Origin of the sequence: Paenibacillus sp. EKM301P, assembly GCF_011800295.1 — a bacterium.
Lineage (GTDB): Bacteria > Bacillota > Bacilli > Paenibacillales > Paenibacillaceae > Paenibacillus > Paenibacillus polymyxa.
Genome location: NZ_JAALFM010000002.1, coordinates 57,672 through 115,342, shown reverse-complemented (window position 1 = coordinate 115,342; position 57,671 = coordinate 57,672). Strand labels below are relative to the sequence as shown.

Sequence of the window (57,671 nt, the reverse complement as noted above, 5' to 3'; positions counted from 1 at the left end):
TATTTATTTGCTGAGCAAATGAGTGATATCAATCATCTTATAGGACTTTTGACTAACGTGATTGCGTTTTATAATTTGTTGAGCGGTCTGGTCCGGCTTATGGTTCTGGTTCCTTATCGGGAAAAACAGGCGGCAGAATCTGAATTTAATCATATTGCTTATAACGATGATATAACAGGCCTCCCCAATCGGCGACGTCTTTCCCAGCGCCTGGATAAAATATTGCGCCATTCATTGAAATCTGATGAGACAGTAGCGCTTTTAGTGCTAAATATTGATCGTTTCAAAGCGATTAATGATTCGCTTGGGCATACGGCAGGCAATTATTTGCTGTATGCGGTAGGCGAACGCTTGGGGCATTTTTGCCGCGAAGGTGAAGCGGTCTTTAGCATGGGTGGAGATGAATTTGCCTTTCTTCTAATGGGCTACGAAGATTCAGATGTCATGAGAAATCGTATTGATGATATGGTGAAGCTGTTCGATCAGCCGTTTGATATTAATGGGGAGTCTTATCATGTGATGGTGAGCGTTGGCATAGCTTTGTACCCGTCGGATGCGAATCAGAGCGAACAACTTATTCAACAGGCGGATACTGCTGTACATAGTGCCAAGGAGCAAGGGGTGAATTTTCAGCGGTATGCTAGTGCGATGCAGATGCGAGCGCATGAAAGACTCCAGTTGGAGAATGATTTGCGGCGTGCGCTTGAAAATGAAGAATTTTCATTGGTGTATCAGCCACGCGTCCACCTGCAAAGTGGCGAGCTAACGAGTTTAGAAGCGCTGGTGCGTTGGAATCATCCTCATCGCGGGATGGTGATGCCGGGTGATTTTATTCCAGTAGCTGAAGAAAGTGGCCTGATCGTGCCCTTGGGGGAATGGGTGTTGCGTGAGGCATGTCTCCAAAATAAGCAGTGGCAGGAGCTGGGGTATCCATCGATTCCGATTTCGGTCAATTTATCCATGCGCCAATTCCAGCAAAAAAAGCTGGTTGATGTCATTCGGGGCATTTTGTCCGATACGGGACTGGAGGCACGCTATTTAGAGCTGGAGATTACCGAGAGTATGACTTTTGATAAGGACCGGGCCTTTGAACAGTTGAAAAAAATAAAAGCTATTGGTGTTGCAATCAGTATTGATGATTTTGGAACGGGTTATAGCTCATTGCATTATTTGAAAAATCTTCCGATTGATCGTCTGAAAATTGACCGGTCCTTTGTAAATGAGGTACTGGTTGACAGCAAAAATGCGGCCATTGTATCTACCATTGCCTCTATGGCTCACCATTTGAAGCTGAAGGTTACGGCTGAAGGGGTGGAGAATGAGGAGCAGCTTCAATTTTTGCAGGCGCAGGATTGTCATGAAGGTCAGGGGTATTATTTTAGCCGTCCCATTCCGGCAGAAGTTTTTGAAAAATTGTTTTTACGTAAACCTGTGAATTGGCTGGCTCAGGATGGCGTCTAGTATGCTTGCATTTTACAAAAAGGTAAGTTATACTAAATACCATCCTGATTCAGTTAGTTGACAAAGTTTTGTGCATGTCATACATAAGAATCAAGATGTTATATAATGCGGGTGTAGTTCAATGGTAGAACTTCAGCCTTCCAAGCTGATAGCGTGGGTTCGATTCCCATCACCCGCTTACGATTTTTAAAATTTCGAAACCCTTGTGACTCAAGGGTTTTTATTTTGTTTGCAATAAGAATATATTTTAGCCGGGATACCAATGGGGGATCCCGGCTTTTTGCGTTCCTGCGAACTATTTTCACGCTGATAAATAATACAATATTAAATATTTTTCTTATATGCTATAAATAAACAGATAAAAAGAACTATTTACCATTTTGCGAAAAAAGTATAGTCTCGTAATTGGAATTTAATATAAAAAAAGGATGGTGTAGCTGCGATGAGAAAAATCTCTTTTCTTTTAGCTTTAGCCTTTGTGTTTTTTACTTTTTCAGCAAGTGCTACGTTCGCTGCGACTGATTTCCCAAATACGTCGACGAATGGCATGATTGGTTTTGCTGGACAGGCTAAAAGCGAAACGGGAGCTTCAAAGCCTGCTACAACAGGGGGCAAAAATGGTCAGGTCATCTATATCAATAATCTAAACGAATTGAAAAATCAGCTAGGGGACTCAACACCTAAAATTCTGGTCATCGAAAAGAATATTTCTGCTTCTTCTAAAACCGTGATCAATATTGGTTCCAACAAATCGCTAATCGGCTCTTATGCGCAAAATAAGCTAATCAATATTCATTTGAAAACAACAGCTAACTCGGGAAATGTGATCTTTCAAAATTTAACTTTTGAGCACAGCGCCAGCATTAATGGTAATGATGATATCCAGTTATATCTTACTGCGGGCACAAATTATTGGATTGATCATGTTACTTTTGCAGGTCATAATTATAATGCAAATGGCTCGGATCTGGACAAGCTTTTGTACATAGGGCAATCGGCTGATTATGTAACCATTAGCAACTCCAAATTTGCTAATCATAAATATGGCCTTATTCTGGGTTATCCAGATGACAGCAATAAAAATTATGATGGCATGCCGCATATTACAATTGCTAATAATTATTTTGAAAACTTACTTGTACGCGGTCCAGGTCTGATGAGATATGGATATTTCCATGTGAAAAATAATTATATTAATAATTTTCAGTTGGCTTACACAATAGCAACCAATGCACGAATTTATTCCGAAAATAATTATTTTGGAAAAGGTAGTGAAAAGGGCGGTATTCTGGATGATAAAGCCAATGGTGAATTTAAAGATGTAGGTAGTTTTCCAGCCATCACCAACCAAAAATCGCCTGTGACCCGATGGAATCCGAGCAAGAACTACCGTTATCAAGTTCAAACCCCTGAATATACTAAAGAATTTGTAACTAAGTATGCAGGTTCGTCCAATACAACGTTGGTATTTGGAAAATAAAACTGGTATTGCAAAAATACTGTGATCTGCTATACTGACTGCAAGTAAGTATCCCATAAAAAGGAAGGTAACCATACGTCCGATGAAGTAAGCACACTGATTTTCCCACTCAACTGCACGTTACTGGCAGGCGGCTGCAAGCTGCAACGGGAGAAGTGTGTCTGAAATGAAAGTAGGGACGTATGCGTATATTTCCGAAACGGGATTTGTTTTTTTCGTTCGCGGTGTTATTTTTCATATGCATATGTTCTGAAATAATTCATAGCAGTCATTCTATTTTCCTGTATGCAAGCCGCAGCCTTCTGCGGCTTTTTTTATTGCTTCCGGTGTAAAAACCGGGCTGGGAAAGGATGATCGTGGTATGAAAACCATTTTGCGAGTTCGCAATGTAGTCAAGGAATGGAACGGGACATCTATATTTGAGAATGTGTCGATGGATGTGACGGAAGGAGAACGGCTCGCGTTGTTTGGGAGGAATGGAGCCGGTAAAACAACGTTATTACGAATATTGCTGGGAGATGAAGCGCCAACCTCCGGTCAAGTAGAATATGATTTGCCCATGGAAGAGCGAGGCTGGCTGAAGCAGCAGGATACAGTGGATAGGTCTCGAACCGCACTGGAGGCCGCACAGCAGGCCAGCCCTCGGCATTGGCGTCTCAAGCAAACGCTGGGAGAGCTGGAAGCTGACCTAGCCGATGCTGGTAAGGATATGGAGCAGCAACTGGAGCGTTACGGCGAGCTGATGGATGAATACGAACGCCTGCAAGGCTTTGCTTGGGAGTCTGAGGTGGAAAAGACGCTCACCCGAATGGGAATGCCTACACAGACCTGGTCCATTGCTTATGGTGATCTGAGTGGCGGACAGAAGACGAGAGTACGACTGGCTGGCCTGATGGTCAGGCAGCCCAAGCTGCTGGTACTGGATGAGCCAACCAACCATTTGGATGCCGAAAGTATGCTCTGGCTGGAGCAGTGGCTGTCCTCGTATCCTGGAACACTGCTGTTTGTATCGCATGACAGAGCCTTTTTGGATCAGGTGGCTACGAGTATAGTTGAGCTTACATCCACAGGTATTGAGCGCTATAAAGGTGGTTATAAGGAATATAAAGCGCAGAAGGAGCGGGAACTGCGAGAGCAGGAGGCGAGCTATCGGAAGCAGGAACTGGCGAGACAGGCGCTGGAGGAAACGATTCGAAATTACAGGGAATGGTTTCATCAGGCGCATCGCAGCGCATCCAAGGTTGAAATGGCCATTACGCAGAGCTTTTACAAGGCCAAGGCTAAAAAAAATATTTCCCGTTATCATGCAAAGGAGAAGGAATTGGAGCGACTGGAGGCTAACAGGATAGAGCAACCACGTGAAGCTCCGTCTTTGCACATGAAATTAAATGACAGCGGGTTTCAGGCTAAATATTTGCTGCGTACTGAGCAGGTTGACTTTAGCTACGACGACCATGTCATCGTGAAAAATCTAAATCTGAACGTTGCACGTGGGGATCGTTTGGCTGTTCGAGGACCCAATGGAATTGGCAAAACCACGCTGCTTCGGTTATTAACAGGTCAGCTTGAACCGAAGACGGGAAAAATCACAGCCAACCCACAGTTGAATATCGGGTATTTTTCACAGGAGTTGGAGCAGCTTCCAGAGGATCAGACGTTGCTCGACAGTCTGCTTGCACTCCCAACCATGACCCAAACAGAAGCGAGAACGGTGCTGGGCTGTTTTTTATTTGCCAAAGAGGATGTATTCAAAAGGATCGGAACGCTCAGTATGGGAGAAAAATGCAGGGTAGCTTTTCTGCGTCTGTACTTTAGTGGAGCCAATCTGCTGGTGCTGGATGAACCGACGAATTACTTTGACATTGAAACCCGTGAAATTGTAGAGGACTCTTTACGCCGATATGATGGGGCATTGGTACTCGTCTCGCATGACCGGGAGCTGGTGCGTTGTACGGCAACTCGATTACTCGATATGCAGCCGGGGGGCGGATATGAAATCTACGAGGGGACGGCCGACGAAAAACAAGAAGATGAACGGAGAAGCATCCGAGAGCCCAAGGATCAGGGAGAGCGGGAGGAACGTCTACGATTACAGCTGCGTCTTACCGAACTGATGGGAATGACGGGGACGAGTGAAGCAAATGAGGAGCTCTTGAGCGATATCAGGCGCATTCGTGCCAAGCTGGATCAGTTGAATGATCCCGATATCTGAAGGAATGAAATATAGGCGCTGCTTGCCAAAGTGCAGTAGTTTGCATATAATAATGAACAATAGTTCGTATTTAGAAAATGTCTTGATGGAGAAGAGTAGGCAGTGTCCGATTGAACAGGGAGGAAGCGCCGTAGGATTGAGAGCGTTTCTGCAAATATTGGGCTGTTGAAGTTCGCTCCGGAGCAGTTCCTTGAACCTCAAGCGTCATGTAAATGGCGGTTGTGCAAGTAGGGGATACCGGTTCACGACCGTTACAACGTGCAGAGCGAGATGATGATGCATAGCATGAATGAACCCCCGTACTGATTGCCACAAGGCAACGCATCGGGTAGCTGAACTTCATTGTCTAACGAGGGTGGTACCACGGTCTTTTCGTCCCTTTTCGGGAGAAAAGACCTTTTTTTGTTGTCTGAAAAGCTGGATATGAAGAAAGGGGACTGAACAGGCGATGAGCGAAACCATCCAAATGAAGGAACATTTGCTGGCCTTGAAGGAAGAAGCACTGGAAGTATTGGAGAAGGTGGAAACACCCAAGGAGCTGGCTGATCTACGAGTTAAATATTCGGGTAAAAAGGGTGCACTGACCGAAATTTTGCGCGGTATGGGCAAGCTGAGTGCGGAAGAGCGTCCAGTTGTTGGCCAGGTAGCCAATGAGGTGCGTGAGGCGATTGAAGAGGTCGTTAACCGTAAGCAGGACGAGTTCACGAAAGCAGAAACGAATGAGCGCCTGCAAGCAGAAAAAATCGACGTTACGTTGCCTGGACGCGCAATGCCGCAAGGCGGGCTCCACCCACTTAACAAAGTGATCGAGCAAATCGAGGATATTTTTACAGGTATGGGATATCGAGTGGCTGAGGGACCGCAGGCAGAGACCGATTATTATAACTTCGAAGCATTGAATCTGCCTAAAAACCACCCGGCACGTGATATGCAGGATTCATTTTACCTGACCGAGGATCTGTTGATGCGTACTCATACGTCACCAGTTCAGATTCGCGCGATGGAGGCGATGAAGGGTGAAACGCCTATTAAGGTGATTTGTCCGGGTACGGTATTCCGACGTGATGATGACGATGCAACGCATTCCTTCCAATTCCACCAAATTGAAGGCCTTGTGATTGGAAAAGACATTCGTATGAGTGATTTGAAAGGAACCTTGCTGCAATTTGCACGCGAAATGTTCGGGGAATCGACCGAAATCCGCTTGCGCCCAAGCTTCTTTCCGTTCACCGAGCCAAGTGCTGAAGTAGACGTGACTTTTGTGAAGAAAAACGGCGAGCGCGTGTGGATTGAAATTTTGGGCTGTGGTATGGTGCATCCGAAAGTGCTGGAAATGGGTGGTTTTGATCCCGAGGTGTACAGTGGCTTTGCATTCGGTATGGGTGTAGAACGGATAGCCATTTTGAAATACGGCATTGACGATATTCGCCATTTTTATAACAGCGATCTGTCGTTCTTGAAGCAGTTTGCGCGTCAATAAACAACTATATCAAGGGAAGTGAACCCATATGAAAGTATCATTCGAGTGGCTGTCCGAGTATGTATCACTGGATCAAGTGAGTGCGGAGGAGCTAGCAGAAAAAATCACCCGTTCGGGCATTGAAATTGATGAAGTTGAACATCGTAACCAAGGAATTACTGGCGTCGTTGTAGGCTATGTCAAAAGCAAGGAAAAGCACCCGGATGCGGATAAGCTGAATGTGTGTATTGTCGATGCGGGTCAGGGAGAAGACCTGCAAATTGTGTGTGGTGCCAAGAACGTGGATGCAGGTCAAAAGGTTCCTGTTGCAGTTGTAGGTGCCAAGCTACCAGGAGATTTTCATATTAAAAAGGCCAAGCTGCGTGGTGTTGTGTCCATGGGCATGATCTGCTCGGCCAAAGAACTGGGCATGAATGATAAGCTATTGCCAAAAGAATTGCAGGAAGGCATTTTGGTGCTGCCAGAGGATGCTGAAATTGGTACGCCAATTACGAAGCTGCTTGCCCTGGATGATCAGGTGCTGGATTTTGATTTGACACCCAACCGCTCGGATTGCCTGAGCATGCATGGAGCTGCATATGAAGTAAGTGCCATTCTAGGACGTGACATTTCGCTCGCTGACCCTGCTAAGGATCTGGTGGAAATTAGCGATGCTGCGGCAGATCACTTGTCCGTTAAGGTGGATACTCCTGAACTGTGCACACACTATGCAGCGCGTTATATCACAGGTGTTAAAGTGGGCCCTTCACCGTTATGGATTCAAAACCGTCTGATGGCGGCAGGTGTTCGTCCGATAAACAATATCGTAGATATTACGAACTACGTTATGCTGGAATATGGTCAGCCGTTGCATGCTTTTGATGCGGATAAGCTGGAAAATGGAAATATTGAGGTGCGACTTGCTCGTACAGGCGAAACTTTGATTACACTTGACAATCAGGAGCGTAAGCTGGAACCACATATGCTGTTGATCACAGACGGTGTAAAGCCGATTGCATTGGCAGGCGTGATGGGTGGAGCCAATTCTGAGGTTACGGATGCGACGGTTAGCATTGCGTTGGAATCTGCGAAGTTTGACGGCGGTACCGTTCGTAAAACATCCCGCCAACTGGGACTGCGTTCGGAAGCAAGTCTGCGTTTTGAAAAAGAAGTTGATCCAGGAGCTGTTATACCTGCTGTAAATCGTGCAGCTGCGCTGATTCAGCGTTATGCAGGGGGCACTGTACACCAGGGCATCGTAGAGTCTGCTTCTGCAAAAGCTAAAAACCACATTATCAAGCTGTCGCTAGATAAAATAAACCGATATTTGGGAACCGAACTGTCCCTGCTTGAGGTGAAGACGATTCTTGGTAGACTTCATTTTGGATGTGGCGATGCAGAACAAGGGGTGCTGGAAGTTGAAGTACCTACACGTCGTGGAGATATTACCATTGATGTGGACTTAATCGAAGAAGTGGCACGTCTGTATGGCTATGACAATATCCCAACCACGCCTATTGAGGGACCGACAACTCCAGGAGCTTTGACGGCATCGCAGTCCCTGCGTCGTTCCTTGCGCAGATTGCTGGCTCATGGTGGCTGGCAGGAAACGATCAGTTACTCTTTTGTGCATCCGCAAAGCACAGCTTTATTTAATGCTCTGACAGAAGGCAGCCATCCGGTACGTTTGGCTATGCCTATGAGCGAAGACCGTAGTGTATTGCGTACAAGCATCATTCCGCAAATGCTGGATACAGCGGTGTACAACATGAATCGGAAGCAAGATAATCTGGCGATTTTTGAGATGGGAACTGTATTTTATACAGAAGAGCAAACATTAACCCGCCAGCCGCAGGAAATTCAAGTGCTGAGTCTGCTGCTGACTGGAGTGCGCCGTGAAAAACAATGGAACATCGGAGCCGAAAAGGTTGACTTCTTTGATATTAAAGGTGCGCTTGAAACAGTGTTCGACTATTTTGGACTAAGTGCCAGCATTCGCTATGTGGCTGACCAGCCGCAAAGCTACCACCCAGGACGTTCCGCTTCGGTATGGCTGGATGTGAACGGAAACTCCCAACGGATCGGTACAGTTGGGCAGATTCATCCTGAACTGCAACAGTCCTATGGGCTGAACGATACGTATGTAGCTGAAATCGCGTTGCAACAGCTCGTTGAGCATGCAAACTCCCATATTCAGTTCAGAGAGCTGGCTCGCTTCCCGTCCGTGGAACGTGACATTGCCCTCGTGGTGAATAAAGACGTTGAGGCAGGTGAACTGCTTCGTGTTATTCACGCTGCAGGCGGAGAACTGTTGCAGGATGCACGGGTGTTTGATGTATTTACAGGCAGCAAGCTTGGTGAAGACAAGAAGAGCGTGGCTATTTCCCTGACCTATCGTCATTGGGAGCATACGTTGACGGATGAAGAGATTAATGCGGCGCATTCTCCTGTCGTTACGTCTCTAGAACAAACTTTTGGAGCGGAATTGAGAAAGTAGCAGGAAATGCGGGAAGCCGTATCGAATCTTAGTGACAGAGGTTCGATACGGCTTTTTGGCCTATCATCATAGAAGCTCTCTACTCTGATATTCACCCGCTGCGGGGAAGCCGGACTAATAAGGTTGAACGCTTCACGGAAGGCGGGTTACCCTAGTACCGGATACACCTTAGAATCAACATACAGTAGTATTGAAGGAGGGCATAATTGTGACTACACCAGATCGTACTCGCGTCACTGTAGAGATCTACGGTACTTCTTATAAACTTGTCGGCAGCAATAGCGATTATATGAAGCAGGTTGCTAATTACGTAGATGAACGTATGCACAGCATTTCTCAAGCACATTCGCGTCTGGATATGCCCCGAATTGCCGTGCTGGCTGCGGTTCATATGGCTGAAGAAGCTGTACAAATTCAGGAGATTCAGAGCCATATGAACCGCTTGGCAGCGGAACGGGCGGAGCTCCGGGGAGATCTGGCCCAACTCCAGACGGCTCTAGGGGAACAACAGCAGAAAAATACAGATATGCACCAAGCCCTTGTTCAATTGAGGGAAGAAAAAGAAACGACGCAGAAGAAACTGGTGGAGACCGAATCTACATCAGCCAAGGAAATTGCCGAACTAAGGGCAAAGCTTGAACAGCAGGAGAAAAAAGCGGCTGAACTTGAAAATGCACAAAAACAAGCTAAGCGTGAATTGGAAGAATCTCGTCAAGAGGCTTCTCGTAAGCTGAAAGAGCAGCAAGAGGCTGCAAATGCGCGTGTCCGGCAGACAGAAGAGCAGTTGAAGAAGGAAATAGCCGAAGCGGCTAAACAGGCTGAAGCTAAGCTTTCCGCTGCGGAAAAGGCTCATCAGGAGCGAAAACGTATAGAGCTGGACAATTTGCGATCTACTTTGCAGCAAGAGCATAGCCAGAAGATAAGCGAATGGCAGATCAAATGCTCCGGGCTGAATGAGCAGCTGGAGCAGGAACGTAAACAGGCTGAATTGGCTCTAAATGAGGAAAAGCTCCAGCATGAGGAAGCGCAGAAACGTGCTGAAGAAGCTGCACTGGAGCAGGAGATTCGGATGGAGGAGCTTCAGGAGCAATTAGAACAAGTACAAGCAGGAAATGCAGAGCTTTCTTCTCGTCTGGAGAAGGCTCAAGAGCAAGCTGCAGCATTGGAGCAACAACAGTCCGAGCTGGAGGCTGAACTGCAAACACAGCAACAGGCAGCAACAGAGCGGGAGCAGGCAAACACGCTTGCGCGTGAAGAACTGCAAAGCAGATATGATCAGTTGGTGAATGAAGCCAAGGCTACGCAGCAGCAGGCGGCTAAGCTGGAGGAAGAGCAGCGCCGGATGCAGAAGCTGCTGGAGCAAGCTCATGTATCTTCTCGCAAGCTGCAAAGCGAGCTGGCTACGCTGGCTGAAAGTGAGAAGGCATGGAAGAAGCTTGCAGAAGAACGTCAGTTGGCAGCCGATGAGTTGGAGCTTTCCCTGCTGGAAGCGCGTGAACAGAAGGAAGCGACAGAGGAACAACTACAGCAGACTGTGGCTGAGGTTGAGGCTGCTAATGATAAATATGCTTCACAACAGCAACGGCTGGTTCAACTTGAAGCGAAAATCAAGGAGCTGTCGCCTGAGCTGATTCGTGTTCAGGACGAGCTTGAGAAAGCCCAAGTCCGAGAGCAAGAGAGTGCGAAGGCGTATCAATCGCTTCAGGAGCAATATGGAAGCATGAAGAGCCGAGCTGGACAGCTGGAGCAACATATTAAGCAACTCCAGCAGGAAAATCATGACCGGCAAAGTGAATTGGAACGTGCTGAGAAGGCCTCTGTGGAATGGCAGCTTAAATACGATCAGTTGAAGGCTGAAGCGGAACGTTTGGAAGCTGAAGATGCTGCCCGCAAGGAAGAATTTGCTTCTTGGGAACGGGAAATAGCGGTAACGATTGAACAAAAAGAACAGCTTCAGGAGGAGATTCGTTCCGCGGTTGAAGCTGCCAACACCGCAAAGGCAGAACAGCAGTCCATAGAGCAGGAACGCATGGCCTTGCAGTCTGAGTTAGATGAAGTAGGTCAAAAATATGAAATGGCGGCTCATCAGCTTCGTTTACTACAAGTACAACAGGACGTAGACCGAGAAAATGCAGAGAAGATTTCAACAGAATTACGTCAACTAAAGGAAGAATACACCAAGCTTCAAACCGAGTATAATGAATGGATTGAGCTTATCGAACAGGATCAGTAGATACGGATTATAAATGTAAGGCAATCCCCGGCTGCTCATGGCCGGGGATTGTTTGTTTATGGTATCGCTAAGAAGTATAAATGACAAAAAGCTGTCCTTTGGCAGATGAATCTGCTTCGGGACAGCTATGCTGGAAGTGTTTGCCGAAATTATTTCCCTTCCTTGCGCCCGGCTTCAAATGGTGTCGATACCGGAATGAAGAGATCGATAATCCCGATAACCAATGCAGCGAGCAATGCGCCCATAATCGAAACACTAACATGGGCCACGACATATTGAGCGACCCAGATAACCAGAGCGCTCACTAGGAAACCAACGATACCGCGTCCAAATGGAGAAACGCGTCGACCAAATATCGCCTCGACGATATAGCCAATCAAGGCAATGACAATGGCAAGGATCAGCGCACTCCAAAAGCCGCCTACACTAAATCCGGGAACGATCCAGCTTACGACCATCAGAACCAGAGCGGCAACGATGAAACGTACAATGTGCCCAAGAATGCTCACGGAATAACCTCCTTTGTTTTTTTGAATTAACAGGGTTAGACAAAGGTTAGTGTGTGGCATGAAGAGCTTTCTTATGTGTAAAGCAGAGTTGGCAAATAGCGTAAGTTTGCTGCTTTCGGTATAATATAGATATAAGTGAAAGGAGCAGTGAAGTTGGACTCTAAAATTTTTAAAACCCTTGAATATCAAAAAATTCTAAATAAACTAAGTCACTATGCCCAAACGGCAACGGGACAACAGACAGCCCTTCAATTACAGCCCAGCGATGATTTGGAGCATATCAAGAAATTGCTAAAAGGTACGGATGAGGCCTATGCTGCTGATCGGTTGAAAGGAGTGCCTTCATTTAACGGAGTGGTGGATATCACTCCTACGGTGAAGCGTGCCCGTATTGGAGGAACGTTAAGTCCGCAGGAGTTACATGGTATTCGGACAACGGTTCAAGCTGCACGCCGTATACAGGTGTATGTAACAAGTCTGCATGAGGAAAATCCGGTTGAAACATTGCTGTATTGGAGTGAGCAACTTTCGGAACAAAGAAGTTTGGAAAACTCCATTAAAGGCTGTATTGACGAAAATGCAGAGGTACTGGATTCTGCCAGTACAGAGCTTTCACAAATTCGCCGGGAACTGCGCTCCGGTGAAGTGCGTATTCGTGAAAAGCTGGATTCCATGATTCGTTCCTCAACTGTGTCCAAAATGCTTCAGGATCAGTTGATTACGATTCGTGGAGATCGGTTTGTCATCCCGGTCAAGGCCGAATACCGTTCTTATTTTGGCGGAATTGTGCATGATCAATCCGGGTCTGGCGCAACCTTGTTTATCGAGCCAGAATCCATCGTGGCCATGAACAACAAGCTGAGGGAAACCAGGCTGAGAGAAGAGCGTGAAATTGAAGTCATTTTACAAAAGCTGACCGCACTTGTCGCAGAACAAGCGGATATGTTGCTGTATGATGTGGATATTTTAGGCAATCTTGATTTTATTTTTGCGAAAGCTCGTCTCGCTCGTGAAATGAAGGCAACGCTGCCCTTAATGAATGATCGCGGGTACTTGAAGCTGAAAAAGGGTAGACACCCTCTAATTCCGTTGGAACAGGTCGTTCCCATAGATGTGGAACTGGGTAATTCGTACACCTCCATTATCGTTACCGGACCGAACACAGGGGGGAAAACCGTTACCCTGAAAACTATAGGTCTGCTAAGCTTGATGGCGATGTCTGGACTGTTTGTGCCTGTTGAGGATGAAAGCCAGCTCTGCGTGTTTGATGCAATCTATGCCGATATTGGTGACGAGCAGAGCATTGAGCAAAACTTGAGTACATTTTCCAGTCACATGACCAATATTATTAGCATCTTGAAAAATATGACACCCAAAAGTCTTGTATTGCTTGACGAAGTGGGAGCAGGAACGGACCCGGCAGAAGGTTCTGCCCTGGCTGTATCTATTCTGGAGCATATACATGCTCTGGGTTGCCGCATGGTGGCGACGACTCACTATAGTGAATTGAAGGCGTATGCCTATGAGCGCAAAGGAATTATTAATGCAAGTATGGAGTTTGATGTCGCTACATTAAGCCCGACTTACCGCCTTCTGGTTGGTGTACCTGGGCGAAGTAACGCTTTTGCCATTGCCGAGCGATTGGGATTACCAGGACGTATATTAGACTATGCCCGTGGTGAGGTAACCGAAGAAGACCAGCGCGTCGAGCACATGATTGCGTCACTGGAGCAGAACCGTTTGACCGCTGAGCAAGAACGGGAAAAAGCAGAGCAGCTGCGTAAGGAAATGGAAGTATTGCGTACACGTCATCAGACCGAGCTAGATAAGCTGGAGTCACAACGGGACCGTATGCTAGAAAAGGCCGAAGACGAAGCAAGAGTTCTCGTGGATAAGGCTCGTAGTGAAGCAGAGAAAATCATTACGGATTTGCGTAAATTGGCTCAGGAAGAGGGAGCCTCGGTTAAGGAGCACAAGCTGATTGCAGCTCGTAGAGAACTGGATGAAGCAGAACCGAAACAACGCAAGAAAAGTACAGTCAAACGTCCGGCGACTCCGCGTACTCGTTCCATCATGGCTGGCGATGAAGTATCAGTTCACAGTCTGAATAAAAAAGGCCATGTGGTTGAACTAACTGGCAGCAAGGAAGCTATCGTTCAACTGGGTATCATGAAAATGAAGGTCAGTCTGGATGATCTGGAGCTGCTGCAACCAGCCCCAACGACTACTCCAAAGGTCCAAAAGTCAGTGACTGGCGTTAAGCGGACACGGGATGATAACGTGCGAAGTGAACTTGACCTTCGGGGGGCAAACGTGGAGGAAGCGCTGATGGAAGTGGACCGCTTCATGGATGAAGCGTTTTTAGCCAATCTGGGTCAGGTATACATTATTCACGGCAAAGGTACGGGGGTCCTGAGAACTGGTATTCAGGAGTACCTTCGCAAGCATAAGCATGTGAAAAGCTACCGTATCGGTAACTACAATGAAGGCGGCACGGGTGTAACGGTTGCTGAATTGGAATAGATATGGGTTGCTGACCGAGAACGCTTGGTAGAACGGGAGGGACGAGGTGAAGATGGCGATTGATGAATTGCTATCACATCCGTTGGGGATGATGCTGGGTTATTTCTCCGTGGCGGTGCTGGAGTTGATTGTATTTTTGTCCTGCTTTGAGCTGGTAACCCGTTATAAATGTTGGGAAGAGATCAAGCGAGGCAATGTTTCGGTAGCCATGGCAACGGGTGGGAAAATGTTTGGTATTTGCAACGTGCTCCGCTTTGCGATGGAGGCTAAATCCAGCGTATATGATACGATGATCTGGTCATTCGTTGGTTTTTTACTGCTACTTGCGGCGTACTTTCTTTTTGAATTTCTGACACCGGTATTTTCTATCGATCAAGAGATTAAAGAAGATAACCGTGCGGTCGGCTTGTTCTCTATGATTATTTCAATATCGTTGTCGTATGTGATTGGTGCGAGTGTAACTTGACACATCCTGTATACTAAAGCTTGGTATACGCATCGGAACGGAAGGATGATAAAGCTTGGAAATGACTATTTGTCCATGGTGTAACATGGAAATTATTTGGGATGAAGAATTAGGACCTGAAGAAGAGTGTCCTTATTGCCATAATGATCTGAAAGGATACTCAGACATAGCCGATGACGAAGAGGAGTCTGAGTCAGTTTCTCCATCTGTTCACAGACATACGGATGGGCATGAAGATGCGACACACGATCATGCGGTTTCTGTAAGTCCGGCGCTCGGCGCTCATGGAAAAGAAGACCTCAAGGGTTATCGTACATTAAGTATTCAGCTCGGCGATGATGAGGAGCAGGATATTTTATACGAGGCAGAGGATGAAATCGTATCTGAAAAGCCAGCTGATGCACCGTTATTGCAGGATAATGAGCTTCATAAGCTGCCTGTGCTGCATACTTTACAAAAATTCGAAGAAAGCGGTGCGGATCTAATGGCTTATGAGCAAGGTGCTGAACAATTACTCGACAGACAAGATGAGGTTCTTGAATGTTCCCAATGTGGAGAGTATATGCTGCATGCGGGTTCGCAAACCGTAACCAGAGAGGGCTTCGAACCATCGATGTCTCCGGTGCTCGGCAAACCTGTTCTGGACTTGCCGTTCGTCTTGAATGTTTATGTGTGTCCTAGCTGCTTCCATGTTCAGCAGACTTTGTCAGAGAATGACCGACTGCGAATGCTGGAGAAACTCAGCGGTATTTCCAATAATTAAATGGCAATTCCCCGGATAGGTCCCAGCTCAATACGGGCATGTTAAATCAAAGAAATCTTTGAACAAGCTGACTCGTAATAAGCTGATTGGTGATTTTTCCGTTAGGGGGAACTGCATTGAAATCAAACCTGAACGGACAATCCATTCTGCTATTAAGCTTGAATGGATTGTTTGTGTTTGCAGCAGCATTGTCCGGCACATTTCTTAATGTGTATTTGTGGAAAAGCAGGCAGGATTACGCGATGATCGGCTGGTTTAATGTCAGTCAACAAATTGCGCTGGGAATTATGGTCTGGGTAGCTGGAAAGTGGGTCAAGGAACATAACAAAATGAATGCCCTGCGCGTGGGAACCGCATTGTCCGGCTTATTTTATCTCATCGTGTTGTATACAGGACCGCAGGCTGTAAACTACATATGGCCGCTAGGAATGTTGTTGGGTGCAGCCTTAGGTTTATTTTGGCTAGCGTTTAATGTCATTTTTTTCGAAGTCACGGATCAGGCAAGCCGTGATCATTTTAACGGATGGGTGGGTCTGCTGGGCTCGTTTTCCGGTATAGTGGGTCCTTGGCTCTCTGGTTGGATTATTGCACGTATGGAGGATGACGCGGGTTATCGCGTGATATTCAGTATTTCTTTGGCCTTTTATGTCGTAGGAGTGGTGTTAAGTTTCTTTCTTCGCAAGCGTAAACCGACAGGAAAGTACAATTGGAAAGAGCCTAAGCAGCGTTTGTCGCAAAAAGGAAGTATGTGGCGTCCGTTGTCGTTATCACTTGTTACACAGGGCATCCGTGAAGGAGTGTTTGCTTTCCTGATTACGCTGCTCGTGTATGTAGTTACTCAACAGGAATGGAAGCTAGCACAGTTTTCACTTATTACATCGGGGGTTTCATTTTTCAGCTTTTGGGCTGTCGGAAAATGGCTCAAGCCACACTATCGCTCGGCTGGTATGTTGTTGGGTGCCGTGCTGTTGGTGATCGCGCTTTTACCATTATTGTGGCGTATGGAGTATAGCACGCTGCTGATTATGGGGATTGGCACCGCTTTGTTCATGCCCTTGTATTTAATTCCTATGATCTCTGCGAGCTTTGATCTAATGGGTACGAGTGAAGGAGATGCTAATCAGAGAGTGGAACTGGTTGTACTGCGCGAACTATGTTTAATGATAGGTCGGTTGACAGGAACACTCGTTTTCTTGGGTGTTCTAAGTATTAGCAAGGCTCCTACGGCGATGATCTGGTTGTTGATTGGGCTGGCATTAATGCCAGTGATTGGATGGGTTTTTATGCGAAGTGTGCTGAAAATGGAACAAAAAACGAAGCAAAGCAAGTCTCATTCCCATGCACGACGCTTGCACAAGCAAACCGAATAATTGAAAAATTCAATACAAAAGAGCCTCCAAATCCGTTGATATAGGAAAAGGAGGTCTTTTTGTATCACATTTAAATTATCGGTTCTGTAGTCTCAGGCGAGGGTTTGGTGGGACGGGTCAGAGAAAAAAGCTCCATTTCAGGTCGGTGTGTGCCCGTCAGTTCATCAGCCAATAGCTGTGCGGCCACCATGCTCGTAACCGTCCCATTTCCCCCGTAACCCTCCAAAAAGTAGCAGTTAGGAAAACGCGGATGTGGACCAATATACGGCAAGCCGTCGTGAGAAGAGCCGAATACAGCCGCCCAAGCATAATCGATTTGAAATGGGACACCGGGAAAATGCTCCTGTAGTGCTTGCAGCAGCTTGTGCTGTTGGTGCAACAGCCTGATTTCGCGCTGCTTGGCAACCAGTACAGGTTCATCCAAACCACCAATGATGATGCGCCCTTCCTGTGTTGAGCGCATATATAGATAAGGACGAGCAGTTTCCCAGATCAGACACTGTTCATGCCATAAAGGCGCCTCTCCGATTGGATTGGTGGCGATAGCGTAAGAGCTTTCTAGCACGGCTCCGCGATCTGTTTTAATCTCTTGAGTTTCATAACCTGTTGCAAAAACAACTTTTTTTGCACGGATCATCCGGCCATTGGCATGACAAACGACCTCATTCTCTTTGAATTCAAAATGCTTAGCTTCTGTATGCTCATATAAGCGAACACCGAGACGGCTGGCAGATTGCAGCAGTCCCTGGGCAAACAAAAATGGATTAACCTCGGCATCTTCGTGCGTATACAAGGCTGCTGGTTTTCGAAATGGAAATCGGGCAGCAACCTGTTGCTCATCCCAGTATTCCACTGGAAATCCAAAACGGGTTAACTGTTTATATTCTTCCTGCAGCACCTGCACATCCTCTGCAGTACTTGCGTAGTACAGGCTGCTGCGGCGAATAAAGGAAGGGTCTCTGTCCAGTGTGGCAGCCAGTTGATCTAGCTGATTCAGAGCATCCCTACACATACGGTAAAACAGTACGCCGTTGGTCTCGCCAAACGTGTTAATAAAAGAGGTTAAAGTCTTGTCATTGCTATATTGCAGCAATCCAGTATTGGCTGAAGAACTTCCATGTACCAGCCTTCGCTTGTCAATAAGTACAGTGTCGACCTGTCGTTCTCCCAATAACCGGGAGCAGAGGGATCCGCCCATCCCGCCGCCGATGATTAGTACATCACAATTTATATCCTCAGCTAAAGGAGGAAAATCCAGCGTTTGCTCCAAGGTACTCGGCCAATACGTATTCCCGCTTATTAATTCCATATAAATAGCACTCCCCATAGGCAATATGTAGTATCTCTTATGTGTACATAGTATTTCGCCAAACGGACAAGATAACCAGCGTGCAACAAAACATTTAAGGAGGGACAAAAAGACTATGCAATCTATGAACATGCAACCCTTGTCAGGCAAAGAACTGGAGTACATCGTTGACTCCATTTCCAATGAGGAACTCCTGTTAAAACAATGTGCGGCAACAGCGGCGTCTATTCAGCAGCCTGCCATTCAACAAGCCTGTTTGCAACTGGCGAAAACTCATGAGCACCACTTGAATGTACTTTTCAATGCTCTTCAACAACATCAACAGCTTGCTCCTATGCAACCGCAGCAGTAATTACTACAAAAGGAGGTTTGACAGGATGTATTCACAAAACAATATGTCATTTATGCCCGAAGAAGATTTGCTCTATAGCATTCTTGCTGATATGAAACGTACAGTACGCGAGTACACAACAGCGACGACAGAATCCAATTGTCCGTCTGTGCGTCAGATGTTCACCGACCTTACGAATGATACATTGCGTATGCAAGGTGATTTGTATCATCTAATGAGCCAGAACAATATGTACGCCGCCCCAACGAAAGCACTGCGCATCGATTTGGACAAACAGATTCAAGAAGCTCGCAAGACCCAACAGGAATGCCAACAGTTCATTCAGCAGAAGTCATCATCCGCCAGAGCATATGGCCAGCCTATGCACCAGCAAGGCCAATCAGCTCACCAAAACAACCCTTATTATATGTAAACGGGATTTTCTGTTTTTGAAGCAATTTCCCATAACAGCCGTCCGTCTGCCGGGTTTACCGGGGCGGACGGTTTTTCTTTGCAGGTTTAAAGTGCGTATTGTATGATGTATAGTAATCTCTTTCGATGGAGGCCTTATGTAGAATGACAGAGCTGAATGAATTGAAATTAAAAGTACTGGAATTGTTAAAAGAAGATGCAAGAAGAACACCGACTTTGTTGGCTACTTTGCTGGGGGTTGACGAGCAGGATGTACGCACCTCAATTAAAGAGCTCGAAGATCAACATGTGATTGTCAAGTACGCCGCTGTAGTCAATTGGGACAAAGTTGATGACGAAAAGGTTACCGCTTTGATTGAAGTACAGATTACACCTGAGCGTGGAAGAGGATTTGAAGGGATTGCAGAGCGGATTTATTTGTATCCGCAAGTTAAATCTGTTTATCTCATGTCCGGAGCATATGACTTGCTGGTAGAGGTGGAGGGCCGAAACCTCCGTGAAGTCGCTAATTTTGTGTCGGAGAAACTGTCGCCTATTGACTCTGTTTTGTCTACCAAGACTAATTTTACGCTTAAAAAATACAAGCAGGACGGAATTATCTTTGAGGACCATGAGGAAGATAATCGTCTGATGATTTCGCCGTAAAGGAAGATCATGATGAATCTCAAAACAGAAGCATTTACCGACACCAACAAAGCCATGAGTTCTTATTTATCCCCATTGGTACGCGAGATCCCATCATCGGGTATTCGTAAGTTTTTTGACCTGGTGGGTGGTAACAAGGACATTATTACCCTGGGGGTAGGCGAACCCGATTTTACAACCCCTTGGCACATGCGGGAAGCCTGTGTCTATTCATTGGAGCGAGGCTTCACCAGCTATACATCTAATGCGGGAACGCCAGAACTGCGTGAAGCGATTAGTGAGTATCTGAATGAGCAATTTGACGTCCGCTATGATCCTAAAAATGAGATTATCGTAACAGTTGGAGGTAGCGAGGCGATTGATCTTGCGTTGCGCGCCTTAATTGTACCTGGTGATGAAATTCTTGTGCCTGAGCCGTGTTACATCTCCTATTCTCCAATCACTTCGATTGGAGGCGGGATTCCGGTCGGCATTGAAACGTTTGCCAAGGACGAGTTTAAGCTGACGGCTGAGGCGCTGGAGGCCAAAATTACACCTAAATCCAAGGTGCTAATTTTATGCTATCCGAGCAACCCGACCGGTGCTACGATGACTTATGAAGATTGGCTTCCGATTGCAGAAATCGTGGAAAAACATGATTTGATCGTCATCTCTGATGAAATCTATGCCGAATTGAATTATGGCGATAAGCACGTCAGCTTTGCTTCGGTACCAGGTATGATGGATCGTACGATTCTCGTCAGTGGTTTTTCCAAAGCCTTCGCTATGACTGGCTGGCGTATTGGATATACTTGCGGGCATCCTGATTTGATTGCTGCTATGCTCAAAATCCATCAGTACACCGTCATGTGTGCGCCCTCTATGGGCCAAGTTGCAGCCTTGGAAGGCTTGCGAAATGGTATGGGTGAAAAAGATCGAATGGTAGAAGCCTATAATCAGCGTCGTCGTCTGATGGTTGAGGGATTCCGTGACATTGGTCTGGAATGCCACGAGCCAAGAGGGGCTTTTTACGTTTTCCCGAGTATTCAAAGCACAGGCCTCAGCTCGGATGAATTTGCACAGCGCCTACTGGCAGAGGCCAAAGTTGCGGCTGTACCGGGCAATGTGTTTGGTTTGGGAGGCGAAGGGTATCTTCGTTGCTCATACGCGACTTCTGTCACTCAGCTGACGGAAGCTTTGGATCGAATTGGTCATTTTGTAGAAAAAGTGAAAAAAGAAGGTTAAATTTATTTTTTTATGGGTAATTCATAGAAAATAGTCTTTTATTTCTAAATTTCTATGCTATAATTTGAAATCGGAAGCAGGAAGTTCAATTTTTCAATTACAGGAGGAGTGCTCATGTCATATGTTGGATATAATTCGCCGAGTTCAATAGGATACGACATTTCCCTGGAAGATGAAATTTTGTTCCTGCGCAATGAGATGATGCGGACGTTTCAGGAAGAGCAGTCCTTGACCTCTGATCTTGTCATCGAGATTAGCTGCAAACTAGATTTGAAAATCAATGAATACATGAAGCTGTACGGTACGGAATGCAGAGTGTAACTGTGTGAAGTCACCATAGCTACGAAGAAGGCCGCAGGGCCTTCTTTTTTTGCGTTCACAACTTATGATATATTAGTGGCATGGAAGAGGGGGCGTACAGATGAAAGCAGGGCTAAAAAGGCTATCGCCATGGATCATCGGAATCATAGCACTTGTACTATTGGCTGGATGTGGGGGGCGAGACAAGGACAGCTTCTCCATATTTATTATGGATAAAGGGGATGCTTCAGTCATTCGTGACGAGCTGGCACAAAAGCTTAAGGATAAGCTGGGCGAACAGGCTCCGACAATCGAGATTTCAGTCAGCCCACTGTATAATCAGCAGAAGCTGGTCGTAGAATATGCGGCCGGAGAACATGATTTGTTTCTTTTGCCGGAAGAGGACATGAAGTTGTATGGACAAAATGGTTCGAATCTACCCTTAGATGATGCCTTTGACAAGAAGACATATGCCCGGGGTGTATTCGAAGGCGGCGTATTTAAGAAAAAGGAGCAAGGGGAAGAAGGAACGGATGTCATCAAGGAAACTCATTTGTTCGGAATTCCGGTGGAGCAGATGAAGATGTTTAAGGACCTAAAATATAACTCAAACACATTATTTGCTACCGTACCGCCACGCACAAGCAATAAGGAAGAAGCCATCAAGGTGCTGAAAGCACTCACAGAATGATAAAGGGGATGAAAAAGTATGGGGATTTATACCAGAACAGGTGATGAAGGACAAACTTCTGTGATCGGCGGTCGAGTGTCTAAAGATGACGACCGTGTGGAGGCGTACGGTACCATTGACGAGCTGAACAGCTTTGTGGGACAAGCGATCAGCTTTGCCGAAGGGGAAAAGTTTGCGGACATTCGGACTCAATTGGAAGAAATACAGCAGGAGCTGTTCGATTGTGGTTCAGATTTGGCGTTTGTTAAAATCAGTGAAAGTAAATATAAGGTCAAAGACGAGCTGGCAGAGCGGCTGGAAGGCTGGATTGATGCATGCCAAGAGGAAAACCCGAAGGTGGAACGCTTTATTATCCCGGGAGGCAGTACATTATCTTCGACGCTTCATGTTTGCCGCACGGTTTGCCGACGTGCGGAACGCCGTGCTGTTACACTAGGTAAGCACACAGATATCAATCCTGCGGTACGTCGGTATTTGAACCGCCTGTCCGATTATTTCTTTGTTGTGGCTCGCACTGCGAATGTACGTCAGGGTGTACCTGATGTCGAATATGTTCGCAGCAAAAAAGTGTTCCGCAAATAAGGAGGCAATCAGGAATTTGTGATGAGCTTGTACTATGAACCTATCGTATATATGATCCCTCCTGAGGAGGAGGGCATGCTGCTGAAGACCATTCTACAAAAACGTATGAACATTTCTCGCAAGCTCATATCCAAACTCAAGCTGACCGAACAGGGGATCATGCTGAACGGGATACGTGTGTATATCAGCGTAAAGGTGAAGTCCGGGGATCGAGTAGAGATCCGCATGGAGCGCGAGCGTTCCGATGATATTTTACCGGAACCCATTCCTTTTGAGATTTTGTTTGAGGATGAACATCTGTTAGTAGTGAACAAGGCGGCGGGGATGATTGTCCATCCGACTCACGGTCATTACACAGGAACGCTGGCGAACGGGGTTGTGCATTATTGGCAGACCAAGGGAGAGCTGTTTCGGTTTCGGCCTGTTCATCGTCTTGATCAGGAGACGACCGGCGTGCTGGTTGTAGCTAAAAATCCGTATGTACACCAGCATATTTCCGAACAGATGATTGCGGGAACGGTGGACAAGCGCTATACAGCTTTGGTGCATGGGCGCCCTGAGCAGCAGGAAGGCAGGGTGGACGGACCGATTGACCGCAACCCGGATAATCCGCATTTGCGTATGGTGACTCCAGATGGTTATCCTGCCCTTACGCTATATAAGCTGGAGGAAGTATGGAGCGAAGGAAGCCGCATCGGTCTAAAATTGGAATCCGGACGTACGCACCAAATTCGGGTTCACATGACATATATCGGATGCCCGTTAATCGGAGACAAAATGTACCGGATTACACCCGATGACGCTGTGCAACGTGAGCGATATGATCAGCTTGATGCCAGGATGCCTCGACAAGCCCTGCATGCTTCAGAATTATCCTTGGTGCACCCTGTGACCGGGGAGCGAATGTCGTTTTGTGCTCCTCTACCGGATGATATGATCGGAATGCAAGAGCTGTTAAGGGCTCAATATCCAGAATAAATATTCAACAAAGATTGAAACCAAATGGAGGTTAATCTAGCGATGAGCCAACTGAAAGTATACCAGTATTCTAAATGCAGCACCTGTCGTAATGCAGTGAAATGGCTGCAAAACAAGGGGCATGAGACGGAACTGATTCCTATTTTTGAACAACCGCCCGGCCCGGAGGAATTGGAAGACTTGATTAAAAAAAGCGGGCTGGAACTGAAAAAGTTTTTCAATACGAGCGGTGAAGTATACAAAGAATTAAAGCTGAAAGATAAGCTTGGAGACATGAGCCGTGAAGAGCAAATTTCGCTTTTGTCCTCGAATGGAAGATTAATTAAACGCCCGATTGTAACTGACGGGAATAAAGTAACCGTAGGATTCAAAGAGGAAACATTTGAGGGGACATGGGGAGCTCAGTAAAGCCCAATTTACCCCCACATTATGTTATACTGTGAGGGTTAAATATTATGATGAATGGGAGCAATACAATCTGTGACACAACGCAATGAACAATCCGTAATGCTGGTTGACGGCATGGCCCTGCTTTTTCGTGCTTATTATGCAACCGCTGCAAACGGTTATATCCGTCGTACAAAAGCTGGAGTACCAACGAACGCCATATATGGTTTTATTCGATATTTTTGGGATGCAGTTCAAACCTTTAATCCTACACATGTCATTTGCTGCTGGGATATGGGTGGAACGACATTCCGTGGGGAACATTTTGCTGCGTATAAGGGCAACCGTGCCGACGCGCCAGATGATTTGATTCCTCAATTTACTTTGATCCGTGAAGTGACGGACAGCCTCGGCATTCCCAACATTGGGGCGGAAGGCTTTGAAGCGGATGATTGTATCGGTACGCTCGCACGTCATTATTCGCAAAATGAGGATATGGATGTCATGATTCTCTCGGGAGATCATGATTTACTTCAATTGGTAGATGAGCGGACACGGGTCATTATTATGAAAAAAGGGCATGGAAATTATATGGTATATACCCCGGAGACCCTGCTGTCAGAAAAAGGGCTTAAGCCAAGCCAAGTGGTCGACCTCAAAGGCTTGATGGGTGATGCAAGTGACAATTACCCGGGAGTACGCGGAATCGGTGAGAAAACTGCCCTCAAGCTGGTGCAGGAGTACGACTCCATTGAAGGCATTCTGGAAAATCTGGATCAATTGACTCCATCGGTTCGTAAAAAGATCGAGAGTGATTTGGATATGCTGCATCTTTCACGCAAACTTGCTAAGATTCACTGTGATGTGCCTGTTGCGTGTGCTTTAGACAGCTGTCTGTTGACGCTGGATCACGTGCAAATTGTCGATAAGTTTGAGCAGCTTGAAATGAAGAGCTTGTGTACGTTGATGGGTGTCGCAACCGGATCATAATGAAGCTGTTAGGCTTGTGCTGTGCATTTCAGGTGGACTAAGTTATATAGGGATGCTGGCGCTTGGTGCGTTAGTGTCCTTATTTGTATACAACTAACTCAGCTTAGATATATAACCATGTGAAGGATTTTATACAATTGTGATAAGGGGATTGACCTTAGGCTCGTTTCAGGTGAATATAATGGAGAGAGATCATGGAGAGGGGATTACAGCAGCTATGACAGTATTGGGAGCAATTGAGGCAGGCGGTACCAAATTTGTATGTGGAATTGGAAATGAACGAGGAGAAGTATTGGAAAGAGCAAGCTTTCCAACAACGACTCCAGCAGAAACCATGGAGAATGTCATTGCATTTTTTGAAGGCAAGGGGATTGAAGCGCTGGGTGTAGGCTCATTCGGACCGATTGATCCTATCGAAGGCAGTGATACATATGGTTATATTACAACAACGCCAAAGCCGCATTGGGGAAATTATAATCTGATTGGCAAACTGAAGGAGCATTTCGATGTACCTATGGGGTTTGACACGGATGTGAATGGAGCAGCACTGGGTGAGTCCATTTGGGGTGCGGCTAAAGGATTGGACAACTGTCTGTATATTACAATAGGTACAGGCATCGGAGCGGGTGCTTTGGTTGGCGGAAAGCTGGTACATGGATTATCCCACCCGGAAATGGGACATATTTTGGTACGTCGTCATCCAGAAGATCACTATGAGGGCACATGTCCATATCATGGAGATTGTCTGGAAGGACTGGCAGCGGGGCCAGCACTCGAAAAAAGATGGAAGGTTAAAGGGCATGAGCTTTCTGTGGATCACCCGGCCTGGGAAATGGAGGCGCATTATCTGGCCCAGGCTTTAATGAGCTATGTATTAATCCTGTCACCGCAAAAAATTATTATGGGCGGCGGAGTCATGAAGCAGGATCAATTGTTCCCGCTCATTCGTACCAAGCTTCAACAACTTTTAAATGGGTACGTACAGCATCCGAGTCTGACTACAGAAATTGAGCAATATATCGTATCTCCGGGCTTGGGTGACAATGCTGGATTGTGCGGTGCTCTGGCTTTGGCCAAGGAAAAGCTGAATTCTTAGAATTTATGGTTGACGGTACTCCAAGGTCCGGTTATCATATAGGCAACAGCATAGTACGGATCAAAAAGGGAAGCACCTTTCTTGCGAATACGCAGGATAGGTGCTTTTTTTGCGTTGTGTATTGTGCGAGTCAGTCATTTTAACCTTATGAGGGAGGAAGAACCATGGAGATTGTATTTTTAAATCGCTTGTCCAAACGGAATGAACAGGGCTGTGAGGAGTTTGCGCAGGTATGGATCGGACAACATGAAGGGGGATGGAGTGCAGGCTGGAGCACACATCATGTACCAGATGAAAGTATAGACGACCTTTGGTATGAAGGCAGTTTGTGGCAGGAATTACTGCATGTATACCGTCATGAGCTGGCACTCAAGATGGCTGAGGGCTACAGGCCTCTAATTCATGGCGTTTTTCATGAGCAAGAAGGATCATCAGGACGTGGACAAACGCTACAAAAGCTGTATTGCTATAGTGATTTGTTTCCGCGTGATGAGGTGTATGAACAATTAACAATGTGGAGACGGCAAAAGGCAGCAACTGAGCGAAAAGCACCTTATTTTATCGCTACGAATCGACTACTTCGACTCATCAGCGTCTATCTTCCTCATACCGAAGAAGAATTGTTAGAACTACCTGGTATGGGCCTGGGTAAGGTGTCGCAATATGGGACGGAGCTATTGGCTATAACGAAACAAAATGATCGGACCACGCCCTTTCCGCTGAACTGGGTAACAGAGATACTTGAAGAAGAAGTTTTTTTGTCATGGCTGTACAAGCAAAAAGAAAACCAGTACAGACAGGAACTGAATAAGTTTAGCCTGACTAGAGCGATTATCGAAGGCATTTCGGACGGTCTTTCACTGGAGCATATCGGAATGAAGACAGGCTTGCACCGTCGAGAAATGATTGAAGCTGTGGAGCATTTGGATAGGGATGGAATGGATATGGAGAAGCTGATCCGCAAGGAATTGGCACATGTATCAGAGGAGGAGCAGGCAGCCATCTGGTCTGCTTATGCAGAGTTGGGAGATACGCTGCTCAAGCCCATTATGCTAAAAGTGTATGGAGAAGAAAAAGCGACGGAAGCAGGGCTGGATCAAATTTATGAGCGACTGCGACTGATTCGTATACGGTTCCGCCATCAGGAGGTACCTGACCGACATGTTGGATAATATAGAGACGATTGAAAGTGTCCTAAAGTACAAATAAGGTGCAGCATAAAAAAAGCAGCAGCGAGTTCCTCATAGGACTCGGCTGCTGCTTTTGATGACCAAGCTTGAAAACCAAATAATTCAAACCCAATCCTTCTTGCGGAAAATACAGAACATACTGACACCTAGTGCCACCATAATCCCAATGACGACAAAATAACCATAACGTGTATGAAGCTCAGGCATATTATCAAAGTTCATCCCATATATTCCGGTAATGACCGTCAACGGCATAAATACGGTTGTAATGGCGGTAAACACACGCATGATTTCATTAGCACGGTTGGCGATACTTGACTGATAAGCTTCTCTAAGGTTCCCCATCAAGTCGCGATAAGTTTCGAAAGTCTCCGAAATTTTCACAGCATTTTCATAAATGTCGCTAAAATATTTTTGTAGTTGATCGTCGATAAGCCGCAAATCCCGTTTGTTCAGGGTATTGATGACTTCCTTTTGCGGGCCGAGCACTTTTTTTAGCCATAGAATCTCACTGCGCAATCCGATGATTTCGTTCAAGTGCGACTTTTTCGTATGCATTAGAATGTCTTCTTCCAGCTTTTCAATACGAACTTCAATCCGGTCACCAACCAGAAAATAGTTATCAACGATCAAATCGACCAACAGATACATAAAACGGTCAGGCTGGCTAACTTCCTGCTCCCACAGCATAGGCTTGAGAGTACGAAGCTCATTGATTTTCTGCTTGGTCACCGTAATGATAAAATGGCGGCCGAGAAAAATGTTCAAAGCACGCAAAAATATTTCTTCATCATCAAAACGAATACTATTTACAACGATAAAATAATGGCTTTCATAAATTTCAATCTTTGGACGCTGTTCTTCTTCACTCAAACAGTCTTCTACTGCAAGATCATGCATAGAAAATAAGGGCTGAAGCACTGTCAGATCCTCGACATCGGCATCAATCCAATAAAAGCCTTCTGCCGGTGCAGTGAGCGCCATTTCAATTTCTTCGACAGGGGTAAAAACCCCGTTGTTAACCAAACGGATTTTCATATATGTCACTCCTTATGCTCCGTCGTAACGGAAATACGTTTACCTTAAGCATAAGGAATGGACTCAGTTAGCCAGTTAGCCGGTGCGGGTAAGCGTGCATACCATCAAAAGCAGAAGGCTTTTGGAGCATGCGGAGCCTGGCGTCCCGTCTTTCGGCAAGCTGAAGTCATTCCTATGCTGTTGTTCAGGGATCGCCGCCTATTCGGACTCGGGTCGCCTTCCATTCCGGATTCACCTCACAAATGTTCTTTTTTAGGTTGCCACAGTATCGAAGAAAACACTCTAATCTACACTGTTGCACCGTATTTTTGCCTATTAGCACTTGTATAGTATAACGCTCGGCCTACGGCCTTTCAAGGGCAAAATCATGGGCTAAATCAACAGCAGTCATATGAGCTTCTGCGAAAGGGGGCATATGATTTAACCTATGGAAAAGGTAGACAAAATGTGAATGCAGGGCACAAATTTACAAGTCCATCTTGACGAAGCCCAGCCGATGCATTAAAGTGAACAACAAGAACTTTGTGAACCCAAAATGAATATAGCGAAATCTTATCAAGAGCAGGTGGAGGGACTAGCCCGATGATACCCGGCAACCGGCGATTTTATCGCACGGTGCTAATTCTTGCAGGACTCGCGCTTTGTACAAAGAAGCGTAGCCCTGACAGATGAGAGAGGCGCATATGGATACAAATATGACCTTTCTCTAACCGAGAAAGGTCTTTTTATTATATGCCCGGCATCTCTACCAGACGATTTTCGCACAACTTACCGATCAAGGAGTGAGTTTACATGCCGATTAAAATTCCAGATACACTGCCTGCTAAGGAAGTACTGGAGGGCGAAAATATTTTCGTAATGGACGAAAGCCTGGCTTATCATCAGGATATTCGTCCGTTGCGCATCGCCATTTTGAATTTGATGCCTACGAAGGAAACAACGGAAACCCAACTGTTGCGTCTGGTCGGCAATACGCCGTTACAAGTGGATGTCACGTTGGTGCATATGAAGTCACATGTATCTAAAAATACATCGCAAGAATATTTGAACATGTTTTATAAAACGTTTGATGAGATCAAGAACAGTCGTTTTGACGGCATGATTATTACAGGAGCCCCCGTAGAACAACTTGAGTTTGAGGATGTGACCTACTGGGAGGAGATCCGGCAAATCTTTGAGTGGACGAAAACAAATGTTACTTCGACCATGCATATCTGTTGGGCCTCACAGGCAGGCTTATACCATCATTTCAATGTTCCGAAATACGGGCTCGATACCAAATGCTTTGGAGTATTCCCACACACCGTTATTAAACCTAAAGTGAAACTGCTACGCGGCTTTGATGAACTGTTTTATGCTCCCCACTCTCGGCATACCGAGGTTCGGCGGGAAGATATTGACCATATTGCCGAATTAGAAGTTTTATCCGAATCCGAGGAAGCTGGAGTGTACCTGGTAGCCACGCTTGATGGTAAACAAATTTTTGTAACAGGGCATTCTGAATATGACCCACTTTCGCTGAAATGGGAATACGATCGCGATATAGCCAAAGGACTGGATATTGACGTCCCCAAAAATTATTATCCTAATGATGATCCTGGACGCATACCGCCCTCGATCTGGCGGGCTCATGCCAATTTATTATTTTCAAATTGGCTTAACTATTATGTATACCAAGAAACACCTTATGATATCGGACCTCAGATTTAAAAATGGGCTTGTAGTTTACCCTTATACAGTACCACCTTGCAGTAGCGCAGCAGTATAGTCTTGGACATCCATTTTTGCAGCATATGTTATAGCACCTACTATGGAAGTGAACAGGAGGATTCATATGAGTGTTAAGCAGTGGAGAATCGAAAGCAGATTGGCACAAATCGGTTCAGTAGAGGAGCCAGTAACCGGGGCTGTTAATTACCCGATTTACCAATCTACGGCGTTCCGCCATCCCCGTCTGGGTCAAAGCACAGGGTTTGATTACATTCGGACGATTAATCCCACGCGAAAGGTACTGGAAGAGGCTGCTGCTGCACTTGAATCTGGTGATGCAGGCTTTGCTTGCAGCTCAGGTATGGCAGCGCTGCAAACGGTATTTGCTTTGTTTGGACAGGGAGACCACCTCATTGTATCGCTGGATCTTTATGGCGGGACCTATCGTTTGCTAGAGCGTATTTTATCCAAATTTGGTGTGACCGCAACTTATGTGGATACAAACGATCTCGAAGCACTCCAACAGTCATGTCGACCGAATACCAAAGCCGTATTCATAGAAACGCCTACCAATCCGTTAATGATGATTACTGATATTCAAGCGGTGGCTACATGGGCATCACAACATGAGTTGCTTACTATTGTAGATAATACGCTGCTAACACCATATTTCCAGCGGCCATTGGAACTTGGTGCGGATATTGTGGTACATAGCGCAACCAAATATTTGGGCGGACACAACGATGTGCTGGCAGGGTTGATTGTAAGCAAAGGAAAAGAGCTGTCAGCTGAAATTTCCTTCCTGCACAATTCCATAGGGGCCGTGCTTTCCCCAAGCGACTGCTATCAGTTGATGAAGGGGATGAAGACGTTAGCGCTACGTATGGATCGACATGAGCATAATGCTACGGTGTTGTCTAATTATTTACTGACGCATCCAGCAGTGGCGGAAGTATTTTACCCGGCGCTTGAGGGCCATCCAGGTCGTGAGATACAAAATAAACAATCCAGCGGAAACACGGGTATTTTCTCTTTCAAAGTAAAGGATGCTCGCTATGTGGAGCCTTTGCTTCGTCATATTAAGCTTATTGCGTTTGCCGAAAGTCTAGGCGGTGTGGAATCGCTAATGACCTATCCTGCTGTGCAGACACATGCGGACATACCGGCAGAAATTCGGGATGCAGTCGGGGTAGATGACAGGTTGCTTCGTTTCTCCGTAGGTATCGAGCATACAGATGACCTGATTGAAGATTTGCGTTCGGCACTGGAAGCGGCACGTCAAGAAGTAGAAGGAGGGGAGCAGCAATGATAGAGGATGCGAGGAAGATCGGAGAGGATCTGGACAAAGGGCGGAAATTCGCAACCAAGCTGCTGCATTTTGGCTCTGAAATTGATAGTGTTACAGGGGCATCAAGTGTCCCGATCTATCAAGCTTCGACCTTTCACCATCATGATATTTTTAATCCTCCACAGCATGATTATAGCCGATCAGGTAATCCGACACGACAAGCATTGGAAGATTATATCGCCTTATTAGAAGGTGGAGCTTGTGGTTTTGCCTTTGCATCAGGTATGGCTGCTATCTCCACTACATTTATGCTCTTATCCGCTGGTGATCATGTCATTGTTTCGGAGGACGTATATGGAGGAACATATCGACTGCTGACCTCCATCTTGAAACGGATGAATATCGAAACGACCTTCGTTGACATGACGGATCTCAACCTTGTGAAAGAGGCGTTGCAGGAAAATACAAGGGCTGTGTATATGGAAACCCCATCTAATCCGACCCTCAAAATTACCAATGTAGCTGGAATAACCTCTTGGGCTAGGGATAATGGACTTTTGACGTTGTTGGATAATACTTTTATGACACCTTATTATCAACGTCCGATTGAGCAGGGAGTCGATATTGTATTGCACAGTGCGACCAAGTTTTTGGGTGGACACAGCGACGTACTGGCAGGGCTTGCGGTAGCTCGTACCGAATCGTTGGGGAGACAAATCAAGCAGCTTCAAAATGGATTAGGTACTGTGCTGGCACCGCAAGAGTCTTGGCTGCTCATGCGTGGTATGAAGACACTGGAGGCGCGTATGGCTCACAGCGAAAAAAGTGCAGCTAAGCTTGCCAATTGGCTAAACGAGCGCAATGACATTGAAGCGGTATACTATCCGGGCCTGGAAAATCATCCAGGGCGTGTGATTCATGAGAGTCAATCGAGCGGTTATGGTGCAGTGATATCGTTTGATGTGGGTTCGGGTGAACGTGCAAAAGAGGTCCTCAGTCGCGTACGTATTCCCATTGTGGCGGTGAGTCTGGGAGCTGTGGAAAGTATTTTGTCGTACCCAGCAATGATGTCACATGCGGCAATGCCGCAAAGTGTACGGTTGGAGCGCGGGATTACAGACGGACTACTTCGTTTCTCCGTAGGTCTGGAGGACATTGATGACCTGATCCGTGATCTGGATGAGGCGCTGAGCTAGAATGTTAGACGCCCATAGCATCTCAACGTTATACGAAGGAAGCAAATAGGTACAGCCCTAAGCAGCAGGTTTCCGGTATTCAGGAGACTTGCTGTTTTCTATATGAAAGACATGATAGACAGTGTGAAAAAAGGCACTTTTCAGTCTAAGTATGGTTCCTTACCAAAAGATATGTTAGTATTATCATTAGGTTTTACTATGCTAAATAGCACAGACAACATACAAGGCTAGTCATGAACATACATTACGGCAGGGTTCGAACGCAGGTTTGTGAAAGCATTCTCGTTCATAAGTCCTGTCTTTCATTTCGTCGCCCTGTGACAGCGAAGGAGGATACACCATGAGTGTAATCGACCATATTTTAGATAAAGCCCTGCGCGGCGAACGCCTGAATTTAGAGGATACCGTTGCTTTGTTCGAATCAGACGAGGTTGAAAAAATAGGTCATGCGGCGAATAAAGTCATGAATCGCATGCATCCCGATCCCATAAAAACCTTCGTCATCGGACGAAATATTAACTATACGAACGTGTGTGACGTATACTGCCGCTTTTGCGCTTTTTACCGCAGACCGGGTTCCGATGAAGGTTATGTTTTGCCGGATGAGGTGATTTTCCAAAAAATTAAGGAAACGCAGGATGTAGGTGGCACCGAAATCTTAATGCAAGGCGGTGTAAATCCAAACCTGCCGTTCAGCTATTATACCGATTTGCTGAAAGCTATTAAGGAACGTTTTCCAGATATTACAATGCACTCCTTCTCACCAGCTGAAATTCACAAAATGAAGGAAAAATCCGGCCTATCCATGGAGGAAACGATCCGAGCCATTCATGAAGCTGGATTGGATTCGCTGCCGGGTGGAGGCGGAGAAATTTTGGATGACCGTACACGCCGCAAAATTAGCCGTCTCAAAGGCTCCTGGCGTGATTGGATGGATGTCATGCAAACAGCTCACAAGGTTGGGATGAACACAACGGCTACCATGGTAATCGGATTTGGCGAGCTGATGGAGGAGCGTGCGCTGCATTTGCTGCGTGTCCGTGATGCTCAGGACGAATGCATTGAAAACAAATATAATTCTGAAGGATTTCTGGCCTTTATTCCTTGGACCTTCCAACCAGACAACACTAATTTGAAGAAAGAACGCCAGACGCCAGAGGAATATTTGAAGACTGTAGCGATCAGTCGTCTTGTTTTGGATAACATCAAGCATATCCAGTCTTCATGGGTAACGATGGGACCGGAAATCGGTAAAAAATCACTGTACTACGGTTGTGATGATTTTGGCAGCACCATGATTGAGGAAAATGTAGTTTCCGCTGCAGGCGCAACGTATAAGGTTAACATCGAATCCATTTTACAGTTGATCCGTGAGACGGGTCACATTCCGGCACAGCGCAATACCCGTTATGATATTATTCGTACTTTTGACAGTGCCAGCAGTATTGAGCATGACTTTATTATGCAAAATTAATATCAGCTAATATCGTACATTATAAAACGCTTATCTTTCACTATCCTATGTACAAGGATAGTGAAGATAAGCGTTTTTGTGCGGAAGAGTGAATACTACAATATCTTTAATCTTTTTTCTATTATGGTTAATATATTTGGGCTTTGCTACGTTTCCCATCGCTTCATATACATGATCTCAGCCTGTGGGTCTGCCATTTGGATGGCCGCCTTAAAGCGCTGCAAATCCAAAAGATGAACACTGTAAATGATGACCATTTGTTCTTTTTTATCTGATTCGCTTTTAATCTTGCCCTTTATCTGGGCGGCAGAACCTTCAATAGGTGTGCTGTGTAAACGCAACCTGCGATATATGGCATCTTCGACAGTTGGCTGTTTTTTGCTGACAACACAGACCATGCGTCTCAGACCAGTAAACATCAGCCGAGTCGTTTCATAGGCAGCGAGACAGGATAAGGCGGAATAGAGGGCTGGCTCCCAGCCTAACACAAAACCAGCCGTAATGAGCAGCAGGCCATTACACAACATTACGATCTGTATTAACGGAATTTTCCGATGAATTAGCAACAAAGTGGATGGACGGCCATCGTCAGATTCGCTGAGTCCTAATGAATCAAGCAACCCTCCGTGACGAGCTGTCAGCGCTGCCCCAAGCCCAATACAGATTCCGCCTCCCAAAGCGCATACGACCGGATGGCCACTCACTGCCGGAAAAGGCGAGAGAATGATGGCTGAGCCTGAAAAGGCAAACAAGCCGGGGAGTGCGCGAAGCAGCATGGGTTTGTGAGTAGACAAAGAATACAGCAGCATTAGTGGCAAGTTTAAAATGAATAGCAGTAACCCAAAATGCTCCTGTGTATAAAGCGACATGAGTCTGGAGATTCCCGTAACGCCTCCAGCGATCATATCATGCGGATGTAAAAACAATTCCAGACCGACGGATGCCGTAATTCCGCCAATTACCGTATAAAAGACAGGGAACCTGCTCGCATCTCCTGAAGCGGGCTTCACAAGCCGCCTCATAAAGTTTCGGCATGTTTTACAACGTGCGGCATAGCCTTCCCTCCTATGGATTGTCGTATCCAGCTTTTACAGTTACGCCGATTTGCTTTCTTCCTTTCGTAAGCGAGGGTCCTTAAATTTGAATATTTTGTTTAGCATATTAAAGATAGGCTTTGACTGCTTTGTCAGAAGCGGTCCAAGAATGGCCAGTATGAGTACATAGATGGCTGCAAAAGGTTGAACAATATCAAGCAAACCGCCTTCTTTACCCAAGTTGGCCATGATGATCGAAAATTCGCCTCGCGCCACAATAGTCAAACCGATATTTGCGGATGCTTTGGGAGATAGGGACGCTGTACGCCCAGCCAGCATACCCGCCCAAATGTTACCAAGTAGTGTGAGAAGGACTGCTGCCAGCGCAAGCCATATGGCGTTACCTCCTAGAGACAGCGGATCAATGGACAGTCCGAAACTGAAGAAGAACAGGGCACCAAAGAAATCGCGGAAAGGAACAATTAAATGCTCAATCCGTTTGGCGTGTTCCGTTTCGGCCAGTACCAGACCGACCAGCAGGGCTCCAATAGCTTCTGCTACATGGATCGTTTCTGAAAAACCAGCCACCAGAAACAGTGAGCCAAAAACAACGAGGCCGAATACCTCATTGGAGCGGATACGGAGAATCCGATTTAGCAGAGGGACGGCCTTTCGACCGATAATAATAACTGCAAGCATAAAGCCAAGTGCGATGAGTGCCGATAGCAGTACACCCCCGAGCGAGGAAGAGTCGCTAAGAACCAATCCGGAGAGGATGGAGATGTAGACGGCGAGGAAAACATCCTCAAACATAATAATACCTAAAATCATTTCTGTTTCAGCATTAGCGGTACGCTTGAGATCGACTAGCACCTTGGCTGCAATCGCACTGGATGATATTGTCGTAATTCCGGCAATAACTAGTGTCTCGGCTACAGGAAAGCCGCTCAGGAAGCCGAGAGCCAGCCCCAGTGTAAAATTGATGCCAATATAAATGGTACCGCCCACAGCAATGGAACGACCTGATTTAATCAACCGACCTACTGAGAACTCCAGCCCTAGGTAGAAGAGAAGAAACAGCACTCCGATTCTCCCCATAAAATCAATAAACGGGGCGCTTTCGATAAACCGAAAATCAAAATGCCATAGCTCCATCGCATGAGGTCCAACTGCCATTCCGATCAGAATATAAAAAGGGATGACCGAGAAGCGCAGTTTGGAGGATATCAGCCCCGCTGCAGCGATTAGAGCAATAGCCAATCCAACCTCAAATACCAGATGATCCATCCAATCACCCGCTTCCGTTCATAAGGATTTGTTTAAAGCGTTTCTGCTGGTCACGTTCTCCAACAACAACTACAGTGGCATCATCGCTAATAATCACTTCAGGGCCAGGATTTACATATTTTTTTCCCTTTTTCTCCACAATGGCGATAACCGTGGCACCCGAATTTTGCCTTACATCAAGCTCCCCAATGGATTTGCCTATACTTGCATAGTGGGATTCCACTCTGTACCATTCGATAATAAAATCGTCAAATGTCATCTCTACACTTTCGAGCTGCTTGGGCTTATAAGTCATACCACCGATGATGGAGGCTATTAATCGTGCTTCCTGATCATTCAGGGTTGTCATAGAAATGCTTTGTTCCAGATCCTCGTAATCAAAGTGATATAGCTCACGTCTGCCGTCATCATGAATAATAATGACAATTCGGTCGCCACTCTCCGCATCAATTCGATACTTAATTCCGATTCCTGGCAAAATAGACTCTCGAATATCCATTTATAAAGCCTCCTGTATAATACGTTTATTTAAGTGAATGATATGGGAAATAAATCACATACTTTGGAAGTGATATGAAAAATTAGATTGCATTAAATTTTAAATAAAAAATGGAAAATTAAATTTTACGCAGTAGATGAATAGGAAAAGTTAGCAAAGAGACATGCAAATGTGGTGATATGCATGCTAAAAGGAGGTTAAGCCACATAACTAGAGGTAAATTTGATGGGGAACAAGAACAATTGCTTCTTTAGCTTACAGATGACAGGTATAAAAGGCAGACGTAGCTTAGGGATGCTCATTAGCAGCACAAGCGCTATCAGAATGACAAAGGGAAGTGATTTAGTCGCAGCGATCACCAGATGCAGTAATGGGGAGGATTTGCGCACCGCTGGTTTGGAATGATGTTCCAGACCGTGAGAATCCGTTTCTAACGAAGTAACATCAGCATGAAGCATAAGTGAAGATCCCGAAGTAAACTGAAGGGATTGAGTGGTATCTTCCGCGTGAAACGTCACAGGAAGGGACAAAATCTGAACGAGGCTCAATATGACGATCATGAATGTGCGCAGCATGTTCAGCATCGTTGACATCTTATCTCCTCCCTCTTGTGAAAAATTCATATCACTATAACCTTAACATACCCCGCCCTAAATATTCAAACGTCTTTCGGTTTTTACCTAATCACGGTAATTGTTTATAACACGCTTAACGTCTCTTTGAAACCTGATCGGCCTCTTTTGCATATGTCTTTTTGTTTCCAGTCGTTCACTTCGTATAACCCTTCAGAGGCCGCCATATACTGAAAGCAGTGATCGAAAGGAGTGAGCCAATGGAACTGTTTACAGTGTGGACCAATACAGACGGAGATCAAGAAACCGACCGTTTTTACGAAGTGGTCAAAAGTAGAACCAAGGGACTACATATGTCACGGCGCGGATTTCGATTCACTTTCAGACAGCTGGACAACAAAGTGGCATGGACCTGCAAGGGCACTGAAAGCAATTCAGCGTTTGAAAGCTTTCTTCCCTGTGTATACAGCATCATGTCTTCGGCAATAGCGGATTATATTATCGAAGTCAGGGAGTGGGGGATTCTCGATCATATTCTCAACAAAGCCTGCTCGTTGCTGGAGAAAGAGGACGTTGAACAAATTCGTAGCATGATTCGCTCACTGTTAAATGATGATGGTCCCCGAGGACGTTTAAAGCGCCATGGTAAGCTGACCACCCTCTTGGAAAAGGACTTTAAGGAGCTTCGTGTAATCAATTTGGAAGGGCTTATTCAATTCAGACTGCATGCGTACAAAAAAGAGCTTGAAGAAATCGTTGACTATGCGATGGAAGAATTCTGGGCAGATCGGCAATACGAAGAATTTATGGGGCTGCTTAAATATTTTGTGTTTTTTCAGGAGAGCAAAGTTCCACTCGTGCATGTACTTCACCAAGGCGGGCATGATTTTATCATTCTCGATAGTGCCATGGTGCCCATACCGACTCCTGATGCAGATGATATTATTGTGGAAATGCCCGGTATTGAACTGGAGATGGAGGTAGAGGATCGAATCGTCAGCACTCTTATTTCGATATCTCCTGCTTCCATTATATTGCACACAAACGATGAGCACACCCCTATTGTGCGGACGCTTCTGCATATTTTTGAAGACAAAGTGAAGCTGAGCAGACTTTATCCGGGGCAGGATGTTCAAAAATAATTAATAGTCCGTATAAACTCATGGATTTCTGGAAAGCCTTTGCCTCAAGGGGAGGTTTTTTATGAGATCCATGTTGGTATGGAAACGGGTTTTGGGAACCATGTTAATCGCAATCTGTCTGGTATTATCCGGCAATGAGGTTTACGGTCACAAAGAACCGGTCCAGCATAAGAAATGGCAATCCGCACCTGTTATAGCTCCACGCGAAGAGCAGGTTATTACGACCATGACGGTCACGGCAACAGGTTATACAGCAGGGTATGAATCCACTGGCAAACGGCCGAATCATCCCGGTTACGGTATTACGTATTCCGGTGTAAAAGTGCGTCGTGACAAAAATACACTGTCCACGATTGCGGCTGATCCGAAGATGTTTCCTTTGGGCAGCATATTGTACATTCCAGGTTACGGTTACGGGATTGTAGCAGATACAGGTTCAGCGATTAAGGGCAATAAAATTGACTTGTATTTTAAAACAATCCGGCAGGTGTATTCTGAATGGGGCAAGAAAGATGTGGATGTTCAAATCATAAAAAAAGGAAACGGCAAGTGTACCGAAAAAATGATAAAATCGCTGCAAAAGGCGATAGAAACGCATAAGACCATTCCGCCCGAGACACTGGATGCTTCCATATAATCCTTGAATATTGTTTTTCCTGACTTCACATACTATGTTTCGGGATGAGCTTATCCCGCAAACCATACTGGGAGGTCGAGGAATATGCCAAATCAAGGCGGTAGTTCTTTCATGAACAAAGGCTTCAAAGCAAACACAGGAAATCAGTTCAAAGCGGAATTTGCACAAGACGATACGGTAGGCGTTGTTTCTCAAAAGGTGAAGCAGTCTGAACAAAATAAAATTCAAGACAACTTCCAAACACCAAATGAGAAGTATGACGAAGAATTTGCAACAGATCAAGGCGGTACAAGTGCAGTAGCGCAAAAAGTTCAAAACTCCAGTCGCAGCAAAATTCAAAGCAATGCACAAACACCGAACGAAAAGTTCGACGAGAACTTTAACACAAAATAAAAAGCATACTCAACACGAAATGCTCCGGATTGAATTCCGGGGCATTTCGTGTTGAGTAAAAGTGGCTAGATACAATAGGTCTGAGGTTTTATCTCCTTTTTAATTTTTTTTAAGGTGGAATTAAGGTTTAAAGTGCAAAATAAAGTCAGCTAAACAACACCACCTTGAAGCATAGGGTTTGGGAGGAGATATACAATGGACGAATTTAAAAATAATAATTCCGGGCGCCGGAACGACAATGATCAGGTTGATAACGATAAAACAACTCGGCCAAACGATTCAAATGGTTCCTCATATTACTATTCCTATGGCCCTTTCTCCTCAGTGCAGTCGGACGGACAACGCAGGGAAGGGCAGTCGGTGGAGGACGTTGAGATTACGCCACCGCAGGCAGTGAGACCGCTTCCTTCCTCTTATCAACGTGCTATGCCTGAGCAACAGGATGGTTCTGATCGGAATAGCGGCAACTGGCAATTTAAACCGAATAAGCCCAAATCGCAGGTAAAAACGATTTTGTTATCTTTTTTAGCCGGAATGCTGGTCATTACGGTATTGATGTATACAGCTGACCGAACCAATATGTTCACACCGGAGACAGCGTTGACTTCGGCGGCAGCTGAAAGCGGAGAAACGACGAATTCGGGAACCACTAACTCGTCTCCAAGCGCAGTTCCGGCTGTTATGCCTTCAGGTACGGCTGATGTTCAATCTGTTGTAGCCAAGGCTGGCCCGGCAGTCGTCAAAATTGAAACACTTGCCAAGCAATCTAGTGCTGGAAGCGGCAGACAAAGCAGCCCTTATTACAATGACCCGCTGTATCAATACTTTTTCGGTAACCAGTATGGGGATAGTGGCAGCAGCGGCAACAGTAATGAAAATGAAGGCAGCAACAGTGGACAGCTGACTCCGCTGGGTATTGGTTCCGGTTTTATTTTTGATAAATCGGGTTACGTCCTGACTAACAACCATGTTGTGGAAGGCGCGAGTGTGGTACAGGTTACAGTAGAGGGAACCAACAAGCCTTACGAAGCCAAAGTCTTGGGCAAAAATGCAGATCTAGATTTGGCAGTTCTTAAAATTGAAGGCAAAAATAACTTCCCGACCGTAACCTTGGGAGACTCCGATAACGCTAAAGTCGGCGAGTGGATGGTTGCAATCGGTAACCCAGAAGGCTTTGAGCATTCGGTAACAGCCGGTGTGCTAAGTGCGAAAGAACGTACCATCACCATTAATAGTGAGTCAACTGGAAAACCGACACAATACAAGCATCTCATTCAGACGGATGCCTCCATTAATCCTGGTAACTCTGGCGGACCGTTGTTAAATCTGCAAGGGCAGGTTATCGGTATGAACGTAGCTGTTAGTGCAGATGCACAGGGGATCGGGTTTGCAATTCCGTCCAATACGATTTTGGAAGTCGTCGATAAGCTGAAAAATAACCAGCCTATTCCAAAAGAACCTGTACCTTTCATTGGTGCAAGTCTGTTGAACTTGAGCCCTGAAGTAGCCAAGGAATTGGGTACATCTCTGACCGAAGGCTCGGTTGTTCGGGATATTATATACAAATCACCAGCTTATCAGGCCGATCTACGTCCTTATGATGTAATTATCGGAGCTAATGGCACGCCTTATAGCACATCACAGGAGTTAATTCAATTCATTCAAAAACAAAAAGTGGGTACAGCACTTACGCTTAACATCGAACGAGCCGGGCAGAAAAAAGATATTCAGCTAAAAATAGGCAACAAAAATGACTTTAGCTCGACTCTTCAGCAGTAAGAGAATAACTCTAGAATTGAACATGAACGTAAGAAACGGAAGGAAAACGACCCTTCCGTTTCTTGCTGCATGGGGTGCAAGATGCTACACGCGTTTACTCCTGCTACAATAGAGGGAAAAGAAGAAGAGATAAAGGAGTTTGATCGTGTATGCGCTCTACTATTCTGATTATTGATGATGATGAAAAAATTGTATCCATGCTGCGCAGAGGGCTGGCTTTTGAAGGATATGAAGTGCTGACAGCCGCCAATGGAGCAGAGGGATTAAATAAAATGCTAACAGCTGAGCCTGATTTGGTCGTGCTCGATGTAATGATGCCGCAGGTCGATGGTTTTGAGGTTTGCCGTCGTATGCGGGAGGGAGGAAGCACGGTACCTGTCCTGATGCTTACAGCTAAGGATGAGGTGGAGAACCGGGTGAAGGGTCTGGACCTGGGGGCTGATGATTATCTCGTGAAGCCGTTTGCTCTGGAGGAGCTGCTGGCACGCGTACGAGCGCTTTTGCGGCGTAAAACTGAACAGCAGGACAATAATGGGAATCGGCTTACCTTCGAGGATTTACAACTGGATAACGAATCACGTGAAGTAGTTCGTGGTGGCAAACGCTTGGAACTGACGGCCAAAGAATTTGAACTACTCCATCTGTTCATGCAAAACCCAAAACGCGTTCTGTCGCGTGATCTGATTATGGATAAAATTTGGGGCTATGACTATAGCGGAGAATCGAATGTGCTGGAAGTATATATTGCCATGTTGCGACAAAAAACGGAGCAGGATGGTGGCAAACGGCTTATTCGTACCATTCGGGGAGCTGGCTATATTTTAAGAGGTGATGTGTAATATGTCTATTCGGTGGCGGCTGACAGCTTGGTATTCGAGCATCTTGGCTATAGTGCTTGTCATTTTTGGTCTGGCTATTTACGGACTAGTATATTACTACACATATAATGAAGTGAAAAGTCAGCTTATGACTCAGGCGCCACAGATTAACAAGCAATTACGCCTTATTATAAAAGGAGGATTGTTTGAGGTCCCTAATCTGGATTTGGGATTGGAGCAGGGGCGTGGAATAGATGACTCACAGCTCTATGTTCAAATTTACAATTATACGTCCGGTGTAACCAAAACGACCCAAAATATGAAAGACCTCAGTATCACCTTCCCTGTTCCGTCTACAGCGGCAGGAGCAGTTCAAAATGAAGGAATTCGGCGTGTGAACGTAAATGGTGATTCCTTTATGATTATTCAACAGCCGATCAAATCCGAGGAGTTGGGCTTGGTGGTCGGGCTGCTACAGGTAGGGCAATTCACGGGCTCTCAGGACCGACTTATGAACAGGTTACAAAATGTGCTTGTGTACGGTTCACTATTTGCCTTACTCGCTGCTGCGACCTCTGGCCTCTTCCTGGCTCGTAAATCTATGAAGCCGCTGGTTAAGGTCATTGAGGGGGCCAATCAGATTCAATCGAGTAATGATTTGAGTGTTCGGATTGAATATGACGGACCACCAGATGAAATTGGACAATTGATCGGGACGGTTAACAACATGCTGGGGCGTACAGAAGTGTTCTACAAGGAACTTGAAGATGCATATGGTGCGCAGCGCCGGTTTGTGGCCGATGCTTCCCATGAACTGCGCACACCCTTGACGACGATTCGTGGCAACGTTGATTTTCTGCTCAAAATGTGGACTACCGAACCGGACGAGCGACCGAATATGGATGAAGCCATGATTCGCGAGCTTTCCATGGAGGCGCTGAATGACATGGCGGATGAAGGCAAGCGAATGAGTCGCTTGGTGAGCGATATGTTGTCACTCGCAAGAGCGGACACGGGGAAAACATTCGATAAAATGCCTGTTGCGCTGGAGCCGCTCGTAAACGAGGTTGCTCGTCGTGCTCAGTTTTTGGAGCGAACGGCCGAATGGAATGTGGGCGACTTTTCGTTGTTGAATGGTATTTATATGGACGGAAGCAAAGATTATTTGCAGCAAATGCTATTCATATTCATTGATAATGCTTTTAAATATACACCTGAAGGCACAGTCCGATTTGATGCGATTGTTTATCAGGGACAGGTGGGGCTACGGATCAGTGATACAGGTATTGGTATGGACAAAAGTGAGGTTCCCTTTATTTTTGACCGGTTTTACCGGGCAGATGAGTCACGCGGCGTGACAGAGGGAATTGGCTTGGGATTATCTATTGCCAAGTGGATTATTGATGAACATCAGGGGTCTGTGGAAGTGGTTACGCGCCAAGGAGAAGGAACGACCTTTGTCATTTGGCTTCCAGTCAGCTTTTCCGCGCCTTTGGAATAGGCTATAATAGGAGGGGAACTACATCATAGAATTGGCCGGTAGAGGCATAAAAGCCCACAGCTGTCCAGTTATTGGGGCTGTATACTGTGTCGAAGAAAGTGGGGGCTATTTTTGGAGGTACTCAGAATTTCGCCCCGGGGTTACTGCTACGGCGTAGTCGATGCCATGGTATTGGCTCGTCAGGCAGCCAGAAATTTGGACTTACCCCGGCCTATTTATATACTAGGCATGATTGTTCATAACAGTCATGTCACCAATTCCTTCGAAGACGAAGGGATCATTACATTGGACGGACCGAACCGCATGGAGATTTTAAGCCAGGTAGAGAGTGGTACTGTCATTTTCACTGCTCATGGCGTATCACCAGAGGTTCGCAAGCTGGCACGAGATAAAGGATTGACTACGGTTGACGCAACCTGCCCTGACGTCACGAAGACACATGATCTGATTCGGGAGAAGTCTGCCGAAGGCTATCAGATTATTTATATTGGCAAAAAGAATCATCCAGAGCCAGAGGGAGCTATCGGTATTGCTCCTGACCATGTTCATCTGATTGAAAAGGAAGAAGAGATTGACAGTCTTACACTGTCAGCAGACAAAATCCTCATTACGAATCAGACGACCATGAGTCAATGGGACATCAAGCACATAATGAAAAAGCTTCTAGAAAAGTACCCAGGTGCCGAGATACACAATGAAATCTGTTTGGCGACACAGGTACGTCAGGAAGCGGTAGCTGAGCAGGCAGGACAGGCGGATCTGGTAATCGTGGTCGGTGACCCGCGAAGCAACAATTCCAACCGATTGGCTCAGGTGTCAGAGGAAATAGCTGGTACTACGGCTTATCGTATTTCTGATTTAACCGAGCTGAAGAGGGAGTGGCTTAAGGGCGTAGCCAAAGTAGCTGTGACCTCCGGGGCTTCAACACCTACACTGATTACCAAAGAGGTCATTACGTATTTGGAACAGTATGATGCGGATAACTCGGAAACATGGGAGATTCGGAGAACCATTGATATGAAAAAACTGCTGCCTCCTGTACGAGAAAAGTCAAAAACGACGAAATAGTATGTCATTGATTACAGCCGTTATTCGGATACAAACATCCGGGTAGCGGCTTTTTTCAAATTGTTTAAGTACCGATATTATTCAATTAGATCAGCTTCACTAAGTCAAAAAATAGAACTATTAGGGATAATTAAGCCTTGACGAGGCAAGTTAAAACAGGTATAGTTGCTTTAACGAATAAAAGCTTAAAAGCGAACAAGCGTCTAAGTGTCATAACATTATTCTATGTGGATAATAAAATATGGTTTATAGAGAGGAAGAAAAAAATGATCGTTATCGCTGGTGTTCAAACACCTGAAGAACATATTGAAGCTATTGTTGAAGTGATTGAAAAAGAAGGATTGCAGGCTCATGTATCCCGAGGATCGGATCGTACGATTATCGGACTGATTGGTAGCGTAGAGCCGAAGCTGGCAGAACATCTACGCCAAATGAAGGGTGTAGAAAATGTAGTTAAAATTTCGAAGTCCTACAAATTGGCCAGCCGTGATTTTCATCCGGAAAATACGGTGATCTCCATCAAAGGTGTAAATATCGGCGGCGGCGAGCTTGTCGTTATGGGGGGACCATGTGCTGTTGAGTCTGCTGCACAGATCGATGAAATTGCCGGATTGGTCAAAGCTGCAGGCGCGCAAGTCCTTCGTGGAGGTGCCTTTAAGCCGCGTACAGGGCCATACAGCTTCCAAGGAACGGGTGTAGAAGGTTTAATCATGATGGCTGAGGCGGGGCAGAAGCACGATCTCTTGACCATCACAGAGGTCATGACACCTGAATACGTAGACATCTGCGCGGAATACGCCGATATTCTGCAAGTAGGTACACGTAATATGCAAAACTTTGATTTGCTGCGCAAGCTGGGTACTTGCGGCAAGCCAGTATTGCTCAAGCGAGGTTTCAGCTCGACTTATGACGAGTTTTTGAATGCTGCTGAGTACATCTTGGCAGGCGGCAACCCGAACGTTATGTTGTGTGAGCGCGGTATCCGTACATTCGAAACCTACACTAGAAATACGCTCGACTTGTCCGCGATCCCTGTTTTGCAACAGTTGAGCCATTTGCCGGTCATTTCCGATCCTAGCCATGGCACAGGTAGACGTGAACTGGTTGTTCCTATGACGAAGGCTTCGGTAGCAGCGGGAGCGGATGGTTTAATTATTGAAATGCATACAGACCCTGACAACTCGATGACGGGTGATGGTGTACAGTCCCTATTCCCGGATCAATTTGCAGATTTACTAAAAGATTTGGAATTGTTGGCTCCTGCAATTGGAAAAAAAATTCCACACACCTAGTGCTGTATCTTAAAACTAATTATTAACATTAATGCATAAAAGTTTTGCCGCAATGCAGTAAATAAGAGTAAAATCACCTAAAAGCCCGATGTTTCGGGCTTTTTGTATTGTTCAAATGTTATCAAGGGCGTAAGCATATCTAACATTAGTTTAAAAAATACCTTACATAGCTATTGACCCGTGTCATGTTTGAGATTTATAATGACGACAGAAAAAAACATTCGATCATGAACATTTCAGGGTTGTATAAGACTTAATGTTCGGAAAAATTGGGAGGAAGAAGACATGTCCGTTGAAAACGTATTGAAAACAATTCAGGAAAATAATATTGAGTGGGTAGATTTTCGTTTTGTAGATTTGTCTGGTCGTGCTCACCATATTTCATTGCCAGCTTCCGAAGTAGATGAAGAAACATTTGTTAACGGTGTTGCTTTCGACGGTTCTTCCATTCCCGGCTATCGTGGCATTGAGGAATCCGACATGGTTATGCTGCCCGATCCAGAAGCGGTTTTTATCGACCCTTTCACTCAGCATCCTACACTGAATATCCTGTGTGATATTGCTACGCCAGACGGCGAAAAATATGACCGTGATCCTCGTGGTATTGCCAAAAAAGCTGAGGAATTTCTGCAATCCGCAGGAGTGGGTACAGCGGCATTCTTTGCACCTGAATCTGAATTTTTCATCTTTGATGATGTTCGCTACGAAAGTGGCATGAACAGCTCCTCCTTCTTCGTAGATTCCGAGGAAGCAGCTTGGAACACGAACCGTAAGGAAGAAGGCGGCAACCTGGCCTTTAAAGTGGGTGTGAAGGGCGGCTATGTACCTGTAGCACCAGTAGACACCCAACAAGACATTCGTAGTGAAATGTGCCGTTTGCTTGAAGAAGCAGGTCTGAGAATTGAGCGCCATCACCATGAGGTGGCTACGGCAGGCCAAGCGGAAATCAACTTCCGTTTTGATACACTTAAGAAAACAGCAGACAACCTGCTCGTTTATAAATACATTGTACACAACACAGCGCGTCAATATGGTAAAGTGGCAACATTCATGCCGAAACCGATTTTCGGGGACAACGGAAGCGGTATGCACGTTCACCAATCTATTTTCGATGGCGACACTCCTTTGTTCTACGAAAAAGGTGGTTATGCTAATCTGAGCGAGATGGCTCTTCATTACATTGGCGGTATTCTGTACCATGCACCTGCGTTGATCGCTTTGACCAACCCAAGCACCAACTCGTTCAAACGTCTCGTTCCTGGCTACGAAGCGCCGGTTAACCTGGTATTCTCCAAAGGTAACCGTTCTGCGGCTGTACGTATTCCAGTAGCGGCTGTAACGCCTAAAGGCTGTCGAATCGAGTTCCGTACACCAGACTCCACAGCTAACCCATACCTTGCTTTCTCAGCAATGCTGATGGCGGGTCTGGATGGCATCAAGCGCAAACTGAACCCAGTCGAATTGGGCTATGGTCCACTCGACACTAACATCTATGAGCTGTCTGACGCTGAAAAAGGCAAAATCCGCAGTGTACCTGGTACACTAGATGAAGCTCTGGACGCTCTGGAAGCCGATTACGAATTCCTGACTGAAGGCGGCGTATTTACGAAGGACTTTATCGATAACTATGTAGAGTTCAAACGTTCTGAAGCTAAATCAGTGAACATCCGTGTTCATCCACATGAATACAGCTTGTATTTTGACTGCTAATACTACATTGATAGCATAGCAGATTTGAATAACACTCATTAGCCTGCGGGGAATAGTTGTTGTTCAAGATAGGTCTCCGGTCTTATGCCGGAGACCTTTTACCATTATGATAAATATTACAAAATGAAGATGTTAAATATATTAACATTCACAGCTTTGTCACATCATAAAGTAAATCGGAAACATTTTTATACAAGTATTGAACGCATTTATGAATACTGCTATCATAGCGATAATATCCACACCAGAGTAGAGAAGGGATGGGAAATTGTTGAGTAAGAGAGCCTACAATTTTAATGCAGGACCGGCGGCATTGCCGCTCAAAGTACTGGAACGTGTACAAGCTGAATTCGTAGATTTCCAAGGGACAGGGATGTCCATCATGGAAATGTCTCACCGTGGAGCCGTGTATGAATCTGTCCATAATGAAGCGCAGGAACGTCTGCTATCTCTGCTGGGCAATCCACAAGGCTACAAGGTGTTGTTCTTGCAAGGGGGCGCAAGCACGCAGTTTGCCATGTTGCCTTTAAATTTCTTAGGCGAAGGACAGATCGGAAGCTATGTAATGACAGGCAGCTGGTCGGACAAGGCATATAAAGAAGCTAAGCTATTGGGCAAGGCTCACATTGCCGCCTCCTCCGCTGATGAGAAATTCATGCGTCTTCCGAATGTGGATTCCTTGGACTTGCCTGAGAATACTGCATATGTGCATATGACGTCCAATGAGACGATTGAAGGTACACAATTTAAGCAATTCCCGGATACGGGTTCCGTACCGCTGATTGTGGACATGTCCAGTGATATTTTTTGCAAGCCTTTTGATGTTACTCAATTTGGATTGATTTATGCTGGTGCGCAAAAAAATCTGGGACCTTCTGGTGTAACGGTCGTGGTTGCCCGTGAAGAGCTACTGGCTTCCTCACCAGGCAATATTCCTACGATGCTGCGTTACAGTACTTATGAAAAGAATAACTCTCTCTACAATACTCCCCCGTCCTTTGCCATATACATGGTGAATGAAGTGCTCAAATGGATCCAGGAGGAAGGCGGTTTAGAAGGCATCGAGCGTGTGAATCAGCAGAAAGCTGATCTGCTATACGACCGTATTGACAGAAGCGAAGGCTTCTATCGTGGTTGTGTGGACAGCGCTGATCGTTCTATTATGAACGTAACCTTCCGCCTTGCGAATGAGGATCTGGAAAAACAATTTATTAAAGAATCCGAACAAGCGGGTTTCATCGGATTGAAGGGGCATCGCAGTGTAGGAGGGCTTCGCGCCTCAATCTACAATGCGGTTCCACTGGAGAACTGTCAAGCATTAGCCGAGTTTATGGATGGATTTAAGCAACGTAACAGTTGATTATACAGACATATATTTCGATACACGATATTTGATATCGAAAAAGTAAAAATAAAGCCTTCCCTGAATGTGTATAGGGGAAGGCTTTTAGTGGTGTAGGGAAATTGATATTTTTTTGTCGTTTGATGTCTATATCCCTCTGATTTTGTTAAAATGAAGAAAGTGTATGTTTTCAGTATACACATTTTAGTTAGACTTTAGGTTATTTGTCTAATGAATTTAATAATGAAAGGAACGAAAAACTGATGCCATTACATATTGTGCTTGTCGAGCCGGAAATTCCAGCTAACACAGGGAATATTGCCAGAACGTGTGCAGCAACCGGAACTCATCTGCATCTGGTTAGGCCACTGGGCTTCCGTACCGATGATGCTACGTTAAAACGGGCTGGGCTTGATTATTGGTATGCTGTTCATATTGAGTATCACGATTCTTTTGCTGAAGTACAAGAGAAATATCAAGAAGGTCGCTTTTTTTATGCGACGACAAAGGCAAAACAGCAGTATAGTGATATTGAATTTCAGGATGGAGACTTTTTGGTGTTTGGTAAAGAAACGAAAGGTTTGCCTCCTGAACTGTTAGCTGCTAATCCTGATACATGTATCAAGATGCCTATGTCAGATAAAGTAAGATCTCTAAACTTGTCGAATTCCGCTGCGATTATCGTATATGAAGCGCTGAGACAATTGGATTTTCCAGGTTTATCGTAACGAACATCAATCGATCAAGTATAAATGCGAATAAAGAACCAGGACCTTAGTTGCTGATAAAAGTTGCACTATTATTGCTCGAAAGTACATGACAGTAGAGCTTAAATAAAGGATATATGGTCATAAATTTGCGGAAATTCTTTGTGAAGGCTAATGATAATTGGCTTTCCGGTCGATAAAAATATTATAGACATTCTGTACCATACTTTGATATGGTTCATGATTTTATGAAAAAATGTAATAAAATTTCCTGTGATCAGCAGGATTCGACAAAAAGACAGCGAATACTACATAAAGAATAGTGTCTTTGTACCTAGTTTTTCGCCTGGAAAGAAAATTGCAAGCTAATACTCAATAGGAGAGGTGTACGATCACGATGAAACCTGCCGGTGTGGTACGTAAAGTTGATCAGTTGGGGAGAATAGTTCTGCCTAAGTCATTGCGTAAAAGATATCAAATGAATGAGGGAGATCCTGTCGAAATTTTGGTTCAGGGCGACCATATTATTTTGGAGCGTTATCGTCCAAAATGTGTATTCTGCGGCTCAATAGAACAAGTGAACGATTTCAAAGAACGTTATATTTGTGCTCAATGCCTGACAGAAATGACACAGTACTCCTCCTAAATGAGGCAAAAGCATCACGACATTCGTTCGTGATGCTTTTTTTCGGATAGAGCTATGCCTGAACAGCATATATTTAATTGGATGGTAAACTACACTACACCTAACTATTTATAGAACAAAAAATGAGTAGGGACTGGACGCAAATTACCATCTGACGGTTTGTTTACGATTCGGCCGTTTAGTATAAGGGACGATGAACCGCCGCCGTCCAAATTATAAGCATCTTGAACACCCAGATTGAACATCTTCCCTTGGAGTTCTTCGAGCGTTGCACCTGAACCCCCGCTTTCATTGTAGCCGTCTACGACAATAATGAGCAACTGATCATCTTTATAGTTGCCAATGACCGTACGTGGAGCCCGCTTGGGAGAGACTTTCCATTTGTCAGGAATAGGCACTTTTTGTCCCCTTTGCAACAGAACGGGAACAAAGGTAGCTCCAAAGGCAGGTTTTAAGCTGTCAAGAGCACTTTGATTGTAAAATTTGCCCCCAATAAGCTTGCCGTCGTTACTCAATCCGACGAATGACAAGTCCTTAAAACTCGACTGAAAGCCAGTAAGATAGCGACCGTTCAAGACAGTAGTGCTTAATGGATAGCGTTTGCCATCTCCATCGGCAAAGCCGCCTGCGTTGATGCCTGCAATGGCTCCGTGTCTCAAGACTGCACGCATGGTCGTCTCTGAGCCACCCAATTTGTCATTTCCCAAAGACATTTTCATTGCCGTAGGATCTTTAAGTTTGACTTTCATAGCGTATCCGTGATAAATTCCCGGGTTTACTTTAAACAATTCAATGGTAATCCGGTTGCTATCTACCTGGTAGTAGGGAACCCCCAGTTTGGCAGTGATGCGCCGATTATAGATAACCGCGGGTCGCTTGGACTGCGCAGAGGCAGTCACGACAAGCTGATTCATCGTTTGGGTCGTTTGTTTGTAGAGCTCAGACGTCCGGCGAATCGTAGATAAGGTATACGTTGCTGTTTGCTTGGCTTCATCAAGCTGCTTGCCTACTGATTGCGTTTGTAAAGTAATTTCGGCTTTTTGCAGACTCGGAGATGTAGATTCAGGAAAGCTCAAAGGGGGATGCACTAACAAAATACACCCTAACAAACCGATAAAAGGAGCAAGGGCCAACATAAAGAACCGGTTTACTAGCTTTGCATCTACATTCATTTTAGCAAGTCCATTTTTTTCTGAAGTGTATTGAGCTGCTGCTTGACTTCATTTAATTGGGTATACAGTTTATTGCTATTATCGGTCTTATTATTGGCATTATCCTTTGTAAAGGTCAGTAGTTCGTTGAAGGACTGAACCTTGCCCTGTAATCCGCTAACTTCCTTGGAAAGTGCAGTCAGTTGCTTTTCATAGTCGGATTTGAGTACTTGAATCTGTTGGTCTGTATGGGTTTGCATTTCGTTTAGCATTTGCTGCTTCAAGTGATTGCTATACAGATAGGTTGCGAGAGCACCTAGTATAATAAGAAGAAACCAAAATAGCAGAAAAGTCTTTACGGGCAACCCCTTTCTTGAATTGCTCCGCCGGGCTTCGGCAGGAGGACGTTCAGGTGAAGCTTGCATGTGATTTTCAACTCCCGTGTAAATTCAAATTTCCAGTCTTTATTTGCAGTACCAATTCTATCATGGGCCTATTTATTTCGCAAAAGCGAAATAGTCATATAAAAATATTGGAAAAAGAGATTGCATCGGAAGGAAGTCCTAGGATACAATTTCCTTAAATCGTTTTCGCTTCCTATACGTTCACATTTACGCAATTTCTACATAAGCAATCTCTAGTTTTTTGATTATTTTCGCTTAATATGTATTTTTTTGTAAATCAGGAGGTTTAGATATGAGAAAAGTATGGCAGGTGGTCATCATAGATATCCATCCTACAAGTATGCTGGGAACGAAGCTTATTTTGGAAGACCAGCAGGATTTGCTTGTGAGAGGGATGTCTTCCTCCGGCACAGAAGGCCTGGAGCTGGTTTGCTCCATTCGCCCGGAAATTATTTTAATGGACTATAGATTGCCTGAGGGAACGGCGGAACCGTTTTTGACACAAATGCGGGTCTTGTCTCCGGACAGCCATATTGTTATTATGACGGATGAGGACAATATTACGTTGTTCCAGCAGTTAATCTCGCTTGGCGCAAATGGAATGCTATCCAAGCAGGCATCACCGAGCCAGTTAATTCACCTGATCAACGGTTTGCGCGAAGGATTTGCTTCATTACCAATGGATTGGATTCGTTGTGGAAACTGGCCATTTATGCCGTTAATGGCTTCTGAGCCTTTTGACGAATTGACGCAAACCGAAGTTTTTATTATGGAACGTATTGTACAAGGAATTACATATGACAAAATTGCTATCGAGATCGAAGTTAGCCGGCGCTCCATTGATAATTATTTACGTAAAATTTATGCGAAATTAGGTGTGTCCAGCCGGGCGCAGGCGATTGAACGTTATGCCTTATATGCGCGTCAGATGAAGCAGTTATATGCTTGACGCGTCAGCCCGGAGATCATGACTATTTTTCAGGAGAAGGAGGATGTTCATGCAATATTCCTTTGCTTCACGAACGGCTGCGATGTTGGCTTCTCCAGTGCGTCATATCCGGGAAAATGCGAGAAGACATTCCTTTATATCTTTGGCTGAAGAATTGCCTGCACAAGAGCTGTTTCCGGTGAAACTGTTGGAAGAAGCAGCTCATGATGTGTTTGGCTCCGGCCCTGACGCCCTCCAGTATGGTGAACCGGAGGGCTATTTTCCGTTGCGGGCATGGCTTGCGGGAGAGTGGGAGCAGCGTAAAGGAGTAAGAGTACCGCCAGGTCAAATTCTTCTCACCACAGGCAGCCAGCAGGCCATTGACTTGATCGTAAGGCTGATGGTGGATGAACGTGATCCGGTATTGGTCGAGAACCCGACATCCCCTGGATGTTTACAGGTACTATCTATGCAAGGGGCGCAGGTCGTTCCTGTAGAATCGGATGGGGAGGGCGTTATTCCCGATAAGCTTGAAGCTTTAATGATCCGTTATCGCCCCAAGCTTTTTTTTGCTACGCCAACGTTTACGAATCCGACAGGCGCCTTATGGAGCGCGGCTAGACGGCAGGAAATTTTGGACCTCTGTAGGCGTCATGAGGTGTTGGTCGTTGAGGACGATTCTTACGGTGAATTGCATTTTAAGCAAAAACACGAAACCCATGATAAGAGTCCACATGCCCAGAGCCGAAAGTTTGCAGAGGCTTACCCCTCACTATTCGCACTGGATCATGCGGGTCAGGGCGGTCAAGTGCTATATATCGGTTCATTTAATAAAACAGTTGCCCCTGCACTGCGAACTGGCTGGGCGGCTGGTCCTGCGCCGCTGATCGAAGGGATGTACGCTTTGAAGCAGCTGGCTGACGTGCAATCCAGTACGATGAACCAACGGCTGCTGTTCCAATTGCTGACCAATTCGCGTTTTCAATGGCATGAGCACTTGGCAATGTTGAACAAGGAATATTCAACTCGGCTCCAATTACTCTTAGAGCTGCTGAAGCGTCCGTTTTGGAAAGACGTGACGTATCATATTCCATCTGGTGGAATGTATGTTTGGGTGAAATTGCCCGCTGGGCTGGACAGCGCCTTGCTGCTCAAAGCGGCGCTACCCAAGGGCGTAGCCTTTATGCCAGGTGCGTTGTGTGCGGTTGGCGATGAAGGTGCGGCCCATATTCGCCTTAACTTTAGCCACCCGGGCCGAGAACAACTGCTTATGGGTATGAATTTAATCGGTGAGACGATCGGAGAATTTACTGCGCGAAGCTAGTAATAATCACTATCCGGGGTCAGTCATCCTCTGCCATCATTCCAGGCGCCGCTTCAATGCCCTGTTGCTGCAGTACTTCTGCATACTCGCTCAGAGCGGCTTCACCAAACGGAGTCAGCCGATAACGCCCGCGGGCTACACGTTCAAACCAACCGTAGTAGTTGCGCTGGAGTACGGCAGCAGCGTCGCTGACGGCTGCTGTGCGGGCGAGCTGCGCCGGGGCGGCTTCCCCCAAACCCTGTAAAGCAGCGGCTACGCGCAGCGCTTTTTCCCGGTAGGCGGTGACCAGCTTGCGCCGGGTGCTCCCGCCGACATTGTGGTCACCGCTGCGTGCGTGAAATTCCCGCAGCAGCTTTTCCTTGCGCGAGCCGCGGCGAACGGTGGTCGTTTTGTGAACATCATCACTAGATGCCACGGGCTTACACAGCACCTCAACGAGCGGAGGCTTTGTTTTAAAATGTGTGACGGTGAGCAAGCCAAGCCCCAACTGGCGGCACAGTCCGACCAGCTCACTCCAGCGTTGATTCACCGCCCCTTTTTTGGCACGATTCCGTTCTACAGCCACATATACATTGCTGCTTAGCTTCAAGCGCTGCATGCCTTGCAGTACCAGCGCCAGGTTAAACGTCTTTTTTATCTCCACAATTAGAGGCGCTTGCTGCCCTGGCTTGATCCCCATCAAATCGCAGTTGCGCACTTCTCCTTTGACTTCATATCCCAAATTTTCAAAAAAGGCTTTGACCGGAGCGTACAGCTCCGTCTCATGCCGAACCGCCATGGATTCTCCCGCTCCTTTATCCCATTATTCCGAGCTTATATTGTACCATAATGCGTCAGGTCCGCGTCGTTGTTGTCTATTTTAGCATAGTGAATCCCTTTGTTTTTGGAAAAAGCCTAGAGACCTGTCACAAAAAAATAGGTCAATTCTGAAATCAATCTGCATAGGTATGTATTACACTTTTTTTAAGAGGATCGCATTATATCCTGAAAGGCGTGACGAGTGTAGCCATAATCATCAAGAGTGGAGGATAGTCATTACGCAGTCATGGGAGGAACCGAGCATGAATATTTTTGACCGCCTTGCGGAGTACCGAGCGGAGAACAACCGCTTGGCCTGGAACGGCACTTTTAGAGAGTATATCGAGATACTCAAGAAAGACCCGACACCGGCGATGACCGCTCATGCACGGGTTTACAAAATGATTGAATCTTTTGGTGTAGAAGAGGTTGGGGGACATAAGCGATATAAGTTTTTTGAGCAGGAGATTTTTGGGCTGGATCGTGCACTGGAGAAGTTGGTGGAGGAGTACTTCCATTCCTCAGCCAGGCGGCTCGATGTCCGCAAGCGTATCCTTCTTTTGATGGGACCTGTTAGCGGAGGGAAATCAACACTGGTCACTTTGCTAAAGCGTGGTCTGGAGAAGTTTTCGAGAACAGATCAGGGAGCCGTGTATGCCATAGAAGGCTGCCCTATGCACGAAGATCCCCTTCATCTTATTCCTCATGAGTTGCGTCCCGAATTCGAAAAGGAATTGGGTGTGCGCATTGAAGGTAATCTGTGCCCATCCTGCCAAATGAGATTACGTACGGAATTTGATGGTGATATTGAGAAGGTTCGCGTGGAGCGGGTGTTTATATCGGAAGAAAACCGGATCGGCATAGGTACGTTCAGTCCTTCTGATCCGAAGTCGCAGGATATTGCCGATTTGACAGGCAGCATCGACTTTTCCACCATTACAGAGTATGGTTCGGAATCGGATCCACGCGCCTATCGATTTGACGGAGAGCTGAATAAAGCGAATCGCGGACTGATGGAATTTCAGGAAATGCTGAAGTGCGATGAGAAATTTTTGTGGAATTTACTGTCTCTGACCCAGGAAGGAAATTTCAAGGCCGGACGGTTTGCTCTCATCAGTGCAGATGAATTGATCGTAGCTCACACCAATGAATCGGAGTATAAAAGCTTTATTGCGAATAAAAAGAACGAGGCGTTGCAATCGCGGATGATTGTAATGCCAATTCCCTATAATCTGAAAGTTTCCGAGGAAGAAAAGATTTATGCCAAGCTCATTGAGCAAAGTGACATGCGTCATATTCACATCGCTCCTCATGCGCTGCGAACGGCTGCCATTTTCTCTGTACTCACCCGGTTGAAAGAAACCAAGAAGCAGGGGATGGATCTGGTTAAAAAGATGCGCATGTATGATGGTGAGGAGGTCGAAGGCTATAAGGAGGCCGATCTGAAGGAGATGCAACATGAGTTTCTGGAAGAAGGCATGTCCGGTGTAGACCCAAGGTACGTCATTAATCGTATTTCCAGTGCGCTGATTAAGCAAAATGTGGAGTCCATCAATGCTCTGGATATTTTACGAGCCATTAAGGATGGTTTAGACCAGCACGCTTCTATCACAAAGGAAGAGCGGGAGCGGTATCTGAATTTCATTTCCGTGGCTCGTAAGGAATATGATGAATTGGCGAAAAAAGAAGTACAAAAGGCCTTTGTGTACTCTTTCGAAGAATCAGCCAAGACGCTGTTTGATAACTATTTGGATAACATCGAGGCTTTTTGCAATTGGGCGAAAATCCGCGATCCGCTCACAGATGAGGAGCTCGACCCGGATGAGCGGCTTATGCGCTCCATCGAGGAGCAAATCGGGGTGTCGGAAAATGCGAAAAAGGCATTCCGTGAGGAAATATTAATCCGTATTTCTGCCTATTCCCGCAAGGGGCGAAAGTTTGAGTATCATCATCATGATCGGCTGCGAGAAGCCATTGAAAAGAAGCTGTTCGCCGATTTGAAGGATATTGTGAAGATCACAACTTCAACCAAAACGCCTGATGCTAATCAGCTCAAACGGATGAATGAGGTGATTAAGCGGCTGATTGAGGAGCATGGCTACACTGGAGCCAGCGCCAACGATCTATTGAGGTATGTAGGCAGCCTCCTGAATCGGTAAGGGGAAATAAACAATTGTGTAATGAGGCTATGGATTGAAATGGATGGTGAAGAGAATCCGGCAGGCACAGAGCGTTTGAGGTGCTGACGGGTTCTTTTTTTGTATGAATAGAGAGTTGGATTTATATGTTTTTCTGAAATTAATATGTAAACAATCACAATCAATCTTCTGCTTTTTTAACATTTTCTAAAAAGTTGCCGATAAATATGGTAATGTAAAATCTATGTAAACTATTATTTGGAGGAACTTATGATTCATGTCGCTGAGAGTAGATTAAAACAGATACAATACATTGGTATTACTGATGGCGATTTGGCTTTATTGCATCATTATCAGGGGCTATTCCAATCTATTGTAAATGAGGTAGTGGATCGTTTTTATGAGCATGTAGAAAAGGTTCCCCATCTCATGTCGATTATCTCTAAATGGTCGAATATTGAGCGACTAAAGCAAACACAACGTGAATACTGGCTTTCTCTCGCAGATGGGAAAATAGATGATCAGTTTATCGAGCACCGCCTTTTTGTGGGGCAGGTACATTCCCGGATTGGATTATCTTCCGATTATTATTTGGGTACGTACATTGCTTATCTGGATATTGCAGTAGACATTTTAAAGCGTTCGGGGATAGAGGATTGGTATTCTA

The 57,671-nt window shown here is 45.6% G+C and carries 52 protein-coding genes, 1 tRNA gene and 1 riboswitch (2 of these 54 cut by a window edge); of the genes, 43 read left to right on the top strand and 10 right to left on the bottom strand.

The annotated features are described in order from the left end of the window. From HFD99_RS05935 to HFD99_RS05905, 7 genes are all read left to right on the top strand, one after another. Positions 1–1,461 carry the 3' portion of a bifunctional diguanylate cyclase/phosphodiesterase gene (locus HFD99_RS05935; RefSeq protein ID WP_019686643.1) on the top strand. 681 nt of this gene lie to the left of the window's left edge, so only the last 1,461 of its 2,142 coding nucleotides appear in the window; the start codon falls outside the window, past its left edge; the stop codon is at positions 1,459–1,461. A 107-nt stretch (positions 1,462–1,568) separates the two neighbouring features. Then, positions 1,569–1,639: transfer RNA gene (locus HFD99_RS05930), tRNA-Gly, on the top strand. 264 nt (positions 1,640–1,903) lie between these two features. Beyond that, on the top strand, positions 1,904–2,941 hold the full coding sequence (locus HFD99_RS05925) for a pectate lyase family protein (RefSeq protein WP_045243983.1): 1,038 nt from the start codon (positions 1,904–1,906) through the stop codon (positions 2,939–2,941). Positions 2,942–3,302: 361 nt separating this feature from the next. After that, positions 3,303–5,153, top strand: a complete 1,851-nt coding sequence (gene abc-f, locus HFD99_RS05920) for a ribosomal protection-like ABC-F family protein (protein ID WP_123796954.1) — start codon at positions 3,303–3,305, stop codon at positions 5,151–5,153. Positions 5,154–5,601: 448 nt separating this feature from the next. Then, positions 5,602–6,633, top strand: a complete 1,032-nt coding sequence (gene pheS, locus HFD99_RS05915; protein WP_016820540.1) for a phenylalanine--tRNA ligase subunit alpha — start codon at positions 5,602–5,604, stop codon at positions 6,631–6,633. A gap of 28 nt (positions 6,634–6,661) precedes the next feature. Beyond that, positions 6,662–9,109: a phenylalanine--tRNA ligase subunit beta gene (pheT, locus tag HFD99_RS05910; protein WP_017426637.1), complete on the top strand. Its 2,448-nt coding sequence runs from the start codon at positions 6,662–6,664 to the stop codon at positions 9,107–9,109. Between the two features lie 208 nt (positions 9,110–9,317). Continuing rightward, positions 9,318–11,342 carry a DNA repair protein gene (locus HFD99_RS05905; RefSeq protein ID WP_045243981.1) on the top strand — a complete coding sequence of 675 codons (2,025 nt, stop codon included), beginning with the start codon at positions 9,318–9,320 and terminating at the stop codon, positions 11,340–11,342. Positions 11,343–11,491: 149 nt separating this feature from the next. Here the strand turns inward: HFD99_RS05905 and HFD99_RS05900 are convergent, their stop codons facing one another. Then, positions 11,492–11,851, bottom strand: coding sequence for a phage holin family protein (locus HFD99_RS05900; protein ID WP_016820537.1), 360 nt, complete (start codon positions 11,849–11,851; stop codon positions 11,492–11,494). Positions 11,852–12,004: 153 nt separating this feature from the next. On the opposite strand from HFD99_RS05900, the gene HFD99_RS05895 reads away from it, so the two are divergent. The 4 genes from HFD99_RS05895 to HFD99_RS05880 all read left to right on the top strand — a co-directional run bounded on the left by HFD99_RS05895 (position 12,005) and on the right by HFD99_RS05880 (position 16,973). Then, positions 12,005–14,374, top strand: a complete 2,370-nt coding sequence (locus HFD99_RS05895; protein ID WP_045243980.1) for an endonuclease MutS2 — start codon at positions 12,005–12,007, stop codon at positions 14,372–14,374. 52 nt (positions 14,375–14,426) lie between these two features. Beyond that, positions 14,427–14,840, top strand: coding sequence for a DUF350 domain-containing protein (locus tag HFD99_RS05890; RefSeq protein WP_014599569.1), 414 nt, complete (start codon positions 14,427–14,429; stop codon positions 14,838–14,840). A 55-nt stretch (positions 14,841–14,895) separates the two neighbouring features. After that, positions 14,896–15,603, top strand: coding sequence for a hypothetical protein (locus tag HFD99_RS05885; RefSeq protein ID WP_016820535.1), 708 nt, complete (start codon positions 14,896–14,898; stop codon positions 15,601–15,603). A gap of 116 nt (positions 15,604–15,719) precedes the next feature. After that, positions 15,720–16,973 (top strand): MFS transporter, encoded by a 1,254-nt coding sequence (locus tag HFD99_RS05880; protein ID WP_017426641.1) that lies wholly within the window; start codon positions 15,720–15,722, stop codon positions 16,971–16,973. A gap of 70 nt (positions 16,974–17,043) precedes the next feature. Here the strand turns inward: HFD99_RS05880 and HFD99_RS05875 are convergent, their stop codons facing one another. Continuing rightward, on the bottom strand, positions 17,044–18,282 hold the full coding sequence (locus HFD99_RS05875; protein ID WP_045243979.1) for an NAD(P)/FAD-dependent oxidoreductase: 1,239 nt from the start codon (positions 18,280–18,282) through the stop codon (positions 17,044–17,046). Between the two features lie 115 nt (positions 18,283–18,397). On the opposite strand from HFD99_RS05875, the gene HFD99_RS05870 reads away from it, so the two are divergent. From HFD99_RS05870 to HFD99_RS05815, 12 genes are all read left to right on the top strand, one after another. After that, positions 18,398–18,634 (top strand): hypothetical protein, encoded by a 237-nt coding sequence (locus tag HFD99_RS05870; protein WP_016820532.1) that lies wholly within the window; start codon positions 18,398–18,400, stop codon positions 18,632–18,634. 25 nt (positions 18,635–18,659) lie between these two features. Beyond that, on the top strand, positions 18,660–19,046 hold the full coding sequence (locus HFD99_RS05865) for a spore coat protein (protein WP_045243978.1): 387 nt from the start codon (positions 18,660–18,662) through the stop codon (positions 19,044–19,046). A 143-nt stretch (positions 19,047–19,189) separates the two neighbouring features. Then, positions 19,190–19,690 carry an Lrp/AsnC family transcriptional regulator gene (locus tag HFD99_RS05860; protein ID WP_016820530.1) on the top strand — a complete coding sequence of 167 codons (501 nt, stop codon included), beginning with the start codon at positions 19,190–19,192 and terminating at the stop codon, positions 19,688–19,690. A gap of 12 nt (positions 19,691–19,702) precedes the next feature. Then, positions 19,703–20,914, top strand: coding sequence for an aminotransferase class I/II-fold pyridoxal phosphate-dependent enzyme (locus HFD99_RS05855; RefSeq protein ID WP_045243977.1), 1,212 nt, complete (start codon positions 19,703–19,705; stop codon positions 20,912–20,914). 114 nt (positions 20,915–21,028) lie between these two features. Further along, a complete protein-coding gene (locus HFD99_RS05850; protein WP_016820528.1) occupies positions 21,029–21,235 on the top strand; it encodes an aspartyl-phosphate phosphatase Spo0E family protein in 207 nt (68 codons plus the stop codon). A gap of 100 nt (positions 21,236–21,335) precedes the next feature. Beyond that, on the top strand, positions 21,336–21,905 hold the full coding sequence (locus HFD99_RS05845; RefSeq protein WP_016820527.1) for a hypothetical protein: 570 nt from the start codon (positions 21,336–21,338) through the stop codon (positions 21,903–21,905). Positions 21,906–21,923: 18 nt separating this feature from the next. Beyond that, entirely contained in the window at positions 21,924–22,487 is a 564-nt protein-coding gene (locus HFD99_RS05840; RefSeq protein WP_016820526.1) for a cob(I)yrinic acid a,c-diamide adenosyltransferase, read from the top strand. Between the two features lie 21 nt (positions 22,488–22,508). Then, positions 22,509–23,465 (top strand): RluA family pseudouridine synthase, encoded by a 957-nt coding sequence (locus tag HFD99_RS05835; protein WP_045243976.1) that lies wholly within the window; start codon positions 22,509–22,511, stop codon positions 23,463–23,465. 42 nt (positions 23,466–23,507) lie between these two features. Then, a complete protein-coding gene (locus HFD99_RS05830) occupies positions 23,508–23,873 on the top strand; it encodes an arsenate reductase family protein (RefSeq protein ID WP_019686701.1) in 366 nt (121 codons plus the stop codon). Positions 23,874–23,945: 72 nt separating this feature from the next. Further along, positions 23,946–24,842: a 5'-3' exonuclease gene (locus HFD99_RS05825; RefSeq protein ID WP_016820523.1), complete on the top strand. Its 897-nt coding sequence runs from the start codon at positions 23,946–23,948 to the stop codon at positions 24,840–24,842. A gap of 217 nt (positions 24,843–25,059) precedes the next feature. Further along, complete coding sequence (locus tag HFD99_RS05820; protein WP_031463162.1) at positions 25,060–25,938, top strand: ROK family protein; 879 nt, start codon at positions 25,060–25,062, stop codon at positions 25,936–25,938. A gap of 164 nt (positions 25,939–26,102) precedes the next feature. After that, complete coding sequence (locus HFD99_RS05815) at positions 26,103–27,110, top strand: HRDC domain-containing protein (RefSeq protein WP_017426647.1); 1,008 nt, start codon at positions 26,103–26,105, stop codon at positions 27,108–27,110. 120 nt (positions 27,111–27,230) lie between these two features. On the opposite strand, the gene corA is transcribed toward HFD99_RS05815, so the two are convergent. Then, positions 27,231–28,166, bottom strand: a complete 936-nt coding sequence (gene corA / locus HFD99_RS05810) for a magnesium/cobalt transporter CorA (RefSeq protein ID WP_013370115.1) — start codon at positions 28,164–28,166, stop codon at positions 27,231–27,233. Between the two features lie 549 nt (positions 28,167–28,715). Continuing rightward, a riboswitch (SAM riboswitch) is annotated at positions 28,716–28,841 on the top strand. Positions 28,842–28,958: 117 nt separating this feature from the next. On the opposite strand from corA, the gene metA reads away from it, so the two are divergent. The 4 genes from metA (at position 28,959) to mqnC (ending at position 33,834) form a co-directional block, all read left to right on the top strand. Beyond that, entirely contained in the window at positions 28,959–29,876 is a 918-nt protein-coding gene (gene metA / locus HFD99_RS05805; RefSeq protein ID WP_016820520.1) for a homoserine O-acetyltransferase MetA, read from the top strand. Positions 29,877–30,000: 124 nt separating this feature from the next. After that, a complete protein-coding gene (locus HFD99_RS05800; protein ID WP_045243974.1) occupies positions 30,001–31,185 on the top strand; it encodes a PLP-dependent transferase in 1,185 nt (394 codons plus the stop codon). Further along, on the top strand, positions 31,182–32,360 hold the full coding sequence (locus HFD99_RS05795) for an aminotransferase class I/II-fold pyridoxal phosphate-dependent enzyme (protein WP_016820518.1): 1,179 nt from the start codon (positions 31,182–31,184) through the stop codon (positions 32,358–32,360). Before HFD99_RS05800 ends, HFD99_RS05795 begins: the two co-directional genes overlap by 4 nt. Before the next feature lie 340 nt (positions 32,361–32,700). Then, a complete protein-coding gene (gene mqnC, locus HFD99_RS05790) occupies positions 32,701–33,834 on the top strand; it encodes a cyclic dehypoxanthinyl futalosine synthase (RefSeq protein WP_016820516.1) in 1,134 nt (377 codons plus the stop codon). A 146-nt stretch (positions 33,835–33,980) separates the two neighbouring features. Here mqnC and HFD99_RS05785 read toward each other — a convergent pair whose 3' ends face one another. From HFD99_RS05785 to HFD99_RS05770, 4 genes are all read right to left on the bottom strand, one after another. Further along, complete coding sequence (locus HFD99_RS05785) at positions 33,981–34,844, bottom strand: YitT family protein (protein WP_045243973.1); 864 nt, start codon at positions 34,842–34,844, stop codon at positions 33,981–33,983. A gap of 84 nt (positions 34,845–34,928) precedes the next feature. Beyond that, entirely contained in the window at positions 34,929–36,155 is a 1,227-nt protein-coding gene (locus HFD99_RS05780) for a cation:proton antiporter (protein WP_016820514.1), read from the bottom strand. A gap of 4 nt (positions 36,156–36,159) precedes the next feature. Then, positions 36,160–36,654, bottom strand: coding sequence for a cation:proton antiporter regulatory subunit (locus HFD99_RS05775; protein ID WP_016820513.1), 495 nt, complete (start codon positions 36,652–36,654; stop codon positions 36,160–36,162). A 197-nt stretch (positions 36,655–36,851) separates the two neighbouring features. Beyond that, positions 36,852–37,247 carry a hypothetical protein gene (locus HFD99_RS05770; protein ID WP_045243972.1) on the bottom strand — a complete coding sequence of 132 codons (396 nt, stop codon included), beginning with the start codon at positions 37,245–37,247 and terminating at the stop codon, positions 36,852–36,854. 239 nt (positions 37,248–37,486) lie between these two features. Between HFD99_RS05770 and HFD99_RS05765 the strand changes: the two genes are divergently transcribed. The 12 genes from HFD99_RS05765 (at position 37,487) to HFD99_RS05710 (ending at position 50,261) form a co-directional block, all read left to right on the top strand. Beyond that, positions 37,487–38,368, top strand: a complete 882-nt coding sequence (locus tag HFD99_RS05765) for a putative sporulation protein YtxC (RefSeq protein ID WP_045243971.1) — start codon at positions 37,487–37,489, stop codon at positions 38,366–38,368. A gap of 61 nt (positions 38,369–38,429) precedes the next feature. Continuing rightward, positions 38,430–39,005: a 3D domain-containing protein gene (locus HFD99_RS05760; protein WP_016820510.1), complete on the top strand. Its 576-nt coding sequence runs from the start codon at positions 38,430–38,432 to the stop codon at positions 39,003–39,005. Positions 39,006–39,089: 84 nt separating this feature from the next. After that, positions 39,090–39,398, top strand: coding sequence for a hypothetical protein (locus HFD99_RS05755; RefSeq protein ID WP_016820509.1), 309 nt, complete (start codon positions 39,090–39,092; stop codon positions 39,396–39,398). A gap of 195 nt (positions 39,399–39,593) precedes the next feature. Then, a complete protein-coding gene (locus HFD99_RS05750) occupies positions 39,594–41,177 on the top strand; it encodes a S1C family serine protease (protein ID WP_016820508.1) in 1,584 nt (527 codons plus the stop codon). Positions 41,178–41,326: 149 nt separating this feature from the next. Beyond that, entirely contained in the window at positions 41,327–42,016 is a 690-nt protein-coding gene (locus HFD99_RS05745; RefSeq protein ID WP_016820507.1) for a response regulator transcription factor, read from the top strand. 1 nt (position 42,017) lies between these two features. Continuing rightward, positions 42,018–43,496, top strand: a complete 1,479-nt coding sequence (locus HFD99_RS05740) for a sensor histidine kinase (protein ID WP_016820506.1) — start codon at positions 42,018–42,020, stop codon at positions 43,494–43,496. Positions 43,497–43,607: 111 nt separating this feature from the next. After that, on the top strand, positions 43,608–44,564 hold the full coding sequence (locus HFD99_RS05735; protein WP_016820505.1) for a 4-hydroxy-3-methylbut-2-enyl diphosphate reductase: 957 nt from the start codon (positions 43,608–43,610) through the stop codon (positions 44,562–44,564). Positions 44,565–44,830: 266 nt separating this feature from the next. Next, positions 44,831–45,856, top strand: a complete 1,026-nt coding sequence (aroF, locus tag HFD99_RS05730; RefSeq protein WP_167440834.1) for a 3-deoxy-7-phosphoheptulonate synthase — start codon at positions 44,831–44,833, stop codon at positions 45,854–45,856. Positions 45,857–46,141: 285 nt separating this feature from the next. Further along, complete coding sequence (gene glnA / locus HFD99_RS05725) at positions 46,142–47,566, top strand: type I glutamate--ammonia ligase (protein ID WP_016820503.1); 1,425 nt, start codon at positions 46,142–46,144, stop codon at positions 47,564–47,566. 268 nt (positions 47,567–47,834) lie between these two features. Continuing rightward, positions 47,835–48,926 (top strand): 3-phosphoserine/phosphohydroxythreonine transaminase, encoded by a 1,092-nt coding sequence (gene serC / locus HFD99_RS05720; RefSeq protein WP_016820502.1) that lies wholly within the window; start codon positions 47,835–47,837, stop codon positions 48,924–48,926. 245 nt (positions 48,927–49,171) lie between these two features. Further along, a complete protein-coding gene (gene trmL, locus HFD99_RS05715; protein ID WP_016820501.1) occupies positions 49,172–49,636 on the top strand; it encodes a tRNA (uridine(34)/cytosine(34)/5-carboxymethylaminomethyluridine(34)-2'-O)-methyltransferase TrmL in 465 nt (154 codons plus the stop codon). A 376-nt stretch (positions 49,637–50,012) separates the two neighbouring features. Beyond that, the gene (locus tag HFD99_RS05710; protein ID WP_014599574.1) at positions 50,013–50,261 is read left to right on the top strand and encodes an AbrB/MazE/SpoVT family DNA-binding domain-containing protein; all 249 of its coding nucleotides are present in this window, start codon (positions 50,013–50,015) and stop codon (positions 50,259–50,261) included. A gap of 104 nt (positions 50,262–50,365) precedes the next feature. Here the strand turns inward: HFD99_RS05710 and HFD99_RS05705 are convergent, their stop codons facing one another. After that, positions 50,366–51,433, bottom strand: coding sequence for a phosphodiester glycosidase family protein (locus tag HFD99_RS05705; RefSeq protein WP_016820500.1), 1,068 nt, complete (start codon positions 51,431–51,433; stop codon positions 50,366–50,368). Continuing rightward, positions 51,430–51,837 (bottom strand): hypothetical protein, encoded by a 408-nt coding sequence (locus HFD99_RS05700; RefSeq protein ID WP_016820499.1) that lies wholly within the window; start codon positions 51,835–51,837, stop codon positions 51,430–51,432. Before HFD99_RS05700 ends, HFD99_RS05705 begins: the two co-directional genes overlap by 4 nt. Positions 51,838–52,108: 271 nt before the next feature. On the opposite strand from HFD99_RS05700, the gene HFD99_RS05695 reads away from it, so the two are divergent. Together HFD99_RS05695 and HFD99_RS05690 are read left to right on the top strand one after the other, a co-directional pair. Beyond that, positions 52,109–52,765: a response regulator transcription factor gene (locus tag HFD99_RS05695; protein WP_016820498.1), complete on the top strand. Its 657-nt coding sequence runs from the start codon at positions 52,109–52,111 to the stop codon at positions 52,763–52,765. Positions 52,766–52,814: 49 nt separating this feature from the next. Further along, the gene (locus tag HFD99_RS05690; RefSeq protein ID WP_016820497.1) at positions 52,815–54,068 is read left to right on the top strand and encodes an aminotransferase-like domain-containing protein; all 1,254 of its coding nucleotides are present in this window, start codon (positions 52,815–52,817) and stop codon (positions 54,066–54,068) included. A 19-nt stretch (positions 54,069–54,087) separates the two neighbouring features. Here the strand turns inward: HFD99_RS05690 and HFD99_RS05685 are convergent, their stop codons facing one another. After that, positions 54,088–54,846 (bottom strand): DUF2161 domain-containing phosphodiesterase, encoded by a 759-nt coding sequence (locus tag HFD99_RS05685; protein WP_016820496.1) that lies wholly within the window; start codon positions 54,844–54,846, stop codon positions 54,088–54,090. Between the two features lie 283 nt (positions 54,847–55,129). Here HFD99_RS05685 and HFD99_RS05680 point away from each other — a divergent pair, with 283 nt between their 5' ends. After that, the gene (locus tag HFD99_RS05680) at positions 55,130–57,025 is read left to right on the top strand and encodes a PrkA family serine protein kinase (protein ID WP_013370145.1); all 1,896 of its coding nucleotides are present in this window, start codon (positions 55,130–55,132) and stop codon (positions 57,023–57,025) included. Positions 57,026–57,274: 249 nt separating this feature from the next. After that, on the top strand, positions 57,275–57,671 hold the beginning of the coding sequence (locus HFD99_RS05675) for a globin-coupled sensor protein (RefSeq protein WP_025364462.1). It continues 626 nt past the right edge of the window; only the first 397 of its 1,023 coding nucleotides appear in the window; it begins with the start codon at positions 57,275–57,277; its stop codon lies off the right edge, out of view.

Bases quoted from the DNA above. Each gene is read 5' to 3' on its own strand.
- HFD99_RS05700 (WP_016820499.1), bottom strand. From the start codon at position 51,837: ATGCAAGCTTCACCTGAACGTCCTCCTGCCGAAGCCCGGCGGAGCAAT.
- HFD99_RS05680 (WP_013370145.1), top strand. From the start codon at position 55,130: ATGAATATTTTTGACCGCCTTGCGGAGTACCGAGCGGAGAACAACCGC.
- abc-f (WP_123796954.1), top strand. From the start codon at position 3,303: ATGAAAACCATTTTGCGAGTTCGCAATGTAGTCAAGGAATGGAACGGG.
- HFD99_RS05710 (WP_014599574.1), top strand. From the start codon at position 50,013: ATGAAACCTGCCGGTGTGGTACGTAAAGTTGATCAGTTGGGGAGAATA.
- metA (WP_016820520.1), top strand. From the start codon at position 28,959: ATGCCGATTAAAATTCCAGATACACTGCCTGCTAAGGAAGTACTGGAG.
- pheS (WP_016820540.1), top strand. From the start codon at position 5,602: ATGAGCGAAACCATCCAAATGAAGGAACATTTGCTGGCCTTGAAGGAA.
- HFD99_RS05815 (WP_017426647.1), top strand. From the start codon at position 26,103: ATGGAGATTGTATTTTTAAATCGCTTGTCCAAACGGAATGAACAGGGC.
- HFD99_RS05685 (WP_016820496.1), bottom strand. From the start codon at position 54,846: ATGGCGGTTCGGCATGAGACGGAGCTGTACGCTCCGGTCAAAGCCTTT.
- corA (WP_013370115.1), bottom strand. From the start codon at position 28,166: ATGAAAATCCGTTTGGTTAACAACGGGGTTTTTACCCCTGTCGAAGAA.
- HFD99_RS05780 (WP_016820514.1), bottom strand. From the start codon at position 36,155: ATGGATCATCTGGTATTTGAGGTTGGATTGGCTATTGCTCTAATCGCT.
- HFD99_RS05875 (WP_045243979.1), bottom strand. From the start codon at position 18,282: ATGGAATTAATAAGCGGGAATACGTATTGGCCGAGTACCTTGGAGCAA.
- HFD99_RS05890 (WP_014599569.1), top strand. From the start codon at position 14,427: ATGGCGATTGATGAATTGCTATCACATCCGTTGGGGATGATGCTGGGT.
- HFD99_RS05750 (WP_016820508.1), top strand. From the start codon at position 39,594: ATGGACGAATTTAAAAATAATAATTCCGGGCGCCGGAACGACAATGAT.
- trmL (WP_016820501.1), top strand. From the start codon at position 49,172: ATGCCATTACATATTGTGCTTGTCGAGCCGGAAATTCCAGCTAACACA.
- HFD99_RS05795 (WP_016820518.1), top strand. From the start codon at position 31,182: ATGATAGAGGATGCGAGGAAGATCGGAGAGGATCTGGACAAAGGGCGG.
- glnA (WP_016820503.1), top strand. From the start codon at position 46,142: ATGTCCGTTGAAAACGTATTGAAAACAATTCAGGAAAATAATATTGAG.
- HFD99_RS05765 (WP_045243971.1), top strand. From the start codon at position 37,487: ATGGAACTGTTTACAGTGTGGACCAATACAGACGGAGATCAAGAAACC.
- HFD99_RS05870 (WP_016820532.1), top strand. From the start codon at position 18,398: ATGCAATCTATGAACATGCAACCCTTGTCAGGCAAAGAACTGGAGTAC.
- HFD99_RS05695 (WP_016820498.1), top strand. From the start codon at position 52,109: ATGAGAAAAGTATGGCAGGTGGTCATCATAGATATCCATCCTACAAGT.
- HFD99_RS05865 (WP_045243978.1), top strand. From the start codon at position 18,660: ATGTATTCACAAAACAATATGTCATTTATGCCCGAAGAAGATTTGCTC.
- HFD99_RS05775 (WP_016820513.1), bottom strand. From the start codon at position 36,654: ATGGATATTCGAGAGTCTATTTTGCCAGGAATCGGAATTAAGTATCGA.
- HFD99_RS05745 (WP_016820507.1), top strand. From the start codon at position 41,327: ATGCGCTCTACTATTCTGATTATTGATGATGATGAAAAAATTGTATCC.
- HFD99_RS05860 (WP_016820530.1), top strand. From the start codon at position 19,190: ATGACAGAGCTGAATGAATTGAAATTAAAAGTACTGGAATTGTTAAAA.
- HFD99_RS05760 (WP_016820510.1), top strand. From the start codon at position 38,430: ATGAGATCCATGTTGGTATGGAAACGGGTTTTGGGAACCATGTTAATC.
- HFD99_RS05850 (WP_016820528.1), top strand. From the start codon at position 21,029: ATGTCATATGTTGGATATAATTCGCCGAGTTCAATAGGATACGACATT.
- HFD99_RS05705 (WP_016820500.1), bottom strand. From the start codon at position 51,433: ATGAATGTAGATGCAAAGCTAGTAAACCGGTTCTTTATGTTGGCCCTT.
- HFD99_RS05830 (WP_019686701.1), top strand. From the start codon at position 23,508: ATGAGCCAACTGAAAGTATACCAGTATTCTAAATGCAGCACCTGTCGT.
- aroF (WP_167440834.1), top strand. From the start codon at position 44,831: ATGATCGTTATCGCTGGTGTTCAAACACCTGAAGAACATATTGAAGCT.
- HFD99_RS05840 (WP_016820526.1), top strand. From the start codon at position 21,924: ATGGGGATTTATACCAGAACAGGTGATGAAGGACAAACTTCTGTGATC.
- HFD99_RS05855 (WP_045243977.1), top strand. From the start codon at position 19,703: ATGAATCTCAAAACAGAAGCATTTACCGACACCAACAAAGCCATGAGT.
- HFD99_RS05845 (WP_016820527.1), top strand. From the start codon at position 21,336: ATGAAAGCAGGGCTAAAAAGGCTATCGCCATGGATCATCGGAATCATA.
- HFD99_RS05835 (WP_045243976.1), top strand. From the start codon at position 22,509: ATGAGCTTGTACTATGAACCTATCGTATATATGATCCCTCCTGAGGAG.
- HFD99_RS05740 (WP_016820506.1), top strand. From the start codon at position 42,018: ATGTCTATTCGGTGGCGGCTGACAGCTTGGTATTCGAGCATCTTGGCT.
- pheT (WP_017426637.1), top strand. From the start codon at position 6,662: ATGAAAGTATCATTCGAGTGGCTGTCCGAGTATGTATCACTGGATCAA.
- HFD99_RS05820 (WP_031463162.1), top strand. From the start codon at position 25,060: ATGACAGTATTGGGAGCAATTGAGGCAGGCGGTACCAAATTTGTATGT.
- HFD99_RS05770 (WP_045243972.1), bottom strand. From the start codon at position 37,247: ATGTCAACGATGCTGAACATGCTGCGCACATTCATGATCGTCATATTG.
- HFD99_RS05925 (WP_045243983.1), top strand. From the start codon at position 1,904: ATGAGAAAAATCTCTTTTCTTTTAGCTTTAGCCTTTGTGTTTTTTACT.
- HFD99_RS05755 (WP_016820509.1), top strand. From the start codon at position 39,090: ATGCCAAATCAAGGCGGTAGTTCTTTCATGAACAAAGGCTTCAAAGCA.
- mqnC (WP_016820516.1), top strand. From the start codon at position 32,701: ATGAGTGTAATCGACCATATTTTAGATAAAGCCCTGCGCGGCGAACGC.
- HFD99_RS05690 (WP_016820497.1), top strand. From the start codon at position 52,815: ATGCAATATTCCTTTGCTTCACGAACGGCTGCGATGTTGGCTTCTCCA.
- HFD99_RS05800 (WP_045243974.1), top strand. From the start codon at position 30,001: ATGAGTGTTAAGCAGTGGAGAATCGAAAGCAGATTGGCACAAATCGGT.